The sequence below is a fragment of the Streptomyces sp. CMB-StM0423 genome (assembly GCF_002847285.1).
Classification (GTDB): Bacteria; Actinomycetota; Actinomycetes; order Streptomycetales; family Streptomycetaceae; genus Streptomyces.
The window spans coordinates 4319663-4375185 of the sequence record NZ_CP025407.1 but is presented as its reverse complement, the minus strand read 5'-3'; the positions used below and the strand labels follow the sequence as shown (position 1 = coordinate 4375185).

The following is a 55523-nucleotide window of genomic DNA, read 5'->3' as shown; positions in this document are numbered from 1 at the left end:
GGCGGCAGGATCGTCCCGGGGAGCCAGCGGCAGACGCTCCACTGCCAGGGGTACCCGGCCCCGGGCTCGCCCACGGCGACGGGCTCGGGCACGGGCACGGGCAGGCCGGCGGCGAGCCGGGGCAGATGGGAGAACTCCAGATCCACGTCCTTGGCACCGGCGGCGGTCAGGGGCATCCGCACGCTCAGCTCGTCGCCGAGCCGGAAGACGGCGTTGACGGTGCCGCCGGAGGCGACCCGTTCGACGGGCAGCGCGGCCCACCGGGGGAACTGGGCGGCGATCAGGCTCCGTACGAGCGCGGCGTCTATCTCCGCCTCGTCGGCGTGCATCCGGACAGCAGACATGGGCGGGACCCTACGCCGGTCACCCCCTCGCGCCACACCGATATATTCGGCGGTGATGCGTACCGTCAACCCCGAGCAGCACGCGCGCAAGCGGGCCCGCATCCTGGCCGCGGCGGCGGAGGAGTTCGCGGCGAACGGGGTGGACGGGACGTCGACGGCGCGCATCTGCCGCCGGGCGGGCATCGGCTCGGGGACGCTCTTCCACTACTTCCCCACCAAGAAGGCGATCTTCCACGCCCTCTTCGCCGACGACCTGGCGCGCACCGCGGAGATCCGCGACCGCGCGCTGGCGATGCCCGACCCCGAGGAGGGCTTCGCCCTCCTCTTCGACCGCCTCACCGCGGACCTCGACGACCCGCAGGCCCCGGGCCTGATCGCGGCGGCGCTGATCCAGGCGAGCCGCGACCTGAAGTTCGCCAGGCTGCTGGGAGACGACGAGACCCGGACCCTGGCGGCCCTGACGACGCTCCTGGAGCGGCTGGCGACGCAGGGCCACACGCCGCCGTTCCCCCCGGCACGGGCGGCCCGCTGGCTCGTCACGGTGATCGACGCGGCCTACCTGGCGGCGACGGACGACGGCTACGACCCGGCGGCCCACGCCGCGGAACTCCGCCTCGTCGCCACCTGGCTCACCGCCACCCCGCTGCCGCCCCCGCCCGCGTCCCCGTCACCGTCCCCGGGGCCGTAGCGCCGCCTCACCCGGCCTTCCGGAACGGCTCCGACATCCTGTCCCCCGCCTCGTGCCCGAGCAGCCCCGCCTCGTCCGCCCCGATCAGGCCGATCCGCTCGGCCGGCTCCCAGCCGTGGACGCCGACGGCCGCCTCGGCGAGCGCGGCGAGCGCGGCCGGCCACCAGGCGAGGAGGGCGTAGCCCCCCGCCGGCCGCGGTCAGCGGGACTGGAGGGCGTCCAGGGCCACTGCCTGGGCGATGATCAGGCGGCGGTCCAGCGCGGGGTCGGCGATGTCGATCTCGTAGCGGTCGTACAGGGAGAGCTTCTTCGTCACCGAGAAGGCCCGCTTGCCGTCCGCCGTGAAGTCGGAGTGGTACGGGACCGGGAAGGGGAACTCGCCGACGACCGGGAGCAGGCTCCAGCCGCGGCGGACCAGCGCCACCGCCCCGTTGCGCTCCGGCTGCGCCTGGAGGGTCCGGGTGTCCATGCCGAAATAGTAGAGCAGGCGCTCTGCTAAACCCGCTTACTGCCGGAATCGTGCAATGACCACGTACCCGTGTTGTCACGATCCGCGCCTGGGCTTGCGCACGACTGTACGAAACGCTTGGGATTGCGGAGAGTGATCACGCGACCTGAGGAGGGGGACGACATGGCACGTTCGCGCGCGCAGACCTTCAGAAGCGCGGCGCAGGCCGTGATGGAGGGGGACGGCCCGGGGCAGCTCGCCCAGGACGAGCTGCGCCGCCGCGGTGTACTGCCCGACGGGGAACAGGGCCGCGAGGGCAGGGAAGGCGGCCGGGGCCGGCGTGGCGACGCGCCCCGGGAGGACGGGATGGACCCGGCCGACTTCCCCGCCGCCCGCGACCAGGGCGGCAGCCTCGACACCGTCATGACGCAGCAGTCCGTGCCGCTGGACGAGGCCGGGGAGGTGCTGAACCGCAGCGAGCTGAAGCGCGAGGGGCTTGAGCAGGTGCACGCCATCTGCCCGATGGTGCTGCCGCGCGGGCGCTCGTTCCTCAGCATGCTGCCGGTGTCGCTGCTGCTCGTCATCGGCCTCGTCGGCACCATCGCGGTGGCCGCCACCGGCGACGACGTGGTGACGAACCCGCTGTTCGGCGCCCACTACTGGGTGCTGGCGATCTTCGCCGTGGGGTTCGTGTGGTGGCGGCAGGGGATGGTGATGGTGCCCGATGGGTGTCATGCCCTGATCACCAAGTTCGGCAAGCTGGAGCAGGTCGTCGGCCCCGGCCGGGTCATCCTGCTGAACCCGTGGAAGCGGGTCTCGTACATCCTCAACACCACCCGCGAGTACCCCTTCAACGCGCCCGTGCGCGAGGCCCCGACGAAGGGCGGGGTGAAGGCGTCCATCGACCTGTTCATCCAGTTCCGGATCAGCGACCCGGTCGAGTTCGTCTACACCCTCGGCGCCGTGCGCGGCTTCGAGGAGAAGCTGAACAACGCCGTCAGCGAGACGATCCGCAGCCTCATCTACGAGCAGGAGGCCGCCGGCATCTACGACATGGTCGGCGAGGACACCACCCGGCTGCTCGACTCGCTGAACCACCAGTTCCGGCCCGCGGTCGAGCTGACCAACGCCAACATCACCCACGCCGAGCCCTCCGACCAGCCGTACCGCATGGACCTCGCGGCGCCGGAGATGGTGCGGATGGCCAAGGAGGCGTACACCCACGAGTACTCGCTCCAGCTCCGCAAGGAGCAGGACGAGGGCGACCTGAGCAAGGAGCTGGCGACCCGCGAGGAGGAGCTGTCCGCGATCCAGGCGGACATCGCCCAGTACCAGGCCCAGATGGACACCGCCGTCGAGCGCGAGACCAACCGCGCCGAGGCGCTGGCCCGGCAGCGGTACGTCCAGGCCGAGTCGGAGGCGCGGGCCAACGCCGCGCTGCTGGAGGCGCAGGCGCTCGACATCCGCGCGGTGACGACGGCCGAGGCGCCGGAGATCCTGGAGTACCGCTACCAGCAGCAGGTCCTCGACACCCTGGAGCAGGTCGCCGACCACCTGCCGCAGTTGCTGCGCATCGGCGGCCCCGCCGGCGGCGCGGACGGCGGCGGCGGGGGCGTCGACTTCCTGGCGCTCGCCCGGGAGCTGATCGGCGAGCACGGAGCGGACCTGTTCTCGGAGGCCGAGATGGCGGCCGTACGGGAGCGGCTGGCCGAGGTCGCGGCGCGGATCGCCGAGCGGGAGCCGGAGATCCGGGCGCTGCGCGAGGCCGAGCGGCCGGCTCCGGTCCCGGCCCCGGCGGGCAGCGCCGAGGCGGAGCAGGAGCACGCGCCGCAGGCGGCCGGAGCCGAAGCCGGCATCGGAGCCGCCAACGAAGGCTACGGACACGAGAGCACGGGCTTCGGGCCCGCGCACCACGGGCACGAGGAGGCGGGAGCATGAGCACGACGGCCATGAAGCGCAGGTCGGTCATCTCCGAACTCGTCGCGGCCTGGGGCGACATCCCCCAACTGCTGCGCGGTGGCGAGGCCGGCACCCTGATCCCCGTCATCATCCCCCGCCACCGCCGCCGGCTGTGGTGGATGGTGCCGCTGTGGCTGGCGCTGCTGGCGCTCGCGACCGGTGTGATGGCCGGGCTGCAGAGCGGCAGCGAGGACGGCTGGAGCGCGAGCGCGTACGACGCGCTGGCGGCCGCCGCGTACGGCACCGGCGTCTTCCTGCTGGTCGTCGGCGTGCTGTGGTGGTGGCGCTCCTCGATCGTGAAGATCGAGCAGGGCACGAACGGCGTCCTCACCCGCTACGGCGCCATCTCCCGCACGCTGGGCCCGGGCCGGCACTTCGTCTGGCACCCCTGGTCGCGGGTGGACTTCGTCGTCGACACGGCCACCGAGATCCCGTACTCGGCCCCGGTCATGGCCTGCCCGACGCAGGAGAACGTGCCGCTGCGCTCGATCGAGTTCTTCCTGAAGTTCCGCATCAACGACGCGGTGCTCTTCGTCCGCACCATCGGCGCCGGCAACTTCGACCTGGTGCTCTCCAGCGCCGTGCAGGACGCGATCCGCCAGCGCGCCCGCCGGGTGCGCACGGAGCGGGCGTACGATCTGCGCGGCTCGGACGTCGCGGACATGCAGGACCTGCTCAACCGCCAGTTGGCCCGCTACGGCGTGCGCGTCACCGGCGCCAACATCCCCGACGTCCAGCTCCCCGCGCAGTACCAGCAGCACCTGGCGACCCGCGAGCGGGTGGCGAAGGAGCGGACCGCGTACGAGCAGGAGTGGGGCCTGACCCGCAAGCGCCGTATCGACAACCTGCAGATGGACATCGAGCGGGCGAAGAAGGCGCGCGACGCGCGGTTCGTCGAGGTCAAGGCGGCGCTGAACCGGGCCCGCGAAGAGGTCGCCCGGCTGCTGGAGCAGCAGGAGACCGAGGCGCAGAAGGTCCGCTTCGAGATCGAGACCCGCGGGCGCAGCGGCCTCATCGCCGCCGAGAACGAGGCGAAGGCGCAGCGCCGGCTGGCGCAGGCGTACCGCGACAACCGCGCGGTGCTGCAGTACGAGCTGGCCAGGCGGCGGCTGGAGGTGGGCGCGGTGCTCGCGGGCAGCGCGCCGCAGCCGACGGTCATCCGCACGGACGGCGGCGGGGGCGGGGACGTCTCCGCGCTCACGACCCTCCTCACGGCACAGTTGCTCCCCCGGCTGACGGCCGGCTCCCCGGCGGGCGGTTCCGTGCCGCCGGCGGGCGGCCTGCTCCGGGCGGTGGCGGCCGACGGACACGGGGCCGGCGAGGAGTGAGCGGGGCCGTGCGGCGGGCGCGGGGGGCTCGCCGCACGGCTACCGTGGACGTATGGCGACAAAACACGCACCCCCACGGATACGACGTGTCTACGACGCCCCCGAAGGCGACGACGGCACGCGCGTCCTCGTCGACCGGATCTGGCCCCGCGGCATGACCAAGGAGAAGGCGCACGTCGACGAGTGGCTGAAGGCCATCGCGCCCTCCGACGAGCTGCGCCACTGGCTGCACGCGGACTTCGACCGCTACCCGGACTTCGTGAAGCGCTACCGCGCGGAGCTGGCCGACCACGAGCGCGCGACGGCGCTGGCGCATCTGCGCGCGCTGTACGAGCAGGGGCCGCTGACGCTGGTGACCAGCACGAAGGAAGTGCAGCGCAGCCACCTGACGGTGCTCGCGGAGGAGCTGGAGCGGGGCTGACCCCGCGGCCGTACGGGTCACCCGTACGGCCCAGCGCCGGTGGCAGCCAGGACGGAGCCGCTCGCAGCCTGGAGCATGAGCACCGACCCGGCGCCGCACCGCGGCCGCCCCGAGAAGCCCGGCCCCTCCTCCGACGCCGCTGACACCGACGCCTCCGGCGAGGGCATACGCCCCGTCGGCGACCGCACCCGCCGCGTGGAAGAACCCCGGGCCGCATCCACCGCCACCCCCGGGGAGCACGCCCCCCGGGAGCGCCGGCTCAGCGTCGTCGCAGGCGACGAGCACGCGGGCCCGCCGCCCGGCGGCGGCGCGGCACGTACCGCCCACCGAGAACACGGCGCCGTCCCCGAGGGGCCCCTCGGCCTCCTCGCCAGAGGCGCCTGGCAGGCGGTGCTGCTCGCGGGCGTCGCCGCCCTCGTCCTCGGCGCCCTCACCCTCGCCTGGCCCGGCGAGACGCTCCGCGTCGTCGGCATCCTCTTCGGCCTGTACCTGCTGGTCATCGGCGTGATGCAGCTCGTCGCCGCGTTCGGTACGCACGCCTCCACCGCGCTGCGCGTGATGGCGTTCATCAGCGGCGCCCTGTGCATCCTGCTGGGCCTGCTGTGCTTCCGCAGCGCGCTGCAGTCGATCCTGCTGCTCGCCCTGTGGATCGGCATCGGCTGGCTCTTCCGCGGCATCACCCAGGCGGTGGCCGCCAGTTCCGACGAGGCGATGCCGGCGCGCGGCTGGCAGATCGGCCTCGGCGTGATCTCGGCGCTGGCCGGCATCGTGCTGATCGTGTCGCCGCTGACGTCGATCGCGATCCTCACCTACCTCGCCGGCGCCTGGCTGCTGGCCGTCGGCGTCATCGAGATCGCCACCGCGATCCGCATCCGCCACCGCGCGAAGCAGCTCCCGGCCGGCGCCTGAGCGGGACGCCCGGCCGGTCCCCGGCCCCCGGTGCGCCAGGGCGCGCACCGGGGGCCCGCGTGTTGCCCGGCGGGGCCGCGACCGGCTGCTGCCATCATGCTCGGATGAACGTCACCGTCCGTCTCGCGCAGCAGCCGGAGGCCGACGCGCTGCTCGGCCGCAGCCCGCTGGCCGTCCTGGTCGGCATGCTCCTCGACCAGCAGGTGCCCATGGAGTGGGCGTTCTCCGGCCCGTACTCGATCGCCCACCGCATGGGCGGCGACGACCTCGACGCCCACGCCATCGCGGCGCAGGACCCGGAGGCGTTCGCGGCGCTGCTCTCCGAGAAGCCGGCCGTGCACCGCTACCCCGGCTCGATGGCCAAGCGGATCCAGCAGCTCTGCGCGTACCTCGTGCACGAGTACGACGGCGACGCCGAAGCCCTCTGGCGCGACGCCGGCAGCGGCAGGGAGCTGCTGCGGCGGCTCCAGGCGCTGCCCGGGTACGGGAAGCAGAAGGCGCAGATCCTCACCGCGCTGCTGGGCAAGCAGTACGGCGTCACCCCCGACGGCTGGCGCGAGGCGGCGGGCGCGTACGGCGACGACGGCAGCCGCAGGTCGGTCGCGGACATCACCGGGCCGGAGACGCTGGCGGAGGTACGGGCGTTCAAGCAGGAGGCGAAGGCGGCGGCCAAGGCGGCCGGCCCGCAGGGGAAGACGGGCACGAAGGCGGGGCCGAAGGCGAAGAAGACCACCTGAACCGGGACGGGTTGGCCACCGGCCCATTCCGCAACGGCGTTCGAGTCGCTAGGTTGCTCGCACCCCGTCCGCCTTGCGGACAGGAGACCCCACACGCCGGACAGGTTCGCCCACCTTTGACGTCGGAAGGACTCCTGTGTTCCCTCGAAGACTCACGGCTGCGCTGGGCGCGGCCGCCCTCGCCGTCCCCCTGCTCCTGGCCAGCTCGGCACCCGCCGGCGCGGCACAGCCGGCGAAGGACGGCGCGAAGCTGGCCCGTGACCTGGTGCGGGCGTCCAGCGCTTCGGACGCGTACAAGCACCTCAAGGCGTTCCAGCGGATCGCGGACCGCAACGGCGGCCACCGCGCGGCCGGTTCGCCGGGGTACGAGGCGTCCGCCGCGTACGTCTACGACCAGCTCAAGCAGGCCGGCTACGACGTCGCGTACGACACCTTCGACTTCACCTACTCCGAGACGCTGAAGGACGAGTTCGCCGTTGTCTCGCCCGAGGCGCGGGACATCGAGATATACGCGATGACCTTCTCGAAGGCGACCCCCGAGGGCGGCCTCGACGCGCCGCTGGCCGCCGCGCCCGTCGACGCCGACGGCACCTCGGGCTGCGAGCCGGGCGACTTCGAGGGCGGCGACTACGCCGGCAAGGTCGCGCTCGTCCAGCGCGGGGGCTGCAACTTCGCCGTCAAGCAGGCCAACGCCGCGGACGCGGGCGCCGTCGCCACCGTCATCTACAACAACACCGAAGGCGCCCTCAACGGCACCCTCGGCGACGCCGACACGGTCAAGGTGCCCACCGGCGGCATCACCAAGGCCGAGGGCGAGGCCCTGACCACGCTGCTGGCGCAGGGCGAGGTCACCGTCCACGTCGACATCCAGATGATCGTCGAGCCGCGGACGACGCGGAACGTCATCGCCGAGACCAAGCGCGGCGCCGAGGACCGTACCGTCATGCTCGGCGCGCACCTCGACTCCGTCTCCGAGGGCGCCGGCATCAACGACAACGCCTCGGGCTCCGCGGCGCTGCTGGAGGTCGCGAAGGAACTGGCGCAGGCGGAGAAGGAGCCGCGCAACCAGGTGCGCTTCGCGTTCTGGTCGGCGGAGGAGCTGAGCCTCGTCGGCTCCACTGACTACGTGAGCCGGCTGACCCCGCGCCAGTTGCGGGACATCGAGCTGTATCTGAACTTCGACATGGTCGCCTCGCCGAACTACGGCCTCTTCGTCTACGACGGCGACGACTCCGACGGCGTCGGCGAGGGCGCGGGCCCGGAGGGCTCGGCGCAGTTGGAGCGGCAGATCACCGACTTCATGGACCGGAAGGGGATGCCGCACGAGGGCACCGACTTCACCGGGCGCTCCGACTACGGCCCCTTCATCGAGGTGGGCATCCCGTCCGGCGGCACGTTCACGGGCGCGGAGGGGACGAAGACCGAGGCGCAGGCCGTGAAGTTCGGCGGCACGGCGGGCAGGGCGTACGACCCGTGCTACCACACGGCGTGCGACGACCTGGACAACATCAGCATGCCGGCGTTCGACGCGAACATCGACGTCATCGCCAACGCGGTCGGGACGTACGCGCACGACGTCAGCTCGCTGCGCGAGCCGGTGTCGTTCGTGCCCACCGAGGGCGACGCGGGCAGCGGCGGTGGTGCGCACGACGACCACGCGGAGCGGTGAGCGCGTGACGGCGTAGCACAGACGCAAGGGGAGCCCGGGCCGCGAACGGCCCGGGCTCCTGCCGTTCCCCCGCCTTGCCGCCCCCCTTTCCGCCTGGCTCCGCCTTGCTTCTGCCGGTCCCCGCTTGCCTCCGCCTTGCTTCGCACTTGCCGCTGACTTGTCGCTCCTGTGCATCACTGCTGCGCCCGGAGGCGCATCCCCGGTAGGCTTTCCGTGTGATCTTCAAGCGCATCGGAAACGGGAGGCCGTACCCCCACCACGGCCGGGAGTCCACCCGCCAGTGGGCTGACGTCGCGCCACGCCCGGTACGCCTCGACCAGTTGGTGACGACGAAGCAGCAACTGGACCTGGAGACCCTGCTCGCCGAGGACTCGACCTTCTACGGCGACCTCTTCGCCCACGTCGTGAAATGGCGCGGCGACCTGTATCTGGAGGACGGACTGCACCGCGCGGTGCGGGCGGCGCTGCAGCAGCGCCAGGTGCTGCACGCGCGCGTCCTTGAGCTGGACTGACCAGTCCGTTGACCCTTTCGGGGGGACCCGCGCCCGCCCCGTAGATCATTTAGTAGGCACGGCCCCTTCCGGCTACTACGCTGCCGCCATGAGCATGCTGACGCCCCCCGAGATGGGCGGGCCGTACCGCATCAAGGGCACCAAGTATCCGCGTATGCGGCGAAGCCGCCGGCGCCGGAAGGTGCTGGCCGTACTCGGTGCCGTGCTCGCGGTCGCGCTCGTCGGCTGGGGCACGCTGCAACTCGTCGACGCCTTCACGGGCGGCGGCGAGGAGGAGAAGGCGGTGCAGGCCCGTACGCCCGGGGACTGCGGCGCGCGGGAGACGGGCGCGAAGTCCGGCGAGGGCAAGAGACCCGAGAGCCGTCCCGGCGGGAAGCCGGCCGAGCTGCCCGCCCCCGGCCGGGTCAAGGTCAACGTGCTGAACGCCACCGCCAGGAGCGGCCTCGCGCAGAAGACCGCCGACGAGCTGAAGAAGCGCGGCTTCAAGATCGGCAAGGTGGACAACGCGCCCGCGGCGTACGACAAGAAGGTACGCGGCGAGGGTGTGCTGCTCGGCGCCCCGGGGACGGTGGACGGCGAGCTGAAGGTGCTGGGCACGCAACTGGCGCAGGCGGAGCCGAAGGCGGTGGAGCGCGACGGCACGGTGGTCGACCTGATCATCGGCGACGACTTCCGCGGGCTGACGAAGCCGGCGGAAGCGGAGGCGGCGCTGAAGGCACTGGCGACCCCGGCGAAGGCGAAGCCGGGGGCGTGCGACTGAGACGCCGGTAGCCGGGGCGGCACCGGGCAGCACACGGCACCCGCGGACGGGCGGTCGCCGACCCGGCGCCTGCCGGCCCGGGGCGGTCCCTGGCCGTGCTCGCCGCTAGGCGGTCCCGTACATCCGGTCCCCGGCGTCGCCGAGGCCCGGCACGATGTACCCCGCCTCGTTCAGCCGCTCGTCCATCGCCGCCGTGACCACCGTCACCGGCGCGCCCGCCAGTTCGTGCTCCACCGCGTCCGTCCCCTCCGGCGCCGCCAGCAGGCAGATCGCCGTGACGTCGTCCGCGCCCCGCCGGATCAGCTCGCGGATCGACGCGACCAGGGTGCCGCCGGTGGCCAGCATCGGGTCCAGGACGTAGACCTGCCGGCCGGACAGATCCTCCGGCAGCCGGTTCGCGTACGTGCTGGGCTGCAGGGTCTCCTCGTCGCGTATCAGCCCGAGGAAGCCCGCCTCCGCCGTCGGCAGCACCCGCATCATGCCGTCGAGCATGCCGAGCCCGGCGCGCAGGATCGGCACGATCAGCGGCTTGGGACGGGCCAGCCGCACACCGGTGGTCTGCGCGACGGGGGTGCGCACGTCGACCTGTTCGGTGCGGACGTCGCGCGTCGCCTCGTACGCGAGGAGCGTGACGAGTTCGTCGGCCAGCCGCCGGAAGGTGGGAGAGTCCGTGCGCTCGTCGCGCAGCGTGGTGAGCTTGTGCGCCACCAGGGGGTGGTCGACCACGTGAATCCGCATGCTCCCGAATCTATCCGAGACCCGGCCGGGCACGGATACCCGTGGGGGTCAGGGGGTACGCGTGGAGAAACGGGCCGCGGTGCGTACACAACCGCCAACCGGGTGCAAGGTGGATATGTCCTCCCGGCCCGCTCGGACGCTGGAGGTGTGTGATGCCGGATCGTGATCTGCGCAGCGGTGATCCACTGGCCGAGACCACCGACGACCGCAGCCGGCGCCGCGCCGCCTTCCTGCGCGACCTGCACGAAGCCGAGGCGCTGCGGGCGCGCGTCCAGCCGCGGCGCGCCCGGGCGGCGCGGCGTCGGCATGTCCACCGCATGCGGACCTTTCGCTGGTAGACGGCCGATGAGCGGCGGAACGGGGGCCGCGCGGCGGCCCAATTCACGACGCACAGCGGAAGACCCCGCAGACAGCGCAGGTTTCTGTCACGATTCCGGTGAGGGCGGGTCCCCCGCCCCTGGTCGGGGGGAGAGAGCAGGCAAGCTCGACCACCCGGCCCGGCATACCTAGGACCAGTGGGAGAGTCACGGTGTACTTCGCCGCACTGCTCGCGCGCACCGAAGACGGGTGGGAAGCGAGCGATACAGAGCTCGACGACGTGGAGACGCTGGACGACCTGGCCGGCCTCGCCCGCGAGGCCACGGCCGACGACGACGAGACCGTGCTGGTGCTGCTCGAGCAGGAGGGCATCTGGTACGGCGTCATCCGTATAGACGGCGAGGACGACCCGCGCGTCTTCGTCTCGAACGCCGCGGGGGCCGCGCGCAGCGCGTACGGGGAGATCCTGCTCACCCCCGAGCTGCTCGGCCGGGAGCCCGAGGACGACAGCGCCCTGGACAGCCTGACGGACCTGGACGGCACCGAGGACGGCGAGCCGGACCCCGCCGCCGCCTCCGGCGCGGACGCCGGCGCCGACCCGGACGCCCCGCCCGGCACGCCGGCGGGCCCGGTGGGCGACACGGAGCTGCTGGAGGACCTCGGGGTCTCGGAGAAGCAGTTGCTGGCGCTGCACGGCGACGCGGTCAACGAGATCGCCGAGATGCTCGGCGCAGCGGACGTCCTGGAGGCTGTCCGCTGACCGAGCCCGGCGGAGAAGGGGAGAGCGGCCCGTACGAGGAGCTGTGGGCACCGCCGATGCGCGCGGCCCTGGCGGAGGCGGAGCGCGCCCTGGAGACGGGTGACGTGCCGGTGGGCGCGGTGGTCGTGGGCCCGGTGGCCGCGTCCGGGGAGTCGTACGCCTCGCTGATCGAGGCACCGCCCACGGGCAGGATCCTGGCCCGCGCCCGCAACGAGAGGGAGGCGACGGGCGACCCCACGGCGCACGCGGAGATCCTGGCGCTGCGGGCCGCGGCGGCGGAGCTGGGCGGCTGGCGGCTGACGGGCTGCACGCTGGTCGTCACGCTGGAGCCGTGCACGATGTGCGCGGGCGCGGCGGTCCTCGCCCGCGTCGACCGCGTCGTCTACGCGGCCCGCGACCCCAAGACGGGCGCGGCGGGCTCGCTCTGGGACGTACTCCGCGACCGCCGCCTGAACCACCGCCCGGAGGTCATCCCCCACGTCCTGGCCCCACCCGCCACCGCCCTGCTCACCACCTTCTTCCGCACCGCCCCGCCGCCGGACGGCCCGCACCCGTAACGATTTCTGCTCACGGCGGCAGGTGGGCTAAGCTGCCTGGCGGTAGCGTGTCCGAGCGGCCGAAGGAGCTCGCCTCGAAAGCGAGTGTGGGGGCAACTCCACCGTGGGTTCAAATCCCACCGCTACCGCCAGCGTGACACCGCCTCCGACCGGGCTTCCGGTGCGGGGGCGGTTCTGTGCGCGGGCGAAGTCCCGGAGCGGGGAAGGGCGTTCGGCGGCTGCGGGGTCCGGCGGGGGAGTCAACGACCGGTCTGAGGGGGCGAGTTCGGCCGGCTCCCGGTGCCGGCTGCGTCTCCGGTACGGACCGCGCGCGGCCGGGGTGGCTTGCGGAGAGGGAGGCGGCCCCGGGGGGAACCGGCCGCCTCCCCCGCGGAGGGGTGGGCCCTACGACCCGCCGCAGCGAGGGGGGAGTAGCCGCGGCGGACGCGCAGTGGGCCCGCCCCGAGCCCGCCGGGGTCCTGCCGGACCCGGCGGGACTCACCGTCCATGGTGCGCCGCCCGCGGCCGGGGGCGGGAGACGCAAAAGCCCCCTGTGACCGGGCCTTTAGTCCATAAAACATGGGTACGGTTCCAACCGCGGATAGAATCGTGCGACTGCGCCTGGGGAGAGCAGCAAACGGGCGTGTGCCGCACAGGGGAGGCATCGACGCTCGTGGACTACAAGAAGATAGCGCTGGGGCTCCTCGGGCTCTTCGCCATCTACTCGATCATCAGCTCCCCCTCGCAGGCGGCCGACCTCGTGCAGGTCGTCTTCGAGTGGATATCGGAGCTCGCCAGGGCCATCGGGGATGTGATGTCCGACCTGCTCGACGACGCCTCGTCGGAGTGACGCGGGGCGTTGCGCGCCCGGGGGCGCCGCCCCGGGGCGGCTGTCCACCCGGGTGATCGCCGACCACGCGATCGGCCCCGTACACCCGTACGCGATCAGCCCTCCTGCCTGGCCGAACGACCCCCGGCCTGCGCACGCGGCGGCGGCCAACTGGCCGCCAACACGGCAAATTACGGTGCTTGCGCAGAGTGCGCATCTCTTGTGATGCTATGACCGCTTTTCCGGATTTCCCGGTCCCGCCTGCGCTACGCGCCGTGGCGCCGGTCGTACGTCACGTGGTCGCGAAGGGGTGGTGGTGTGGTGCAGCCGTTGTCCGCTCGTACGGCCCCGCCCACCCCCGGTCCACCCGCCTCCAGCCCGGTCTCGCCCCCGGCACCGGCTCCGACCCCGGCCACGGCCCCCACGACGGCCGTCGCGACCGCCCCGGCCCCCGCGCCGGCCGCACCCGGCCCTCCGGCCGCCGAAGCCGCGCCCGCGGCGGCGTCCGACCCCGATCCCGCCCCTGACGACTCCGGCGACCCCGACGCCCCCCATAAACCCGACTCCCGCGCCCTCACCCGCGCGCTCTTCGCCGAGCTCACCGCGCTCGAACCCGGCACCCCCGAGCACACCCGCGTCCGTACCGCGCTCATCGAGGCCAACCTCCCCCTCGTGCGCTACGCCGCCGCCCGCTTCCGCAGCCGCAACGAGCCCATGGAGGACGTCCTCCAGGTCGGCACCATCGGCCTCATCCACGCCATCGACCGCTTCGACCCGGCCCGCGGCGTGCAGTTCCCGACCTTCGCCATGCCCACCGTGGTCGGCGAGATCAAACGTTACTTCAGGGACAACGTGCGCACCGTCCACGTCCCCCGCCGGCTGCACGAGCTGTGGGCCCAGGTCAGCGGCGCCACCGAGGACCTGACCGTACGGCACGGCCGCGCGCCCACCACCGGCGAGATCGCCGCGCATCTGAAGATCGGCGAGGAGGAGGTGCGGGCCTGCCGCGAGGCGGGCCGCTCGTACTACGCCACCTCCCTCGAAGCCGCCCAGGAAGGCGACGGCATGCCGGGCCTGCTGGACCGGCTCGGGTACGAGGACCCGGCGCTGGCCGGCGTCGAGCACCGCGACCTCGTACGCCACCTCCTCGTCCAACTGCCGGAGCGCGAACAGCGCATCCTCATGCTGCGCTACTACCGCAACATGACCCAGTCGCAGATCAGCGCCGAACTCGGGCTGTCCCAGATGCACGTGTCCCGGCTGCTGTCGCGCAGCTTCGCACGGCTGCGATCCGCAAACCGGATCGATTCCTAACCGGATCGGGTAGGACTCTTCGAGAGTCATCCCTGACGCGCAGGCTCCGTATCTGCGCGTATATGTCGACTTGGCGCTACAGCGCGTTGCCGACTTGTGACATTCTGCTGGAACGGTGTTTGGCATGCCCCGGCACCCGGTAAGTCAGTCGGAGGCTGCTTCTCTCGGCGGTCCGGCGGGAGTCCAGGTTTCCGCCGGGTCAGGGGGAGGGGCGGCCTGGAACCGTCCGCGACCTCAAGGGGGTGGCATGTCCGCAGAACTGGGCAGCTCGCAGATGCTCACCGAAGTCGCGCCTCTCGGCGCACAAGCGGCTTTCCCCGACGCCCCGGCCGCCACGGCCCAGGGCCCGGACCGCACCCTGGACCCGTCCCTGGGCCCGTCCACCGACCCGGCCGCCGCCGGCCACGCCCCGGCGCCACCGGCACCCCCACCACCCCTCGGAGCCGCGGCACCCCAGAACCCGCCCGACGCCGCCGCCCCGGCCATCCCGGCCCCCGCCGCCCCGGCGGACGACGCCGCCCCGGAGCCCGAGCCGGCCCCTTCCGGCAGCATCGACACCCGTACGCTCTCCCGCGCCCTCTTCCTCCGCCTCGCCGAGCTGCCCCCCGGGGACAGCCCCGAGCGGTCCTACGTGCGCGACACCCTGATCGAGCTGAACCTGCCCCTCGTGCGCTACGCCGCGGCCCGCTTCCGCAGCCGCAACGAGCCCATGGAGGACATCGTCCAGGTCGGCACCATCGGCCTGATCAAGGCGATCGACAGGTTCGACTGCCGGCGCGGCACCGAGTTCCCGACCTTCGCCATGCCCACGGTCATCGGCGAGATCAAGCGCTACTTCCGGGACACGAGCTGGTCCGTGCGCGTCCCGCGCCGGCTCCAGGAGCTGCGCCTGGCGCTCACCAAGGCCAGCGACGACCTCGCGCAGCAGTTGGACCGCTCCCCGACCGTGCCGGAACTCGCCCAGTACCTCGGGGTGTCCGACGAGGACGTGGTCGACGGCCTCGCCGTGGGCAATGCGTACACGGCCAGTTCCCTCGACTCCCCGGCCCCGGAGGAGGACGGCGGCGAGGGCTCGCTCGCGGACCGCCTCGGGTACGAGGACACGGCGCTGGAGGGCGTGGAGTACCGCGAGTCGCTGAAGCCGCTGCTGGCCCAACTCCCGGCGCGGGAGCGGCGGATCATCATGCTGCGGTTCTTCGGGAACATGACGCAGTCCCAGATCGGCGACGAGGTGGGCATCTCGCAGATGCACGTGTCGCGGCTGCTGACGCGGACGCTGGCGCAGCTTCGGGCAGGGCTGATCGCGGACTGACGACGGGGCCGGCGCGGGGCCGGCCCCAGCTCGTACGCCCTACGCCCGGATCCCGTAGACGGCGCCGTAAGCCGCGTCCACGGAAGCGCGGGAGGGCGACGCGGCGGCACAGGCGACGCTTGACGCAAGCAGGAACTACGAAGCGCGCGACGCGGACTCCGTACGCGGGGACGCGAACTCAGCGCCCGGGCCCCGGATTCAGATCCCGGCCCCCCGGATCAGGCCCTTGTTCCCCCCGGATTCAGGCCGGTGTCCCCCGGCTCACCCCACCGCGAGCCACACCACTCCCGCCAGCACCGCCACCGCGACGACGATCCCGATGATCATCCCCACCCGCGGCCCCGAACTCGCCGGCGCGGCCGCCGGCTGCTGCGGCCCCCGCGCCTGCGGGCCGCCGCCCTCGTCCACGAAGGCGCGGAACATCTGCGTGCTCCCGGCCGGGTCGTAGTTGGGATCGGGCTGTTGACCTTGCGGATTGTGAGCCATGGGGCAGGACACTAGCGAACGCCCCGGACGCCTGTCAGCGGGGGGAAGCCCCCCTTCCGCTCGCCCGCGCCGGCGCCATCTGACTTCGATTGCCTTCGGCAACCATTCGTCATACTGTTGCTTAGTGCAACAAACTAAAGTCGAATCTCCCGGCATGACTCACCGGCAGATACTGGAGGCCCTCTCCGGCCTGCTGCTCGGCATGTTCGTGGCCATCCTCTCCTCGACCATCGTCAGCAACGCCCTGCCCCGGATCATCGCGGACCTCGACGGCACGCAGAGCGCGTATAGCTGGGTCGTCACCGCCGCCCTGCTCGCGATGACCGCCTCCACGCCCCTCTGGGGCAAGCTCGCCGACCTCGCGAGCAAGAAGTTCCTGGTCCAGTCGGCCCTCGTGATCTACGTCGCCGGCTCGATCGTCGCCGGTCTCAGCCAGAGCACGGGCATGCTCATCGCCTGCCGCGTCGTCCAGGGCATCGGCGTCGGCGGCCTCAGCGCGCTCGCGCAGATCATCCTCGCCGCGATGATCTCCCCGCGCGAGCGCGGCCGTTACAGCGGCTACCTCGGCGCCACCTTCGCCGTCGCCACGGTCGGCGGCCCCATCCTCGGCGGCGTGATCACCGACACCAGTTGGCTGGGCTGGCGCTGGTGCTTCTACATCGGCATCCCGTTCGCCATCCTCGCGCTGGTCGTACTCCAGAAGACCCTGCGGCTGCCGGTGGTGCGCCGGAAGGTGTCGATCGACTGGCGCGGCGCGATGCTGATGAGCGCGTCCGTCTCGCTGCTGCTGATCTGGGTCACGCTGGCGGGCGAGTCGTACGCGTGGCTGTCCTGGCAGACGTTCGCGATGACCGGCGGCGCGGTCGCGCTGGGGCTGGCGTTCCTGTGGGTCGAGACCTGGGTGCCGGAGCCGGTCCTTCCGCTACGCCTCTTCCGCAACCGCACCATCACCCTCGCCTCGCTCGCGTCCCTCTTCGTCGGCATCGCGATGTTCGGCGCGACGGTCTTCCTGAGCCAGTACTTCCAGCTCGCGCGCGGCGAGAGCCCGACGAAGTCGGGCCTGCTGACCATCCCCATGATCATGGGGATCTTCCTGTCGTCGACGATCTCGGGCTGGGTCATCACCCGTACCGGCCGCTGGAAGGTCTGGCTCGTCGCCGGCGGGCTGCTGCTCACCTCGGGGCTCAGCCTGCTCGGCACCATGCGCTACGACACCCCGTACTGGCACATCGCGATCTACATGGCCGCGCTGGGCACGGGCATCGGCATGATGATGCAGAACCTGGTGCTCTGCACCCAGAACCAGGTCGACCCCGCCGACCTCGGCGCCGCCAGCTCGGCGGTCGCGTTCTTCCGCTCCCTCGGCGGCGCGGTCGGCGTCTCCGCCCTCGGCGCGATCCTCGGCGGCCGCATCTCCGGCTACATGCGCGACGGTCTCCACGACCTCGGCATCCCGCCGGCCCGCGCCGCGGGCGAGGCGGGCGGCGACGGCACGGCGATCCCGAACCTCGCGGAGCTGCCGGTGCCGGTGCGGACGGTGGTGGAGAGCTCGTACGGGCACGGGCTGGCGGACATCTTCCTGTACGCGGCGCCGGCGGCGCTGCTGGCGTTCGTGATGGTGGCGTGCATCAAGGAGGTCGCGCTGCGGACGCGCAGCGGCCTGCAGCAGACGGGGACGGCGGAGCGGCGGGTCGAGGAACTCACGCGGGGGTGATGGTCGGCCGGACCTGCTCGGCGACGCGGTCGCGCATGGCGGCCATGCCGGCGAGGACGCACTCGAGCGCGAAGGCGAAGTCGCGGTCACGCTGCTCGTGCCCGGACAGAACGGGAACGCGTTCGGAGGGGCCCGGCTCGGAGGAGACCGCGCAGCCGCCGGCAGCGGGCGGCTGGATGAAGTCGGGATGCTCCCGCAGGGCCCGTACGAACGCGCCGTAGTCCTCGCCCGGCTCCGCCAGGCGCCCGCCGGCGCCCCCGAACCCGTACGAGAACGGAAACAGCAGCGAGAGCCCGCCCGTCAGGCACTCCTCCGGCAACCCGGCCCGCCGCATCGCGCGCTGCGCGGCGGCGACGCAGGCCATGGCGTGCGGCCCGACGTTCAGATACTCGCCGGCGAGCCGGGAGACCCAGGGGTGGGCGACGAGGATGCGCCGGTGCCCGTGCGCGAGCTGCCGTAGCTGGGCGGCCCAGTCGACGCCGTCCTCGTCGGGGAGGTCGAGCTGGGCGTAGGCGTGGTCGAGGGCCAGCTCCAGGAGCTCGTCCTTGGTGTCGACGTACCAGTAGACGGACATGGCCGTGACGCCCAGCTCGGCGGCGAGCCGGCGCATCGACAGCCGCCCCAGTCCCTCGGCGTCGAGCAACCGCACGGTGGCCGCGACGATCTTCCCCAGATCCAGCCCGCCGGCCTCCCCCACGGCAGGCGCGTACCCCCTGCGCCGCCCCTTCGCCCGCCCGGTGAGCCAGATGCTCACGCGGGCGCCGCGGACCTTCCGGCGGACGGACGCCATCGTGCGCCTCCCAGCGGTGCTGTCGCATCGTGACCACAGGTCTACGAACCGAAACGGCCCGTACACCGATGCTATGCCCGCTCCGCCCCGCCTCCTCCCCTTCGCCCCGACCCCGCACCCCGACAAGCCCTTTGCCCCCACGGCCCGGTGACCGGTACGGTGGGTGCGATTGGCAGCGGCCCCGCCGCCTGTGCCATCATCTGCACACACCTGCTTGACCGGCAGATGTGCGGGAGGCGTCGCCTAGTCTGGTCTATGGCGCCGCACTGCTAATGCGGTTTGGGGTTTACCCCCCATCGAGGGTTCAAATCCCTCCGCCTCCGCCACCCGACCAGCGAGCCCGTGCCGTACGGCGCGGGCTCTCTGCATGCCCGGGGGACGACGGTTTCCGCAGGTCGGCGGGGGTGCGGGAATCGGATTTCACCTGGCGCGGAGGGTCATGTAAAGTTATGCCCGCAACGCAGCCGGGCCGCCAGTGCCCGAAAGCGGGCGCTCGTAGCTTAACGGATAGAGCATCTGACTACGGATCAGAAGGTTGCAGGTTCGAATCCTGCCGAGCGCGCACAGGTAGAAGCCCCGCAGACGACATCTGCGGGGCTTTTCTCATGCCCGTACAGCAGCGAAGTACAGCAACAGCGTCAGCCGGTACCGCCCATGGCGTCGGACAGCTTCCCGATCGCGGCCCGTACCGCTTCGTCGCTCGCCTCGGCGTAGACCTCCATCGTCATCGCGATCTGTGAGTGCCGAAGGATCCGCTGCGCCACCTTCGGGTGGACCTTGAGGGCGACCAGGAGCGAGCTGCACGTGTGCCGGGTGTTCCGCAGCGGGATGACGCGGAGGCCGGCGCGGCGGGCGCGGAGGGCGAACATGCGGGTGAGGTTCCCCGGCTCGATCGGGGTGCCGTACTTGGTGGTGAAGATGAGCCCGTGGCTGTCCTGCCACAGCTCTCCGGCCGCCTTCCGGTCGCCTGTCTGCTGCGCGTGGCGCATGCGCAGGGCCTTGACGCACAGCGCGGGCAGAGGCAGGAAGTCGTCCGAGTCCTCCGTCTTGGTCTCGCGGTGAAGGATCCGGCGCCCGGCCCGCTGGATCTGGTGATCCACGTACAGCTCCCCGGTGTCGAGGTCCACGGACTTCCAGGTCAGGCCCAGCACCTCACCGCGGCGCAGACCGAGGCACAGGACGAGGACCCAGGCAGCGAAGAGGTGGTCATCGCGGGCGGCGGCATCGGTGAGGAAACGGCCGGCTTCGGCGACGGACCACGGCTTGATCCGGCGGCGGCGCGGCTTGGGCACCTTCACGAGCGACGCGACGTTCTTGCCGATCTCCTCCTCGGCGACGGCGTGCGTAAGCGCGGCGCGCAGAGCGTCGCGTGACGCCTGGATCACCCGGCGGGACGGGTACGACTCGCAGCACTCCCCGATCGCGCAGCAGCGCCGACGCGAGGGCTTACGCCTTGCGTCCTTGTCCTGCGCGCAGCACTGGCAGATCGTCGCCAGCTTGGTCAGCCACTCACGCACGTCGCGGACGGTCAGCTTGTCGAGCCGTTTCCCGCCCAGGTGCGGGGTGATGTAGAGCCGCACGTAGCCCTCGTACGAGACGTAGGACAGAGGAGCAAGGTTGGGTTTCACGATCGACTCAAGCCAGTAGTCGAGGAAGGCCGCGACGGTACGGTGCCGCGTGGCGACCGGGCCCTTCTTGGCGTCGGCGTGAGCCTTGAGCCACTTCTCGTGGACCAGGGCGCGCGTCTTGCCGTACACGTACTTCCGGGCCCGCTTGCCGTCCGGCTTGGTGACCCAGACGTAGGCCGCGTAGCCGTTCTTGTACGGGTAGATGGAACCCTCGCCGTTGGCGCGCTTGCCGCTCATGCCGTCCACCTCTCGGCTTCCTCGGCGCAGCGGTTCACGTACTCGTCGACCCAGGCGGGAAGGATGCGGCGGTTGCGGCCCACCTTGACGGAGCGGATCTCGCCCGTGAGAACGAGCATCTTCGTCTTGGACAAGCCGAAGCCGAGCATGGCAGCGACTTCGGCCGTGGTGTGCCACTTCGGTTTGATCGTCGCGGTTCTCATCGGGAGTTGGCTCCTTCCGGGGCGAGGGAGGCGGATAGCCAGGCTTCGGCGGGAGTGAGACCAGTGCCGGTGTAGATCCAGTGGGCGAGGACGAGGGTGGTTGCGTCGTCGGGGCCGTCCACAGGCTGTGGGTTGTCGCCGCGGGCGATGGCGGCTTGCAGGCGGCGCCATTCGGCGCGGGCGGCGCGGAGGGCGCCGAGGGTGGTGGAGTAGCGGCGGGTCTTGGTGGAGAAGTGGCCGCGGAAGCCGAGCATGTGCGCCCAGGCGCGCAGGCGGAGATGGGCGAGATCCTTGCGGGCGCCGAGGGCCCAGGCGGTACGGATGAGGCGTTCGGCGTGCGGGGGCAGGCCGAGATTCCCCAACTCGGCGATGAAGCGCAGGCGGCGATCTAACGTGCCTGTCGCTGTCTCGGCGCCTTTGGTGGCGTACTTGGCGATGTACGCGGCGACCGCGCGGTCGGTGAGGGCCTGGTCGCCGTCGAGGTCCTGGCCGTGAATGGTGCGGATGTCGAGCTGGGGACCGAACGCGAAGGTGTGGGCGCGGCCGTCGAGAACCGGGCCGGGGACGACGGCACGGGAGGCCGCCACCTGGATGGCGTCGGTCAGCAGCTCGGCCGTGGCCCAATGCGGGGGTGGGGTGTTGCCGCCGGCCGGGCCGTCGAGGCGTACGACGGCATGGAAGTGGACGGCTCCGCGCTTCTGGTATTCGGCGACCTTGGCGAAGGAGACGCGGGCGTGCTGCGGGAAGGCGCGTTGGGTGAGTCCGGCGCGGCGGGCGATCTCTCGGCGGAGGTGGATGGTGAAGCGGCGCCAGAGTGCGCCCGCGTGGGCGTTCCATAGGACGGCGGTTTCGTAGTCGTAGCGGTCGGGGTTGAGCGGGTTGCTGAGGGCGGGGTCGTCGGGTGCGTGGTGGCGACCGCAGCGGCAGGGCCGGGTGCCGGGGCGGTTGTGGACCGGGCCGAAGCTCGGGGCGGTGAAGGTGGCGAAGACCCGCGGGTGTGAGGTGACTTCTTCGGGGGTGCCTTTGCCGCCGCGGAGTCCGGCGGTGATCAGGTGGAAGGTGTCGCGGCGGTAGGTCTCGGCGCAGGCGGGGCATCGGGTGGTGCGGCGGTTTCCGCAGCGGACGAGGAGGTCACCGGCGGGCATCTGGGCGGAGTCGAGGCGGCGGAGTGCCGGGCCGATCTCGCCGGTCATCGTGTCGACACGGTGTTCGATGCGGTGACCGGCAAGGCGTACGGGGTTGGTGCAGCCGCCCAGGCCGGAGAGCTGTCGTGCGAGGGAGGGGAGGGAGCCGCCTTGTGCGAGGGTGGCCAGTTCGGCGAGCGGGGCGGGGTTGTGGCGGGTGATGATGACTGTCTCCTTTTCGGCTTCGTCGAGAAGGGGCAGGCGGCCGGGGCGGCGGATGCTTGGCGGTATCGGGCCGCCCCGGCGGCCGTTCAGCGCTGGTGACTCCGGTCCTTGAGGAGCGAGCGCAGGACCACGGCGGCGACGGCGACGGCCACGGCCGAGACCGCGACGGCGGCCAGGAGCGCGGTCAGGACGACACCGCCGACGAGGACGGTGACGACGGCCCCGGTGCTCACCGTGGGCAGGGCGCGGCGCGGGGCGTGGTGGCAGGAGCAGGGCGCCGGTTCGTGCGTACGAGGTGCGGCGACCGGGGTGTGCGCGTTCGGGGGCAGCTCGGGCTTGAACAGCATGGTTGGTGCTCCTCTCAGTCGTCGGTGCCGTTGACGACCTCGACCCCGTTGCGGGTGCCGTGGTCGATGGCGGGGGCCATGAAGGTGTCGGCGAGGTAGAAGCCGAAGAGGGTGATCACGACGACGATCCAGAGGCGGACGCCGAGGAACTTCACGGCTCCCCAGGCGATGAGGCCGAGGACGACGACGAGCGGCAGGTCGAGGTTCATGGCGTGCGTGCTCCCTTCAGCGCACCGGGCAGCGGTGCGTACGGGCGGCGAGTTCGGCGGCGGCACGTGAGTCGTAGTCGGCGGAGAAGCCGCAGCGCGGGGCGGTGCAGGCGGCGGTGTGCTTCTCGCGGCCCCGGTTGTCGGGGGCAGTGCCGACCTGGACCGGGCCGATACGGATCACGCGGCGAAAGCGGCGGTTGAGCGGCATGGCGGTTCTCCTCTCGGATCAGGTGAGTTGTGCGGCGATGCGGTCGGCGAGCGGTGCGGGGACGCCGAGGCGGGCGCGGAGGGTGTCGGGGTCGATGGGCGTACCGGTGCGGGATTCGTGGGCTGCGGCGACCTTGCGTGCGTGCTCGACGAGGGCGGCCGGTACGGGCGCGGCGGGCAGCTCGGGTGTCGTCGAGACTTCGGCGACAGGCTCCGGTTCCGGTTCGGGCTCGACCGGCTTCGGCTTCGGGGCAGGGCTGTGTGCGAGGAGCGTTCCGCCGAGGAAGGCGAGCGCCGGCCATCCGGCAACGAGGATGCGTAGCCAGTCGGGCGCGTCGTTCAGGTCGAGCACTCCGGCCGTCGCGATGTTGGCGCCGAGCGAGGCGGCCAGGGCGATGAGGAACCAGCACCAAGCCGCCGCTTTGTCCCGTCCGGAGCGCAGGCGACGCCAGGCCGCGACGAGGAGCAGGTCGACGGAGACCGGATAGGCCCACGCCTTCCAGCCGTCCTGTCCCGCGGCCGACGCCACGTCGTGCAGGTGCGCGAAGGACAACGCGGCGGCGATGACCGCCTGTACGAGCACCGGGTCGACGCGGGCGAGTCGGTCACGCACGGGTCGTCTCCTTCCGGTTTCGGGCATGGGAGGGGTAGGGACGCGGCGCGAAGCGGTCGCGCCGGCCGGGTTGGGAGTGGGGTCAGTCGCTCACGGGAACGTCGGGAAGGAAGGGCTTCAGCGCGGGCAGCTCGGGAACGAGATCAGCGGTTTCCCGGCAGCGCGCGGCGGCGTCGGCCAGCGAGAGGTACGGCGTACGGATGCGGGACCAGCCGCCGGAGGTGTCACCGGCGACGGCCAGGCCGGGCCGGTCGGGCGCGATGGCGCAGGCGGCGCCGACCGCTTCGGGGGCGATGTCGCCGAGTGCCATCTTGGCGGACGGTTCGTCGTTCACGCGGTGGCAGACACGGCCGGTGAGCTGGGCGCGGAGCATGGTGGCGCCCTTGCCCAGCTCGGCGCCGAAGCGCTGACCGCAGACCTCCAGGTAGATGCCGGCGGCGCGGCCGAGTTGGGCGAGGCGGATGAGTTGGGTGACCATCTCGTCGCGTCGTTCCTCGCCTTTCCTCGTCGCGACGAGGAAGAGTTCGGCGATCTCGTCCACGAACAGGACGATCGGCACCGGCCGTTCGCTCTCCGGCAGGCCCCACACGTCCGAGGTGATGTCCTCGTCCGGGGTCGAGGGAGCGATGCCCTGCCGGGCCCTGATCAGGTCGTAGCGGTCTTCCATCTCGCGTACGAGCGCGGGCAGCAGCTCGGCCGCCTGGTCCGGGTCGGTGGCGAGCGCGGAGAGCCGGGGCGCGAAGGGCGCCAGCTCGACGCCGCGTTTGCAGTCGATTCCGGCGAGCGCGACCCGCTGTCCGGCGAGGCCCGTGAGCAGGTGGCGCAGGTACATGGACTTGCCGGAGAGGGTCGCGCCGAGCACGAGTTCGTGCGGGATCGCGCGGAAGTCCCGTAAGAACGCAGTCGCGTCCTCCCGCAGCGCCACGGGCACCCGCAGGAAGCCACCACCCGCTTTGCGCGGCATCCGCACGCGGCGGAGAACGTCGAAGCCGACGAGCCGCAGTTCGACGACGCCGGGTTTGATCTCCCGTACGTAGACGGAATGAACGCCCCAGGCGTGCCGGAGCCGTTCGGCGGACGCGGCCAGGTCGGCGGGCTCCTGCCCCGGGGCGAGCCGGAGCCGGACGCGCAAGCCGGTCGAGGTGGGCCGGAGCAGACCCCGGCGCGGCGGTACGGGCCGTACTTCCCGCCGGGTGGTCGCCCGTACGGCCAGAACCCAGAGGCGGGACGGCTCGACGGTCAGGCCGCACGACTCCATGACCGAGCCGTACGAGCCCAGCAGCCGCACCGAGGACAGCGGCATCCCGACCGTGGACCAGTAGGCCGCCGGGTGCCGGGCCCGGAGGTAGGCGACCCCGCCACCTAGCCCGGCTATCGGGCCGCCCACCTCCACCAGCGTCGACAGATCGGACATCAGGCCGCCGCTCCGGCCGGTACGACGCCCAGGGTGACGGCGGCGGCGCGGTAGGCGATCCCGTGGCGCTGCTGCCCGTTGAACACCGACTCCCACGGGCGGGCGACCAGCCCCGGGAGCGCGACGGGAGCACCAAGGGCAAGTCCCTCACTCACGCCGCTCTCGGGGACGGTCACGTGGATCAGCGAGGACTCGCCCTCGTCGATGTAGACGACGCCGACCTTCATCAGCGTCTCGCCGCTGGTGGCGTCCTTGGCGATCTCGCCGGTCTGCCGGTCGCGCACCTTCGGCTCGGGGGCTTCGGTGAGGAGGATGGTGGCGGTGGAGGTCTCAACTCGGATGGTGCGCAAGGTGCTTCCCCTTCTTCGTTGTGACAGCTAGTCGTCTATACAAGTTGCCCCAGCCGAACCGAGGCTCGGCGCCGGGGATGCGAACCACTGTGACACACAGCTTGCCCACTCGTCTATACGAGTATGCCTCTCGGTGTGTACGAGTCCGCGAAGACGCACCTGTCGGCATCGAGACCTCCCGAACCCGGGTCAGGTCGCCGGCAGTTGGTACGCGAGCACGTAGGCGTCGGCCGCCATCACGGTGTCGCAGACCTCGACGGCCCGCCCTTCGGTGTCGTACGCGGTCCGAACCAGGTGGATCACCGGCACACCTGACGCCAGCCGCAGCATCTTCGCCTCCCCCGGGGAGGGCATCCGGGCCCGTACTTCCTCGTCGAAGTGGTCGAGCCGGTGCCCCGCTTCCTCCAGCCGCGCGTAGATGCCGCCGGGGCCGGGGTTCGGCTCGGCGATCCGCGTACCGCGCGCCAGGTCGAGCGGGAGGTAGGAGACGGCGAACTCGACGGGGCGGCCGTCGAGCAGGTAACGCCGGCGGCGAGCGAGGACCTTACGAGGAGACCCAAGACGGGCGGAGATGTCGCGACTCGGCTTCTCCTCCTTGACCTCCAGGCTGTCCACCTCCGGCCGGGAACCCGCGGCGTCCGCCTCCACGATGAACGCCGACTTGCCCTGATCGCGGTGCCGACGTGCGAAGCGGTCGGACGCGAGCCGCCGCACCGGGGGCCGCGGCCGGACGAAGACGCCCTTCCCGTGCTCGGCGGAGATCAGCCCCTCACCCTGAAGGACCCCGATCGAGTTACGAACGGTCATCCGGGAGACGCCGAAGTGCTCGACAAGCTCAGCTTCGGACGGCAGCTTGGAACCCTCCCTGAAGCGGCCCCTGTCGATGGCCTCCCGGAGCTGGTCGGCGATCTGCCGGAAAACGGCGCGATCGCTGGTGGGGTCGACAGCCCCGAGAACACCGGACGGAACGGGCGCCATGTGCGTACTCCTCTGGATATCTAGACGAGAGGCTGAGTGCTGTTGCTACGGTGGAGAGCCTAGCCAGCCGAGGGGACCGAGGACCGTGAGTAGCGCAGAGCGCCCCCACTCCGTGAGCGTCGCGGGAGTCATCGTCGACGACGAGGGCCGCGCCCTGCTCATCCAGCGCCGGGACAACGGCCAATGGGAACCACCCGGCGGCGTCCTCGAACCCGGCGAGACGGTCCCCGAAGCGCTTCAGCGCGAGGTCCTGGAGGAGACGGGCCTGAAGATCGCTCTCCCCGCATCCCTTACCGGCGTGTACAAGAACATGACGGGCCTGATCGTCTCGCTCGTCTTCCGCTGCAAGGTCATCGACGGCACACCGACCACCGGTGACGAGACTTACGCTCTCCGCTGGGCCACCCGCGCCGAGGTCACCGAACTCGCCGACGAGGCTTACGCGATCCGCGTCCTGGACGCTCTCGACGCCGCATCGCCGCCGGCCGTGCGCGCGCATGACGGCGTGAGACTCGTCTAGCTCAAATCCACTACCCATGGCGGCCACCAGCATAAAGGAACTTGTATGGACGAGTATACGAGTAGACGTCGAATCTGGGAACTCACCTGCCCGGGTCTTCCCGAAGAGGTCGGCCGTGTCCGCCGCTGGACGAGAGACGTACTCGGCGACAGCAGGTGTGCGGAAGAGGCCGCACTGATCGTGAGCGAGCTGAGCACGAACGCCCTACTGCACTCCGCGAGCGGGACAGCGAGCGGGAGCATGCGCATCTCGCTCTTCCGCACATCAGGATCGGTCGTGCTGGCAGTCACCGACGTCGGCGGAGGCGCGACGAAACCCCACGAGGTAGCTGCGGCAGATGGGGACGCCCACGGCCGCGGACTCACTCTCGTCTCGGCGCTCGGCCGACGCATGGAAGTAAGCGGAGACGACGAGGGCTACACGGTCATGGTCGAACTGGACCCCGGCACAGCAGAGCCGGAACCCCGGCCGGCGGCCAGCTTGCGACCGACCACGCAGGAGCGGCACCAATGAGCCAGCGAACTCCCCCGGAACTGCGTTGGTTTCACTGCGAGTGCCATGTCGACGAGCACCGGTTAGGCACCTTCGACGCCTACAGCACAGGCGAGGCACTGCGCTGGTTCAAGGCCGCGCTGATGATGGTCGCGATCAGCATGGACGAGGAGCCCTACCGCCAGGCCCGCGACTGGATCGACCACGGCCAAGCCGAGGCGACCCGCGACCTGTCGGAGGGCCAGGCCCACACGCTCACACTGAAGCAGCGCACCACGCAGGCGACCTGGACAGTCACACCAGTGCCCTACCTCCCACCGCCGGAGCAGGCAGACACCGGCATGTGAGCCCCATGCGTAACAACCTTCTCTACGACTTCAAGGCGGCTCGCTACCGCTCGCCGCGCGGCCCGGCTCCCCGGGCCGCCGCTCCTGTCTCCGCCCCGCTCCAGCCCGGTCCGCCGGCCCGCGCTGGCAGCCCTGCGGGAAGATCCGATCATGCCGGGCCCAGTCGATTCGGCGCGGGCAGGTCGAAGAACAGCGGGGCTCCGCCCCGAACCCCGGCCCTCTCTCGGAGGGAGCGGGGGACGCCTGGGAGCTCCCGAAAGCACGTGGCTCGGAGGTGGGTCGCGGGGCAGCTCCCCCATCGGCCGGCACCCGGAGGGTGCACCCAGAACCTCCGGGGGTGCAAGGCCAAGCGCATGCGTCACGAAGTGAGCCTTGCACCCCCGGAGAACCTGGGTAGGGCGCTACGCTGCCCGACCGGCGAGGGAGCCACCTCGCTCAGCCAGACCCATGGGCTGCGGGACTGTGGGGAACACCTGGGGTCGGTCTGCCAGGTGCCACGAGGACTCGCGGGGGACTCAAACAAGATCGACCCTCAACCAACGTCGCTGGTCAGAGGTCAATTCTCCAGGTGGTGGTGAGGCCAGGATTCGAACCTGGGAAGGCTGAGCCGGGAGATTTAAAAGCTCTGATCAGTTCAAAGGCATCTCGAACCGATATCCGAGCACTTTGGTCGCGATTTCTGTCAGTTTACCGACAGAAACGCCATTGTCAGCCGTTGCGGCCCACGTACTGAAGTCGGCCGAGATCCTCGGAGCACCTTCGTGATCTGACGCTGCAATTTCCACTTTAGGAACGTGAAAATCGTCTCGGATGCTTGCCGTGATGGACTGTACGTCCCGATAAACGTCCGCTTGATTCTCCCCGGTGACCTGAACACGCCTGACAAGGCCATCAAGTGTGACGCCAGTCAGATGGAATGGTTGAAGGCGTTCTTCGATATCCGCCCACCTAGCGGGGGGATTATCTTCACGGGTCCGAATACGCCGCCGATCTGCCGTCACCATCACACGGTACTGCCCCATGATTAAATTGAGCATTCGCGCACGGATTTCCCACCGCTCCACGTAACCAGTCCCTACCCCCTCCTGGTCGGGTTCGACATTATAGGAAAGCGCAGCACGCAAAGCCAGCCAGGAATCTTTGTTAGGCTCGACGAGGCGAGTCAGATCGATACCATGGAGATCACTAGAGATGCTCTCCAAGAGCTCCAGTGTGACCATCGAACCCAAGTGACGCCAATAACGCGGATTGCTCGTAACGTCGTCCCGCCTCAAGAGATAAGGCAGCATTACTCGCAGTTCGCTTTCTGAGAGACGACCGCGAATCAACTCCTCTTCAGACGGGTCGACTATCTGGGCCTGCTCAATGAGACTGACGTCGCCCGTCAGCCCCATTTGCATGAGTTGGGCGGCTCTTTCCAGCCGAGTAGCTGTCTCCCCACGGAATAGGTTTCGGACAGTCTCGCCGAATTGCCGCAGTTCGCTGATCTCTGTCTCTCTGGTACGCCTCCGCGCCTGTCCCCTCAACTCGTGCGCTGTCTCGGTGGTCAATAGACCGCGCCCACCCCGCATGACGCTGGTGCGTACGAGATTCAGCAGGGGAGATCCGCCCCGAGGATACGGTTCTGTGACGTCATCCAGTTCCTCAGGGGTTGAAACGGTGCCAGAGGATCTGATCTCATCCAACGCCGGGACGTCGGTCACCAAGACCTCACCGGCCTCGGAGATCTCCTGCTGGACAGTTGCGATTTCGCCATCACTGTCGCTGCCTTTGAGGGCCAGCAAAACAGGGGAACCCTGAGCCAGCGCTTGCACGTCGCGCCCCACGGTCGCCGCTCGAAGGCTGAACCGAAGAAAGATGTCACGTTGCTGCTTACGGCTGCCCTCGCCCCACGTCATTACCAAGTCCGGAACAAACGTGTGGTTGAAGTATCCTGTGTTTTCAATCTTCACTGCCGGATCGAGAGCGGAAATCTCGTACGTGAGAACGTTCTTGACTCCACGGATCAATTCGTCACCGTTGTGCGCGCCCAAAGCTTCCTGGATGGCTGAACGCATGGTTTCGTTGATCACCGTCAGGCTCCTTTGCGCTTGAGAGCGCCCTGCACCGTGTAGAGCTCTTCCCGAGTCAACAGCAATTGTTCCTGCCGCTTACTCACCATCATCAGCCACAGGCGGCCCGTAAGAAGATCTACGATGTCGTCATCAATTTCAGCCCCGTCAAGGCTTTCCTCGTGAACCGCGAGCGCATTCTTGATCTCGCTCTTAGTGGTAAGATTCACCCACTTAGTTTGGCTGAATGGATGCCACGTTACCCACATGAACTCGCGTTTCCGGTCAATCCCATCACGAATGTCGCGAGCTGTGGCACTGTAGGCATTCGCCAGATACTCAGTATATTCTTCCGGCTGCTTGCCGACCACATTGTACGCCTTGACCTCGACAAAAAGGGGCCGCTTGGTGGCAATAATATGGCCCGCTAGGTCGAAACGTTTTACTTTGTTATCGAGTCGAATCACAGTGGTCTGTTCCGGGCACTCGTACACATCGAACGGCAGTTCGATGTGCGTCGTGCTCTCAAGGCACTGCTTGGCGAGGAGGACGCCGTCCTCCCCTTCCCTGTGTGAGGACTCAGCCACCATGCGTACACACTAGTAATACAGGTCAACCTTGGCGAGGGGTTCAACCTCTCGCGTGGGGTGCTGATTTGGGTTGACCCTCTAGAGCAGGGGATCCATGAGCTAGCCGCCCGACAGCAGCCAGCGACGACAGACAGGGAGCCACGGGGAACGTCGGCTACCGACACGTGACTGAACCCCTCCCCGGTCCAAGGCACGAGCCCGGGACCGGGGATCAACCGCCCAACCGGACCTGCGGCAGGGAAGCACACTGAGTGTCTTAGTGACACCCACGACGCACAACCGCGAACAACCGTGGACGTCAGCGAACCATCAGCGCAGGTGACAGACACAGCCCTCTGGGACAGAGAGCGTCCCAAGTTACTTCGGGGCGAAGATGCCGACCTACCCGAGGTGTGCCCGACCAGGTAGGGAGCCGCGGGGAGCCACGAGTTAATTCGGTCGAGCCACTGGCTTGCAGATCCTCTCCGGCCCCAGGTCAGCGGCCGAGCACGACACAGGCGCCCGCGATTCCCAAGCTCATAGTCTCGCGATCTCCCGACGTCTTACGTTCGCTGTAGCGCCTTCCGCATCTCCTCGATCAGTGCTGTCCGCGACTGGCGGGCGGATCGCCAAGCACGAAGGTAGTCCCGGGAGTCCGAGTCGTGGCCGGCAACGACCACGTCGTAGAAGTCGAGTACTGAGAGCGTGGCGTGATGCGCCTTGTCGACAAGCGTCCGTTCGGCCACGAGCTCCAGTTGCTGCTGTGCCGCGTAGACTCCGTGCTCGCCCATCGCTACGTGTCCCTTGCCCACCTGTTGCGGGGAAGGTGCCGCCTGGGAGAACGCATCCCTGGCTGCCGAGAGAGCCGTCAGGTACTCCATGAAGGCTGTGCGTAGCGCATCGCGATCTCGCTCCGATCTCTCGCGCCGCCAGCGGGCGTGATCGGCAACCAAGGTCGCTACAACACCAAGCACCGTGCCCACGGCTGTCGCCAGAAGCGTCGACCACTGCATGCGCCCCCCTGAAGATCCTCTTTGACTGGGTTCTCTCTCCCGGTCAGCAGTACAGCAGCGGAGTACAGCAACCACAGCAACGTCACGCGCCCAGCAGTGTCCGCCAGAGACCGTGCAGCTACCCGTATGACCTCAGGTGACCAGGCTGGCTTGAGCTACGGATCAGAAGGTTGCAGGTTCGAATCCTGCCGAGCGCGCACAGGCAGAAGCCCCGCAGACAACATCTGCGGGGCTTTTCTCATGCCCGTACAGCAGTGCTCACCGCGGCTCCGGCCGGGCGTACCGTGACAGCGTGGCAAACGACGACCTGGACGGCTCTCCGTTGCCTCCGCCGGCCGGCGTCCCTCACGCAAGAGGAGTTGGCCGAGCGCTCTGTGTGTCCGTTGATGTGATCCGCCATCTTGAGCTGGGGCGGAAGCACTCAGCACGTTTCCCTACACTGCGCGCGCTGGAGAACGTTTCGGGGTGGAACTGACGACGCTCCTGGGCAAGCCGCCTGCGGTTGCGTCCACCGGCGAGAGCGACGGCCCGCGATTCGTAGCGCCGTACGCCGCGCCGTCATGTCGGCGCTCTGGAAGCAAGAGCCGGAGCGAAGAGAACCGCCTTCTCCCTGGACGGGCTGCGCGATCAGATCGCGGAGGGCTGGACGCAGTACCACTCCGCGGAGTTCGACACGGTGATGCAGGTGCTGCCGGACTTGATCTCGGATGCGCGCGGTGCCGCGGTGCCGCGGGACGACGACGCCCGAGGCGGCATGCGTGTCCGCGACCGGGTTGGTGTCTGCTACTCCCAGGGGCAGGCTAGGTCTGGAGAGTCTGCCTACCCTCGATCGCATGAACGACAGAACGCACGGCACGTCTCTCGGTGAGTTCTTGTCCACGCGCCGGGCGCAGTTGAAGCCGACGGACGTGGGGTTGCCGGACTACGGTGACCGGCGGCGGGTGCCGGGGCTGCGGCGTGAGGAGCTGGCCCAGTTGGCCGGTGTCAGCGTGGCCTACTACATCCGGCTGGAACAGGGGCTGTCGCTCAACGCTTCGCCGCAGGTCCTCGACGCGCTGGCCACCGCTCTGCGGCTGGACGACGCGGAGCGGCGCCACCTGCACACCTTGTCCGGTGACGTCCGGCAGAGCCGCCGCCGGCTCCCGGCCGAGCGTGTCACGGCGGCGGTGCGTCAACTGGTGGATTCCTTCGGGGACTCACCCGTGGTCGTCCTCGGCCGGCGCTCGGACATCCTGATGTGGAACCGCGCCGGGCATGCGTTGTTCGCCGGGCATGTGGCCCCGGACAGTCCGGATCAGGCCGCCACGCGGCCCAACACCGCCCGGCTGGTGTTTCTGGACGCCCACACCCGCGACCTGTACGTGGACTGGCCCAGAAAGGCACGGGACGTGGTGGGCAAGCTGCGGCAGGCGGTCGGCGAATATCCGAACGACCCGCATCTGGCGTCCCTCATAGGCGAGTTGACCATGCACAGCCCGGAGTTCGCCACGCTGTGGGCCGAGCAGCGGGTGCGCGCCTGGGACATGGCCGAGTACCGGATGCGCCATCCGATGATCGGGGAGCTGGACGTGCTCCAGCACTCATTGTCCGTTCCCCGTCAGCAGGGGCTGCGGGTGGTGGTGACGACGGCTGCGCCGGGCTCCGCCGCTCAGGCGGCCCTGCAGTTGCTCAACCAGACCCTCCAGTCCGCCGCGGACAGACCGGACACCACCCGCCCCGCCGCCGGCACCCGCGCACGCACCGTTCCTCCCCTGCACTCCTGATTCGGCCGACCGGCCGCACTCGCTCCGCAGTCCGCAGTCCGCAGTCCGCAGTCCGCAGTCCGCTCAGAGCGTCACCCCTGAACACCACTCGGCAGTCCCTGGCCCGAGGCCGGCAGAAAGTGCCGCGGGGGTCTGGTCACGCACGCCTTCCTGCCAGCCGGTGACCTGGTGCACGGCTGGGATCTGGCCCAAGTCATCGGCCGGAGAACCCTGTTCGACGACGCCACGGTCGAGCGTGGGACCGAGTTCCCCCGTCCCGGAACGCTCCGGAAGGCGCCCCCGCGCTCAACCGGCCGGCCGCCCTGCTCGGACGCCGTATCACCGGGTGCCCCCGGACAGCTCTCGCACGTACCTACCGACTCCGACTCTCCCGAGGAAACAAGGACGATGAAGAAGACCAAGCTGAAGATCGCCATCGCGGGTGCCGCACTTGTCGCTGCCGCGGCCACCGGGACGGCACTGGCCGCGAACGGCACCTCCGGCGCTTCTGCCTCCGCCTCCGTATCGAGTTCCGGCTCCGAGCGATCCGGTAGCGAGCAGAGCAAGGAGAAGACGCCCCTCCCCATCAAGGCCGACGGCCCGAACGTGTTCCCGCACTCGCTGGACTTCGACGCCCGGTCGAAGACGTTCTTCGCCGGCTCGCTGAAGCAGGGCAAGGTCTTCGCCGTCAGTCCGGACGGAAAGGTACGCACCTTCATCGACGACCCGGAACTCGTCTCCGCGCAGGCCGTCCACGTCGACCGCGAGCGGGGCCGCGTCCTGGTCAGCAATGTGGACTACGGCACCGCCGACCGTTCCCGCAAGGACGCCCCCTTCCGCGTCGCCGGCGTGGGCAGCTACGACCTGGCCACCGGGAAGCAGGAGTGGTGCACCGATCTGACGGCGATCACCCTCGACGGCAAGCAGCACCTGATCTCCGACCTGACGGTGGCGCCCGACGGCACCGTCTACGCCGTCGATGAGCTGACCCCGACGGTGTACCGCATCGACACCGAGGGCCGCGCCTCGGTCTTCCTCCAGAGCGACCTGCTCCAGGGCAAGCTTGACATTCCTGACTTCCTGGATGACGTCGGCATGTCGGCGGTGGAATGGGTGCAGGGAAACCTGCTGATCATCGCCATGGCCGACGGCTCCCTGGTACGGGTACCCGTCCAGCACCCAGAAAAGGCGCAGCCGGTGAAGCTCTCCGCGCCGCTGGCGTCCCCCGCGGCCGGCATGCGGCTCCTGAAGGACGGCTCGATCACGGCGGTCAGCAGCGGTCTCCTGTCCGGCAAGCCCGCCCAGATCCAGCACATCGAGCCCAGCGACGGCTGGAAGGAAGCCACGGTGACGGTCACCGACACCGTCAAGGATCCCGTCACCAACGACGTGACCGCGGGACCGGGCGGCACGACCTACGCCCTCAGCGGCGGGCTGGCCGACCTCCTCGCGGGCAAGCCCAACGACGGATTCACCCTGACCCCCGTCAAGACCGGCTGAACCGGCAGCCACCGGCGTGGTTCGTGGCTCGCTCGCGGATCCGCAGGGGGTCGGAGCCCATGCCCGGACGGCGTTGTTCAGCGCCGTCCGGGCGCCGGTGGGGGTGCACCCTTCGTGCGGCGCGGGTGGTACGGCACCTTCAGACGCGCCGCCAGTGCGTTGCCGACCGCGTCCTCCGCGTCATACCTGTTGAAGCTCCGCCGCCCCAGGAATGATGCGGATACCTCCGCCCCCCGGGGGGTCGACGGTGTTCCCCAGCAGGGTGTTGCGGTGGTCCAGCAGTCTGTCCGGGTCCGCGCCTCCTGCCAGTTTCGTCAGTGCCGGGACGGCTGATCTCCTCGGTCCTACGTCCCTGCCTCTCGCCGCCAGCAGAAACACGTCGTCCGCCGTCCGCAGCCCCGTCACCCCCGTGTCGTACGGGCGCCAGGCCCTGACATAAACGGAGCGGTGTCCGATCGCGGTGATGCTGCCCAGTTCGCGTGGCAGGAGCTCGGCCGCCAACTGCGGTTCCAGACCGCGGGCGCACCGAGCGACGAAGTGTGCGTCGTCGCGCATGATGACTGTTCTTCTCCCACGCCAAGGCCCGGGACCTCGCCACGCCGACCCGCCTCGTCGGCGACGGGGGATCCTCGCCTCGCCGACGGCGCCTAGCGCAGGTGGAAGAAGTACATGCCCGCGATCCTACGGGCGCCGCCGCCCGGCCTCCCCGGCGCGGGCGGGTGGTGGTCATCCCCTGGTGCGGTGGTGCAGTGCGATGCTGGTGGGCATGGCCGACACCGATCCCAAGGCGGACCTCCACCGCTATCTGCAGGCCGCCCGAGAAGCGCTGCTGTGGAAGCTCGAAGGGCTGTCCGAGTACGAGGCACGGCGTCCGCTGACGCCGACCGCCACCAACCTGCTCGGGCTCGTCAAGCACCTGATCGGCTGCGAGACCGCGTACTTCGGCGACACCTTCGGGCGCCCCTTCGGCGAGTCCGTGCCCTGGCTCGACGGCCCCGGCGCCGAGGTGCCCAACGTCGACATGTGGGCCACCGCCGACGAGTCCCGCGAGGACATCGTCCATCTCTACGAGCGCGCCTGCGCGCACTCCGACGCCACCATCGCGGCGTTCGCCCTGGACGACCTCGGGCGCGTACCGTACTGGCCCGACGACCGGGCCGAGGTGTCGCTGCACCGCGTGCTCGTCCACATGCTCGCCGAGACCCAGCGGCACGCCGGGCACGCCGACATCGTCCGCGAGCTGGTCGACGGCGCCGCCGGGATGCGGCAGGGCAACGACAACATGCCGGACGGCGATCGCGCCTGGTGGGAGTCCTACCGGCGGCGGGTCGAGGACGCGGCCCGGGAGGCTCAGGGGCGGCAGTGAGTCAGGGGTGGGGAAAACGCGGCTGGGGGAGTCGCGGCCTGGGGGGCGGGGTCGCGGGCCGGCGGGGTCCTCCGGGTTCTTCTGTACGGGGCCTCCCCCTCCGTTCGCCTTCGGCGATTCTGCCGTTGGCAGATCGCCCACCCCTTCCCTCCTCGCCCCACCCGCCTAGGCTGAGAACGTGACCCACCACGCGCCGAACCGCCCCGCCCGCGTCCTCCCCCTGCGTCCCCCCGCGCCCGAGGCGGACGATGGGCGCGAGCCGCTGTGGCGGCAGGTCGTCGGGGGTGTGCTGCGGCGGGAGCGGCTGGCTCAGGAGCGGACGTTGAAGGACGTCGCCGACGCCGCGCGGATCTCCATGCCGTACCTCTCCGAGGTCGAACGCGGGCTGAAGGAAGCCTCGTCCGAGGTCCTCGCCGCCGCCGCGCAGGCGCTCGGGCTGCGGCTGGCCGACCTGCTCGTGCTCGTGCACGGCGAGATCGTCCGCCTCTCCGCCATCCGGGACCGGGAACGGCCCGCCGGGCTGTCCTCCGTCACCGAGCTGCCCAGCGCCCGTTCGCGCCCCGGCGACGTGCGGCTCGCCGCCTGATCCACCTGAAGCGGCGGCACAGCGGCTGGACCAGGATCTTCACTCGCCCCGCCTCTGCGCTGCCATAGCTGCCGAGCTTGACGGACAGATGAGGGTGTCAAGGGACATCGGAACGAAGGCTGGGGCTACAGGATTGCCGTATGTGGGTTCAGCGAGTGATCGAAGCGACCGGGTGGGAGCCACTCGGGATCTCCACCGACTGGACGGCAATCGAGGGAGAGCTGGGAGTCCCGCTGCCGGCGGACTACAAGGAGCTCTACGAGGCGTTCGGCGGCGGCGTCTTCAGTGATTCCGTCTACTTTCTGGGGCGCGACGAGGGCGTCTCGTTCGACTTCCTGACACAGTGGCGGGCTTCTCTGTCGGTCGACCAGGACAGCAAGCTCGGAGACGTCTCTGCCGTCGATCCCTATGCGATCTACGCGCCGGGCGGCAAGGGGCTGGTCGAGTGGGGCTCCACCGAGTGGGCCGACGAGTACTTCTGGCTGATCGATGCCGAGCGGCCGGGCGATTACCCCGTCCTTGCGCGGTCCCATGACGGCGGCGCATGGGACCGGTACGACATGTCCACCTCTGAGTTCCTCTACCGCGTCCTTGCCGATGCCGATTTTGAACCTTTCGGAATCGCGCGGTACGACCTCGGCACCACCTTCGAGCCCGGATCCGGCGGCCCCTTCGACGGCCGGCCGCTCTGACGAGAGGCCGGCCGTCCCACGTTCGTGGACACGACGGTGCCGTCGTTCTCATCCGGATCCGTGAGCCAGATGATCACCGACTGGCTCCGAACCGGTTGCCAAACGCTGTTCCCGGGGATCGACGAGGCCGGGTGTGCCGGAACCTCACAGGTGGCGTTTGCTGATCACCTGGTCCGCCAGACCGTAGGCCACCGCATCCTGCGCCGTGAACACCTTGTCCCTGTCCGTGTCCGCCCGCAGCGTCGCCACCTCGTGGCCCGTGTGCCGTGCCAGCACCTCCTCCATCTGCGTCCGGATCCGCAGGATCTCCTTCGCCTCCAGGCTCAGGTCCGACACAGTCCCGCGCCGCACGCCGCTCGCCGGCTGGCCCAGCAGGACCCGCGCGTGTTCCAGTACGAAGCGGCGGCCCTTCTCCCCGCCCGCGAGGAGCACCGCCGCGGTGGATGCCGCCTGGCCGACGCAGTACGTGGAGATGGGGGCGCCGACGAACGTCATCGTGTCGTAGATCGCCATCAGCGAGGTGTACGAGCCGCCGGGCGAGTTGATGTAGATCGAGATCTCGCTGCCGGGGCTCGCCGACTCCAGGTGGAGGAGCTGGGCGATGACGACGTTCGCGACGCCGTCGTCGATCTCGGTGCCGAGGAAGATGATCCGTTCCGAGAGCAGCCGGCTGTAGATGTCGTACGCGCGCTCGCCGTGCGCCGTGCGCTCGACCACGTTCGGGATCGTGTACTGGCTCATGGTCACAGCCCCATCCGTCGCTTCGAACCTGCCGGGCGGATGTCGGCGAGCGACTCGACGACCTGGTCCACCATCCCGTACTCCTTCGCCTGCTCCGCCGTGAACCACCGGTCGCGGTCGCCGTCGCGCGAGATCGTCGCCTGGTCCTGGCCCGTGTGCTCGGCAAGGAGGCGTTCCATGAGGGTCTTGCTGTACGCGAGGTTGTCCGCCTGGATCTCGATGTCGGCCGCGCTGCCGCCGATGCCCGCGGAGGGCTGGTGCATCATGATCCGCGCGTGCGGCAGCGCGAAGCGCTTGCCCTTCGTGCCGACCGTGAGCAGGAACTGCCCCATGCTCGCGGCGAAGCCCATGGCGAGCGTGGTCACGTCGTTGGGGATCAGCCGCATCGTGTCGTAGATGGCGAGGCCGGCGTGGACGGAGCCGCCGGGGCTGTTGACGTAGAGCGCGATGTCGGTGCGCGGGTCCTCGGCGGAGAGGAGGAGGAGCTGCGCGCAGACGCGGTTCGCGGAGGCGTCGGTGACCTCGGTGCCGAGGAGGACGATGCGCTGGCCGAGGAGTTGGGCGGCCAAGTGGTCGTCGAACCTCGACGGTGGCGGTGCGTCCTCTTCTTCCGCGCGCGGTGTCAGGGTGGTGCGGGCCGGTGGTGTCATCGTGCCTCCCTCGTGAACGGGTGCTGCTTTCCTGCTTCCACGGTCGGCGGGAGGCGGCCGGAAGGGGAGGGATCTTTGCCCGGGGCAGATTCGCCCGTGGCAGAGGTACGGGGGGCGCGGCCCCGCCCGGCGGGGGCATTCACTTTTCGTTCGTGCCATTTGTTGCGTTGAGGCGCTTGTGGCGGGTCGCGCGCTTCTACGCCCCCGCCCGTGCAGCCCCACCACCGCCGCCGTCACCACCGCCGCGGCGAGCCAGATCAGCATCTGTGTCCAGCCGGTGAAGAAACTGCCGACGACCAGCAGCACGAACGGCGGCGCGACCGACGTCAGGGCGGTGGCGCGGAGGGTGGTACGCAGCCGGTCGTCGCCACGGGTGCGTCACCCGGTACGCGACGAGGTGCAGGACGCGCAGCGCGCCGTAGCAGAGGACGAAGATCAGCGGCGCGTTGATGCTGCCCTCGCCGCCCGCGAAGACCTCCGGCACCGTCAGCGACACGACGAGCACCGCCGCCGTCGCCGTCAGCAGGACGCCGAGGAGCGGGCCGGTGCCGGTGCGTACGACGCTGCCCGGCCGGGCGAAGCAGCACCAGCGCCACAGCAGCGCGAGCACCACGCCGCCGCCGAGGAGGCGCATCGGGGTCGGGTCCTCCGCGAGGAGCGTGGTGACCTGCATGAAGGCGTAGACGAAGACGAGGTCGAAGAACAGCTCGGCGGGCGTGACGCGGTGGTCGCCGCCGGTGGAGACGACGCGGCGGAGATGGGTGCGGGGGGTCGTCCCGGTGGCGGTCCGGGCGCTGGTCGCGGTGGTCGCGGTGGGCCGTGGTGGCGGGCTGCCGGGGTGCATTCCCGGGTGCTTGGCGGGGGTTGGTCCCGGGCTCCCCATGCCGGTCGCGACTGCGGTCGGGCGGCTTTCGCGGCTGCCGGAATCGTCGCGTTCTGTCTTCGTGCCGACCGTCCCCCGGTCGCGATCTTCACGTACGCTGCCGCCAGCGCCGGGCAGTTGCCGCCCGGGGCCGTGCTGCCCGTACCGGCGGCGGCCGGGGCGATACCCGGCCCCCTCCGGCCGCTCCCCGGCGGAACCCGGCGGAGTTGTGGTGGCGGCGTGACGATTCTCATCCGCCGTCCCCCGGGCAACGGGGGACCGTAGACTCCTCTCGTGGCACGGCCACCGGCGCGCACGGGGTGTACGCGGTGCGTACGGGGAGCGCGACGGCGCGAAGGCCGGCCGCACAGCACAGCAAGAACGGTCGTCGAGGAGGAAGTTCGTCGTGAGCAGCCGGCCATCCCGAGGCGCTGCTCGCCTCGCCGCCATACTCGACGCACTCCCCGACGCGCTGCTCCTCGTCGACACCAACGGCACCGTCGTGGCCGCCAACCGCGTCGCGCTGGAGACCTTCGAGCGGCCCGGCGCCGCCGTCGTCGGCCGCGGGCTGCTCGACCTGCTGCCGGACTTCGACCCGCAGCTCATCCCCGGTTCCATGCGCCGCCCCCGTGGCGACACCACCGGTTCCGTCGCGCCCGACGCGGGGCTGCGCCCCGAGGAGCGGACGAAGCCGCTGCGCATGGCCGCCCGCCGCACCGACGGCAGCGCCTTCCCCGCCGAGGTCACCAGCGCCGACCTGGAGGACGGCCCCGGCGGCGAGTCCCCGTACGCGCCAGGACACCACTACACGGGCGACGAGCTGCTGATGCTCGTCGTACGGGACCTCACGGGCTCCGCCGAGATCGAGGCCGAGCTGCACCGGCAGCGCCGCCAGACCGAGATGATCCTGCGCGCGGCCGCCGAAGGCATCGTCGGTACGGACACCACCGGCAAGGTCGTCCTCGTCAACCCCTCCGCCGCGCAGATCCTCGGCTACCGCGCCAGCGAACTCGGCGGCGCCGACCTCCACCCCCTCATCCATCACTCCCGCCCCGACGGCACCCCCCTGCCGTACGAGGAGACCCCGATCGCCGACACCCTGCGCTCGGGGCGCAAGCACCGCGTACGCGGCCAGGTGCTCTGGGGCCGCGACGGGCAGCCGGTGCCGGTGGACATGACGACCGCCCCGGTGCGCGACGGCGACCAGCTCGTCGGCGCCGTCCTCGCCTTCACCGACCGGCGGCGGCGCGACGCGCTGGAGGCGCGGCTCGCGCAGTTGCAGGCGGTGCTCGACGTCGCGCTGCGCGGCCCGCTCGACACGCTGCGCGCGGAGCTGAACACGCTCGTCGACGACCCGGCCGGACAGCTCTGGCCCGAGGCCAACCAGACGCTGCGCCACCTCTCCGCCGGCTACGGGCGGATGACCGCGCTCATCGACAGCGTGCTCGACTTCCAGCGGCTGGACACCGGCAAGGCCCGTCTTGCGGTGGAGACGGTGCACCTTGAGGACGTGGTGCACGCCGCGACCGAGGGTGCGGACGAGCTGATCGGCCCCGGGCGGGCGCAGTTCGTCGTGCACGCGCCGCAGATGGAGATCGAGGCGGACGGGCGGTGGCTGGCGCTGGCGCTGGCGCACCTGATCGCGGAGGTCGCGGGGGTCGACGCCACCGGGCAGCGGACGGCGGGTGCTTCGGACGCACCGGTGGTCGTGGCAGCGGCCCGGCGGGGCGATGTGGTGCGGATAGAGGTGCAGGGGCCGCGGGGGGTCGGTGGCGGTGCCGCGGCCGGTTCCGATTCTGGTGGTGCCGGGGCGGATTCGGTGCACGAGCCGCTGGCGCGGGGCGTGGCGCTGCTGCACGGCGGGATTTTGCAGACGCACGAGGTGCCGGGGCAGAGCGGCGGTGCGTATCTGCTGGAGGTGCCGGTGCAGTCGGCGGGTCCTGCGGCGCGGGTGGCGCGGGGGCGGGAGACCTCGGGGCGCGTCCGGGACACGGGGAACGAGACGACGGTGATGCCGGGCGCGGAGGCGCCGGGGCGGGGCGGGGCTTCGGGAGGTGCTTCTTCGGGGGCTTCGGGGTCGTCGGCTGGGTCGGGGGCTTCGGGTGAGTTGGCCGGGCCTGGTGGGGCTGCCGGGTCTGCGGGTGGTTCGGGTGGCGCTGTCGGCAACGGTACGGCCGGGGGCGGGTCTTCCGGGGGCGGGGCTTCCGGTGGCGGTGCTGCCGGGCGTACGGGCGGTGGGCGGCGGCGCCGCGGCGCGCCCGCGGCGGAGGAGTCGGGCGACGGCGCGGGAACGCCCCCGCGCGGTACGGGTGTCGGCGGTACGGGTACGGGTACGGGCCGGCGCCGGCGCGGGGCGACACCGGCGGCCGGGGTGCCGGCGGGGGCCGGGGCTCCCGGTGGGTCCGGTGGGCCCGGTGCCGGGGCGCCCGCGGAGGGCGCTGCGGTGGCGGGGTTGCCGCCGGGGCAGGGTGCGGATGACGGTGCGGGGCGCGGCGGCGCGGGTGCGGCAGGCGGTCGCGGGGCCGGTGCAACGGAGGCCGGTGGGCCGGCGGTTGTCCAGGATCCGGGTCACACGCCGGGGCACGGTACGCCGCAGGGAGCGGCGGCACCCGAGGCGGTCGGCGGCGTCGCCGGGCGGGCGGCTCCCGGTGGCCCGACGCCGCCGCAGGAGACGAGCGGGGCCGGTGGACGCCGGCGGCGGGCGGTGCCCGAGGGGGCGCAGGGCGCGTACGACGGCGGGAACGGTGCGCCGGCGCCGGGTGACGGCGGCGCGGACGGCGCGCAGGACGGCGCGGCGGACGGGAACGGCGCAGCGGCGGGCGGTACGGGCGACGCGGGAGAGGCCGGCGCCGTGGACACCGGCGCGGCGGCGGTCGGGCACGCCCTCCCCGGTACGCAGGGTCGCGGCCGTCGCCGCCGTCCCGTGGGCCAGGGCCCGGGCAGCCAACCGCAGCAGGACCGCGCCGAGTCGGGCGAACCCACGACGGGCGCCCGCCGTCGGCCCGTAGGACGTGGTCCGGCGGGGCCGGAGGGACCCGAAGGCGGGCAGGGCGGACCGGCAGACTTCGAGGGGCAGGTCGCTCCGGGCGGCCCCGGCGGGCGCGGCGGCCAGGGCGGATACGACGGTCCGGGTGGGCCCGGCGGCCCCGCGGGACCCGGCGGCCAGGGTGCGTACGACGGTTCGGGTGAGCCCGAGGCCCGCCGCGTCCCGGGTGGACGTGGCGTAGCGGCCGGGCCGGAGGTTGACGGCGGTCCGGGGGTGCCCGCGGGCGCGGGCGGATACGGCGGGCCGGAGGGTCCCGGCGGCGGTCCCGTCGCGTACGACGAGAGTCACGGCCCCGGCGGGCGCGGCGGCCCAAGTGGGCCTGAGGGTACGGACGGTCAGGGCGGTAACGGCGGGCCGCAGGGGCGTGGCGGCCGGGGTCGCCCCGGCGGGCGCGGCGGTCAGGGCGGGTTCGACGGCCCGGGTGGACCCGAGGGACCGGACGACCCGATGGGGCCCGGAGGTCCGGGTGGCCGCGGAGGTCCTGGCGGCCCCGCCGGTCCCGGCGGCCCCGCCGGTCCCGGCGGCCCCGCCGGTCCCGGCGGACGCGGCGGCCCCGGTGGTCAGGCAGGACCGGGCGGACCCGGCGCGCCGGGCGGGCCGGTCGGCCCCGCGGCGCCCGGTGGTCCCGGCGGACGGGTCGGCCCCAACGGTCCGGCCGGTCCCGGCCCCTTGCCCCCCGGCGGCCCCACGGCCCACACCGGCCCCGGCGCCCAGATGGGCCCGGGTGCGCACGCGGAGCCGGCGGACCACCCTTCGCGTACAGGCCACACCCCCGGCCGGGTCGAACCGCTGGACCCCGACGAGTACGACGACCCGGCGGCCCCCGGCGGCCACCCGGCGCGCGGTCGCCGGGGCGGACCCGCGTACACGGCGGGCCCGGGTGAATACGACGACGCGGGCCGCGGTCCTTCCCGTGGGGGACAGGCGCCGTCCGGACGCCCCGGGCCGGACTACACCGCGGGCCCGGGCGAGTACGACGGCGCCGGCCGCGGCCCTTCCCGTGCGCGGCAGTTGCCCGGCGGGCACGACGCCCCGGCGGGCGAGTACGGCAACTCCGCCGCACCCGGCCCCCGGACGCGCGGCAACCCGGGTGCCTACGCGGGCCGGGGCGACCCCGGCGACCCCGTCACAGGGGAGTACGACGACGCGGCGCATCCGGCCGACGGCCGGTCCCGTACGCGGAACGACTCCGGCGGGTACGCGGGGCCGCGTGCCCCCGGCGGGTACGACGACGCCGGCTACGCGGGCCCCGGCGCCCCCAACGGCCCGTCCCGTACGCAGAGCAACCGCCGCGGATACGACGACGCGCCCCCCGGCCGCGGGCCCGCACGGGCGCAGGGCGACCCCGGCGGATACGCGGAACCCGGCCCGGCCGGGGCGTACGACGAGCCCGCAAGTGCCGGACGCGGGCCCTCCGTCGGCCAGGGCGACACCGGCGGCGGGGTTTCCGCCGGGCGGCTGGAGCCCGCCGACCCCGCCGGGCACCGGGGCGGGGCCGGGCACCCCGCCGCACTGCCCGCCGGGCAGCACTCCGGGGCGCCGCAACTGCCCCCGGGCACCACCGACCCCGCCGTACGGAACGTGCAGGGCACCCCTGTGCCTCCTGGCGGTGTGGGTCCCGCGCAGCCGCAGCACCCCACCGGCCGGCGCCGCCGCCCCGCCGCACCCGCCGACGCCCCGCAGGGCGCACCCGCCCTGCCCCCCGGTCCCGCGACCCCCGACCCGGACACCGGGCCCCACCCCCACTCCCAGCACCCCGGCGGCTACGACGACGCCCCGCCCCCGTACGCCGCCCCGCGGCCCCGCCGGGCCACCGGCCGCCCGGTGCAGGACCCCGACACCGGCCCCTACCCCCACGACGGCGACCGCGGCGCCGCCACCGGCGACGACACGGGCGAGGTCCGCACCGTACGCACCTCGCAGACGCCGCACCCCGCCCACGGCGCTCCGGAGACCCCGCAGCCCCGGCGCGGCACCGACACCCCGGCCGTGCCCGCCCAGCACGACCCCCGTACCCAGGGCGACGGCCGCCCGCAGGACGCCCCCGGCGACCGGCGCGCCCAGGACGGCCCCCGTACGCAGGGCGACCCCCGCACCCACGGCGGCAACGTCCCCCGCCGGCCCGGCCCGCAGGCACCCGCCGCCCACAACCCCGCAGCCGGCCCCCACGCCTCCGGCCACACCCCCGTGCCCGTAGACCCGCGGCACGGGATGCAGACCCCCGCCCGCGGCGTCGACCCGCGCCGCGCGACCGCCGACCCCGCCGCCGCCCAGGCGACCCCCGCCCCGCCCACGGTCCCCGCGCAGGACCCCCCGCCCGCGGCCGCGCCCCAGGCACCGACCCGCAACGCCCCGGACCCGGCGCACGCCCAGGCCACCCCCGCCGACGCCCCCGGACCCCGCGCGGAGCCGGCCGCGTCCGGCTCCGCCGCGACCCCCGCGGCCCGCGGCGGCGCCACCCGCTTCGCCCGCTCCGCCGCGACCCCCGCGATGCCGGCGCTGCCGGCGCAGGGGTCGGGCCCCATCAGCGTGCGCACCCTCGGCCAGGGCGTCGCCTACGTCGACCAGCCCGGCTCACCCACGCAGGGCGGCCGAGGCGGCCCGCCCTCCCAGGGCGGCCAAGACCCCCGGAACGGCCCGGGCCCCCAGAACCGCTCCGAGGACACCCCCCGGGACCCCCGCGGCACCCACGGCCGGCACACCGGCACCCCCACCGGAGCCCCGACTCACGACCCCCACGATCCCTACGACCCCGCCCACGACTCCGCGTACGACCCCTACGCCGCCGCCGGCGACCCCGCGCACGCCCCCACCCACGACCCGTACGACGCCGCCGACGAGCACACCGGCGGCCGCCGGCGCCGCCTCGGCGCCGGGTCCCCCGCGGACGGCGCGCCCGCGCACGGCGGCAACCCGCCCCCCGCGGACGCGCCCCCGCAGCAGCACGCACCCCACGCGCCCCACGCACCCCACCGCCCCGCGCCCCGCCCCGGCACCGCCGCCCGGCGCGACGCCATCGGGCGCGCCTTCGCCATCGGGGCCCCCGACGCCTCCGCCGCCGAGGGCCCCGAGCCGCTCGACGGGCGCCACGGCGTCATCGAGGTCGCCGCGCAGGACCCCGAGACGACCCCGCTGCGGCTCGACGACGAGATGCCGCCCGAGCCGCTGGACAACCCGCGCCGGCTGCTCGTCTGGCCCGAGCCCGACGCCGCCACGCAGCAGGCGCTGACCGCGCGCAACTACCGCCCCGTCGTCGTCCACTCCCGCGAGGAGTTGGACGCGCAGATCTCCGTCTCCCCCGCCGGGCTCTTCGTGGACCCGCTGACCGGCCCGATCACCCGCACCGCGCTGCAGTCGCTGCGCAAGGCGGCGGTGGCGGCGTCGGTGCCGGTGCTGGTCACGGCCGGTCTCGGGCAGGCGACGCGGGAGGCGGCGTACGGGGCGGATCCCGCGGTGCTGCTGAAGGCGCTGGCGCCGCGCGACAGCGAGCAGCACCCGCCGCGCGTGCTCCTCTTCGAGGAGAACCCGGACATCGCGGACGCGCTGGCGGCGACGCTGGAGCGGCGCGGCATGCAGGTCATGCACGCCACGTCGGACGAGGCCGCGGTGGACCTGGCGACCCGCTTCCGGCCGAACCTGGTCGTGATGGACCTGATGCGGATCCGCCGCCGGCGTACGGGCATCGTGGACTGGCTGAACGCGAACGGGATGCTCAACCGGACCCCGATGGTGGTCTACACGGCCGTGGACATCAACCGCGCCGAACTGCCGCGGCTGCGGTCGGGGGAGACGGTGCTGTTCCTGGCGGAGCGGTCGACGAGCGCGGAGGTGCAGAACCGAATCGTCGACCTGCTCGCCAAGATCGGCACCACCTAGCCGGCACGGCGGCCGTCCGCGCTTTCGCCCCCCGATCTCTACGGCCCCGCACCGACGCCCCTCACAGCCGCGTCACCGTCAGCTCCCCGTCCGCGTACCGCCGCCGCAGCACCTTCTTGTCGAACTTCCCCACGCTCGTCTTCGGCACCTCACCGATCCGCGCCCACCGCTCCGGCAACTGCCACTTCGCGATCCGCTCCCCCAGATACGCCCGCAGCTCCTCATCCGACACCTCCGCGCCCTCGCGCAGCACCACCGCCGCCAGCGGCCGCTCCTCCCACGTCTCGTCCGGTACGGCGATGACCGCCGCCTCCGCGACGTCGGGGTGGGCCATCAGGTGGTTCTCCAGCTCCATCGACGAGATCCACTCGCCGCCCGACTTGATGACGTCCTTCGCCCGGTCCGTCAGCGTCAGATAGCCGTCGGCCGTGATCGTGCCGACGTCGCCCGTGCGCAGCCAGCCGTCCTCGCTGAACTTGTCCTCCGGCCGGAACGGCTCCCCGTCCGCGCCGCCGTAGTACGCGCCCGCGATCCACGGCCCGCGTACCTCCAGTTCCCCCGCCGACTCGCCGTCCTTCGGCAGCAGGCTCCCGTCGGGGCCGCGCAGCCGCGCCTCCACGGTGGCGGGGAAGCGGCCCTGCTTCAGCCGGTACGGGTACTCCTCCGCCGGTTCGAGGCCCGCCGGCGGGTGCGCGATGCAGCCCAGCGGCGAGGTCTCCGTCATGCCCCACGCCTGCACGACACGGATGCCGTGCCGCTCCTCGAACCCCTTCATGAGCTGGGGCGGGCAGGCCGTGCCGCCGACGATGGCGGTGCGCATGGCGGAGACGTCGCGGGGGCGGGCGTCGAGTTCGTTGAGCAGGGCCTGCCAGATGGTGGGGACGGCACCGCTGATGGTGGGCCGGCAGGTCTCCATCATCTCGGCGATCGGTCCTGGCTGGAGGAAGCGGTCGGGCATCAGCAGGGACGTACCGGCCATGAAGGCGGCGTGCGGCAGCCCCCAGGCGTTGACGTGGAACATCGGCACGATCGGCAGCGCGAGGTCGTGGACCGTGATGCCGAAGGACTCGGCGGCGAGGACGCCGAGGGAGTGCAGGTACACGGAGCGGTGGCTGTAGAGGGTGCCCTTGGGGTCGCCGGTGGTGCCGGAGGTGTAGCAGAGGGCGGCGGCCTCGCGTTCGTCGGGGACGGCCCAGTCGTACGACTCGGGGCGGCCGGCGAGGAGTTCCTCGTAGTCGTGGACGGTGACGTGGGTGCCGTCGAGGGCCGCGCGGTCGCCGGGTCCCGCGACGACGACGTGCTCGACGGCGGGGAGGTGCGGCAGCAGCGGGGCGAGGAGGGGGAGGAGGGTGCCGTTGGCGAGGAGGACGCGGTCGCGGGCGTGGTTGATGATCCAGACGAGCTGGCGCGGATCGAGGCGGAGGTTGAGGGTGTGGAGTACGGAGCCCATGGCGGGCAGCGCGAGGTACGCCTCCAGGTGCTCGGCGTTGTTCCACATGAGGGTGCCGACCGGCTCCTGCTGCCGTACGCCGAGTTCGTCGCGGAGCGCGTACGCGAGTTGCGCGGCGCGGGCGCCGACCTCGGCGTAGGTCCTGGACTGCGGCGGCTCGCCGGATCCGGTCCAGGTGAGGACCCTGGCGTTGCCGTGGATGGTCGAGCCGTGGGTCACGATCCGCGAGATGGTCAGCGGTACGTCCTGCATCGTGCTCAGCACGGAGGGCCTCCCTGAGGTAGGACACGCAGAGACACGCAGCGGTTACGCGCCAGTAGACGGTGGCGCTGATTCTGCTGGTGACCGGGCACCTTGTCACTACCTCGGGAAGGGGTGACTGTCCGCCCCCGTACCCCCCGTGTACGTCCCCGCGCAGGCCCTCGCGCGGGCTCGTACAAGAGCCGCCGCGCGGCCCGTACGAAAGCCGCGGCGCATCCCCTGCGGGAGCCGCGGCGCGACCCCTAGGCCGCCTGCGCCATCTCCCCCAGCCCCGTGTCCTCCCGGAGCTTCGCGAGCGCCCGCGAGACCGCGCTCTTCACCGTCCCGACCGACACCCCCAGCACGGCTGCCGTCTGCGCCTCGCTCAGGTCCTCGTAGTACCTCAGCACCACCATCGCCCGCTGCCGCTCCGGCAGCCGCAGCACCGCGCGCCACATCGCGTCGCGCATCGCCTGGTGCTCCGCCGGGTCGGGGCCCGGCACGGGGGCGGGCTCGGGGAGGTCGTCGCCCGCGGCGTACTCGTCGACGCGGCGTTTGCGCCACTGCGAGGTGCGGGTGTTGAGCAGCGCGCGGCGTACGTAGCCGTCGAGGGCCCGCGGGTCCTCGATGCGGTCCCAGGCCAGGTAGGTCTGCGCCAGCGCGGTCTGCAGCAGGTCCTCGGCGTCCCACGGGCTGGTGGTCAGGGAGCGCGCGGTGCGCAGCAGCACCGGTCCCCGCAGGTGCACGTACGCCGCGAAGGTCGGCAGGGGCGGTCGCGCGGTGTCCGCCGCCGCGGGGGCGTCGGTGGTGCTGGCTGTGGACATGGCTCCACGCTAGGAGCGGTACCCGGGTATGCGGATCGCCCGTAGGTCGCGATGCGGGCTCCACCCGAGGGAGTAGGTGCCGAGCCGGCCGGACCTCCCGTAGGTGGAGGGGCGGCCGGCGGACCCTTCGGGGTACTACGTCCGGGGGCCCATGATCGCGACCGGCGCGTCCACGACGTTGCGGTCGATGACGATCCGCTTGCCGCCGTGCCGCTCCTCGACCATGCCCGCGTACTGGTGGATCCGGCGGTGCGGCCGCCAGGCGGCGGGGTCGACGCGCGGCTCACCGTACAGCGAGGGCGCGGTGCGCCAGCGGGCCACCCAGAGCACGGACGGCAGCCCGTCCTGCCCGGCGCGGCGGGCCTGCTCGATCATGCGGATGCCGGAGTTCGCGCTGCTGTAGAGCCCGGGGAACCAGCCGAGGCGGCGCACCTCTTCGTTCCACGCGCGGACGTACGCGAGGGTGGTGCGCTCGCAGGCGGCGGAGCCGCGGAAGTGCTCGATGTCGAGGTAGAGGGCGCTGCGCGGGGCCATGCCGAGCGCGCGTGCGCCGCGCACGGCGTCGCGCGCCTCGGCGCGGCCCTGGCCGCGGGGGCGGGCGGGGTCGATGCGTACGTGGTCCTTGTTGCCGGCGACGACGCAGGGGGACTGGGAGCCGACGTAGAGGGGGAGCACGCGCCAGCCCATGCGGTGGACGGCACGGAGCCAGGAGGGGGTGAGGTGCGGCTGCTCGGGGCAGGCGCGGCCGCGGCCGGCGAAGTAGACGCCGACGGCGCCGTAGGGGGAGGCGCGCCAGGCGGACATGGCGGCGCGGGAGGGGGTGTGGCAGGTGTCGAAGGCGCGGCCGCGGAAGACGTGGGCGCCGAGGTCGCGGGGGTCGCGGAGGTCTTCGGGTACGGCGGCGGGGGCGGCGTTGGCGTTGGCGGGGGCGGCGGCGGGGCTGCCGGTGAGTGCGCCGGCGAAGACGGCGACGGCGGCGAGGAGCGGGGCGAGAAGGCGGCGGGTGGTGCGGCGGGGCTCGGGAGGCATGCCGAGCAGTGAACGGGGCGGGCGGGCGGGGCGGCCGGTGCGACACGCACGGGTGGGCCGTCCGGAGGGCGGCGGGAGGCCCGTACGCGGGACGCGGGGGCGCGGGACGTACGCGGAACGCAGGGAGGCGGCCGAACGCGGAACGCACGGGCCCGTACGAGCCGGACGAACCCCAGTGGCGGCCCGGACGCGACCGCGCGGCCGCACCGTGACGGTGCGGCCGCGCGGCCATCCCCATGAGCACCCCGAACTGCGTGAGCCTTACCAGATGTTGGTGAAGGCGATCACGGTGTCCGACTGGTCGACGACATTGCCGAAGCCCTGGACGTTGGCGGTGTTGGACTCGTTGTAGCCGCCGTCACCGTTGTTGACCTGCTGGGTCTGGGCGTTGTTGCCGAAGTTGTCGTCACCGACGCCGCCGAGTTGGCCGACGATCGCGGAGTGGGAGTCGTCGTTGGCGAACGCCCCGGCCCCGTTGTCCGCGTGCGCGACCCCTCCGAAGAGCGCGACAGCGAGCGGCAGTGAAGCTGCCGCGGCCAGGATGCGGGCCGTGCGAGTGCGTGCCATCTGCTTCCTCCTATGTAACGGAAGACGGTTCCGTTTCCGGGAGCCGACCGGGGTCCGGCCGGCTCTCCGGCGGTTGTGCGACGTCGCGAGAGCATCGTTTCCCACGCGCCCCCGGACATTCGCGGACCTGCACCCATTTCCCCCGCAGGCATGATCGGCGGCGGGTAAACCCGCACAGCCGCCCACTTTCGCGTATCGAACACTTGTACGAGACTAGGGGGATGGACAGCTCCGTACACAGCCACGCCCTCACCGCCGCGCTGGCCGCCGCCCGCCGCGGCCTGCCCGTCTTCCCGCTGTCCCGCGCGAAACAGCCCGCTGTCCGCTCCCCGCACCACGCTGACTGGCCACGGGTGCCCTGCCGCGGGGAGTGCGGGCGCATCGGCCACGGCGTGTACGACGCGACGACGGACACCGACGCGATCCACACCCTGTTCGCCGCCGCGCCCTGGGCGACGGGGTACGGGATCGCCTGCGGCCGGCCGCCACATCACCTGATCGGGCTGGACCTCGACGTGAAACCGGGGACGGACGCGCGGGGAGTGTTCGAGTCGCTGCTCGCGACGCACGGGATCGTGCTGCCGCCGACGGTGGTGATACTCACCCCGGGCGGCGGCCGTCACATCTGGCTCACGGGCCACGCCGACCATACGGTCCCCAACTCGGTGGGCCGCCTGGCGCCCGGCGTCGACGTCCGCGGCACCGGCGGCTACCTGGCCGGGCCGGGCTCCCGCACCCTGCACGGCACGTACCGCCTGGCCCCCCGCTCGGCCCGCGCCCCGGCCCCCGCCCCGAGAGCCCTGCTCCGCCTCCTCACCCCGCCCCCACCGGACCCCCCGCCGCCACCCCCGGACGCCGACCACCCGCTGGGAGGAGAACGCCGGCCGGACGCCCTGATCCGCTTCGTGGCCGCCTCCCACCCGGGCGAACGCAACGCCCGCCTGTTCTGGGCAGCCTGCCGCGCGTACGAGACGGGCCACGGCCGGGACGTAGCGGAAGCGCTCATTCGCGCCGCGATGACGACGGGCCTGCCGGAGCGGGAGGCGACGGCGACGGTGGCATCGGCGGCGAGACACATGCCGCGGTGACGGGAAACCGCCGCAGAACCGCAGGCGGGAGACCTCGGCGAAAAAATCCCGGAAGCCGGGCCGACCCACCGATGAGTTGGCTGCCCCCACTCCGTCTATCCCTGTGTAAGTGTGCTCCAGAGCCGACGACCACAGCCCGGAGAGGGGCCATCACGATGCCGCACAAGATCTTCGTCAACCTGCCCGTGAAGGACCTGGACCGCTCGATGGCCTTCTTCACCGCCCTCGGCTACACCTTCGACGAGAACTTCACCGACGAGAACGCCACCTGCCTCGTCATCTCCGACGGCATCTACGCGATGCTCCTCACCGAGCCGTTCTTCAAGGGCTTCACGAAGAAGGAGATCGCGGACGCCGGCACGTCGACGGAGGCGATCCTCGCCCTGAGCGTCGACAGCCGCGAGGCGGTCGACGAGATCGTCGACAAGGCGCTGGCGGCGGGCGGCGGCGTCGCGAACGAGCCCAACGACCAGGGCTTCATGTACGGCCGCAGCTTCCTCGACCCGGACGGCCACCAGTGGGAGATCTTCTGGATGGACCCGGCCGCCCCCACCGCCGCGTAACCCCGCCCCACCACCCCCACACCCCGCTGCCATCCCGCACGCAACGCCGTCACCCGAACCGCTAGCCTTGGTCCCTGCCGCCACGGAGCGGCGGCAGGGAGAGTTGCCCGAGTGGCCTAAGGGACCGGTCTTGAAAACCGGCGTGGCGTACCCCGCCACCGTGGGTTCGAATCCCACACTCTCCGCCGCACCCTTTTGACCAGCACGGATGTTCGGCAGGCCCCGGGACGGTCAGTCCAGCGGCCCGGGGGCGACGGGAAGCGGCTCGTGGTGCAGCCACGTGAAGGTGCGGTCCGGCTCAAGGCGGGCCTGTCCCCAGTGGATCGCGTGGATCCCCCCTCCTCGGCGCCGCCGCCGCGAGCCTGTCCGCCTGCGCGCCGAACGTCTTCTCCGCCCAGTCCGAGGCCATGCAGCATTTCCAGCTCGCCCTCCGCGTCGCCGGCCTCGACGGCTCCGTCGCCTTCCACGCCAAGCTCTTCGGCACCGAGCCCGCCAAGCGCCGCCCCGGCTCCGCCAACTTCGCCATCGCCGAGCCCCCGCTCTAGCTCTCCTCATCGAAGGCGAGCCCGGCGAGGACACCCGGCTCGACCACCTCGGCGTCGAGGTCGAGTCCGCCGAGCAGGTCACCGCCGCGACCTCGCGGCTACGGGACGCGGGGCTGGCCGCGTACGAGGAGAACGACACCTCCTGCTGCTCCGCCCTCCAGGACACGGTCTGGGTGCACGGGCCCGGGCGTGAGCCCTGGGAGGTGTACGTCGTCAAGGGCGACGCCGAGCGGCTCGCCGAGGAGGCCGGCCCCGAGGCCGGCTCCTGCTGCGGGAGTTGAGGGCCGCTACAGCGGCAGGTTCCGGGCGAACACCACCATCGGCCGCCCCGCCCCGTCGTAGTCCTCCGCCACCCGCGCCGTGAACCCCAGCCCGCGGTGGAACGCCTGCGACCCCGCGTTGGCCACCGACGTGATCGCCTTCAGCCGCTCCGCCCCCTGCCGCGTCGCCGCCGCCGCGAACGCGCCGTACAGCCGCCGGCCCAGTCCCGTGCCGCGGGCGTCGTCGCGGGTGGCGATCAGGTGGACGTATCCCGTACGGGACGGGGTGACGAAGCCGAAGACGTACCCGCGGATGCCGTCCGCGGCGCGGGCGACCAGGCAGGTGTCGCCGAACTCCTGCACCATCGCCAGCAGATGCAGCGCGCGCATGTCGCGCTCGCCCCAGTACCGGGGGTGGTCGGCGAGCACCTGGTGGAAGTCCGCCACGCCCGCCGGCTCGATGTGCGTCCCGTCAGTGCCCATGCGTCTCGCTCCTCGCAGCCGCGGTCACGGCGTGGCGTCCGCCAGGGCCTCGGTGATCTGGCGGGTCGTGTTGCGGGCGACGAGCGGGTTCGTCGCCGCGTACGCCGTGTACGCGCTGAGCGCCGTCGTCAGCGCCCACCCCCGCCCCCGCGCCCACGCCGCGTCGTCCGCGCCCAGCGCCTCGCGGAACGCCGCGCGCGGCCCGGCGTCCAGCAGGGTCCAGGCGATGACCAGGTCGCACGCCGGGTCGCCGACGCCCAGGCCGCCGAAGTCGAGGACGGCGCTCAACTGGCCGGCGCGGGTGAGGAGGTTGCCGTTGTGCATGTCGCCGTGGAACCACACCGGCGGCCCGTCCCGGTCCCCCGCCTCGACGGCCGCCTCCCACACCGCCGTCAGCGCGCGGGCGTCGAACGCCCCGGCCGCACCCACCGCCGCGATCGCCGCCCGCGTCGTACGGTCGCGGTCCCGCAGCGGCACCGCGGGGGAGAGCAGCCCGTACGACGCGTCGGAAGGCAGCGCAAGGCCCTGCAGCGCGCCCAGGAACGCCGCCACGTCCGCCGCCGCCTCCACCGGATCCGCCAGTCCTTCGGGGGTCGCCGTCCGGCCGTCGAGCCACCGGGACACCGACCAGTGCCACGGGTAGCCGAACGCCGGCTCGCCGACCTCCAGCGGGGCGGGCACCGCCAGCGGCAGGTGCGGGGCGAGGCGGGGGAGCCAGAGGAGTTCCTTCTCGGCCTGGCCCGCGGCCCAGTCGCCGCGCGGGAGGCGTACGGACATGGCGTCGCCGAGCCGGAAGATCAGGTGGTCCGAGCCGCCGGAGTGCAGGGGGCGCAGCGGCAGATGCGCCCAGCGCGGGAACTGCGCCGCCAGCAGACGCCCGGCCAGCGCCTCGTCGACTGCGGGGGTGACGACGGGGCCGCCCGCGGCGGCTCCGCCGGCGACGGCGGCTGCGGTTTCTGCGGTTTCTGCGGCTGCGATGGCTGCGGTGGCGCCGGCGGTGGTCTCGGACGGCAAACGACTCTCCTCCCGGCCTGCGGTCCGCCTCATCCCATCCCCCGGACGCCCGCGCTGTCGAACGGTTTTCTGCCGCGGCCTGCCGCAGCCTGCCGCCCGCCACGCGCCCACCGCGGGTCGTCCCGCGGCCGGACGGGGCGGCGCGCCGGGCGTGGCGCGGGTTCATGTCGCAGGCGTGGGGCGGGCGTTCCGGAACCGGGGGAGTACGGGCAGGTCAGGGCGCCGGACACAGAGACGCCGACGGTCGCGGTGGGGCGGCGGGCGGCGGTGGCGGGAGGGGATCCGGTGAATACGCGTGACTCAAAAATCGAACACGTGTCAGAATATCTGCGTGACCCACACCTTCCCCGAAGACCTCGTCCAGACCCAGCGCGACTGGTACGCGGTGTACCGCAGGCTTGCCGAAGAGCCCCGGCACAGCGCCAGCGAAACGGCGGTCCTGCGGCGGCGATTGCTGCGGCTGTCGGTGCGGGTGTCCACGCATCCGTACTGGCAGACGACGGGCGGCCGGCTGCCGGCGGCGCGGATGGCGCTGAAGGAGGCCGCGTGGGCCGAGGTGCGCGCCGAGGCCGCCGCCCGCAAGGGCTGACCGGCAAGTCCGGCGGCCGGCCGGGCCGGTGAGCAGCCGGCCCGGTGAGCAGCCGGGCCCGGCCGCCGGCCGGGCCGGTGCGGGGAGGTTCAGGCCGGGGCAGTGACGGGCCCCGGGCAGAGCCGGTCCGGGCCGGGTGAGGGGCGGGGCTGACGAGGGACGGCCCCGAACACCCGGCCCGGACCCCCGCCCCGCGGGCACTGCGCATCGCGGGCACTGCGCATCGCGGGCACTGCGCATCGCGGGCACTGCGCATCGCGGGCACTGCGCATCGCGGGCACGACGCACCGCGCAGGCGCCCGCCGCCGCCCGCCGCCGCCGCCCGCCGCCGCCGCCGCCCGCCGCCCGCCGCCCGCCGCCCGCCGCCCGCCGCCCGTGACCGTAAACGGCCCCGTCCCGGCAGCCCGCACGCGGCACCGGTGACCCCCGCCCGTACCGCCGAAGCCCCCGGCCCTCCACCCGCACACACAACGGCGGCCGGGCACCCGCACGGGGTGACCGGCCGCCGGGGTGCGGCGCTGGTGCGTCAGCCGTCGCCCTCGCGTTCGCCGAGGGTGAGCTGCGTCGTCTTCTGGTCGCCGCCGCGCTCGTAGGTGATCTCCACCTTGTCGCCCGGCTCGTGCGCCCAGAGTTGGGCGATCAGCGTCGGTCCGCTGTCGACGATCGTGTCGTCCAGCTTCGTGATCACGTCGCCCGGCTGCAGCCCCGCGT

The 55523-nt window shown here is 72.1% G+C and carries 57 protein-coding genes, 4 tRNA genes and 1 pseudogene (2 of these 62 running past the window's edge); 33 read left to right on the top strand and 29 right to left on the bottom strand.

All coding sequences use genetic code 11. The annotated features are described in order from the left end of the window. Positions 1-329: the 5' portion of an aminoglycoside phosphotransferase family protein gene (locus CXR04_RS19085; protein ID WP_101423581.1), read on the bottom strand. 562 nt of this gene lie to the left of the window's left edge; the window shows 329 of its 891 coding nt (coding positions 1-329); it begins with the start codon at positions 327-329; its stop codon lies beyond the left edge, outside the window. Between the two features lie 70 nt (positions 330-399). On the opposite strand from CXR04_RS19085, the gene CXR04_RS19080 reads away from it, so the two are divergent. Further along, positions 400-1032 carry a TetR/AcrR family transcriptional regulator gene (locus CXR04_RS19080; protein ID WP_101423580.1) on the top strand — a complete coding sequence of 211 codons (633 nt, stop codon included), beginning with the start codon at positions 400-402 and terminating at the stop codon, positions 1030-1032. 199 nt (positions 1033-1231) lie between these two features. Here the strand turns inward: CXR04_RS19080 and CXR04_RS19075 are convergent, their stop codons facing one another. After that, positions 1232-1501, bottom strand: a complete 270-nt coding sequence (locus CXR04_RS19075) for a hypothetical protein (protein ID WP_101423579.1) — start codon at positions 1499-1501, stop codon at positions 1232-1234. A 162-nt stretch (positions 1502-1663) separates the two neighbouring features. On the opposite strand from CXR04_RS19075, the gene CXR04_RS19070 reads away from it, so the two are divergent. The 8 genes from CXR04_RS19070 to CXR04_RS19035 all read left to right on the top strand — a co-directional run bounded on the left by CXR04_RS19070 (position 1664) and on the right by CXR04_RS19035 (position 9775). Beyond that, entirely contained in the window at positions 1664-3418 is a 1755-nt protein-coding gene (locus CXR04_RS19070) for an SPFH domain-containing protein (RefSeq protein WP_101423578.1), read from the top strand. Next, positions 3415-4767, top strand: a complete 1353-nt coding sequence (locus tag CXR04_RS19065; protein WP_101423577.1) for an SPFH domain-containing protein — start codon at positions 3415-3417, stop codon at positions 4765-4767. Before CXR04_RS19070 ends, CXR04_RS19065 begins: the two co-directional genes overlap by 4 nt. 52 nt (positions 4768-4819) lie before the next feature. Then, on the top strand, positions 4820-5188 hold the full coding sequence (locus CXR04_RS19060) for a DUF488 domain-containing protein (protein ID WP_101423576.1): 369 nt from the start codon (positions 4820-4822) through the stop codon (positions 5186-5188). 75 nt (positions 5189-5263) lie between these two features. Beyond that, the gene (locus CXR04_RS36670; protein WP_101423575.1) at positions 5264-6097 is read left to right on the top strand and encodes an HdeD family acid-resistance protein; all 834 of its coding nucleotides are present in this window, start codon (positions 5264-5266) and stop codon (positions 6095-6097) included. 104 nt (positions 6098-6201) lie between these two features. Next, the gene (locus CXR04_RS19050) at positions 6202-6834 is read left to right on the top strand and encodes an HhH-GPD-type base excision DNA repair protein (RefSeq protein WP_101423574.1); all 633 of its coding nucleotides are present in this window, start codon (positions 6202-6204) and stop codon (positions 6832-6834) included. 136 nt (positions 6835-6970) lie between these two features. Then, positions 6971-8503 (top strand): M28 family metallopeptidase, encoded by a 1533-nt coding sequence (locus CXR04_RS19045; RefSeq protein WP_101423573.1) that lies wholly within the window; start codon positions 6971-6973, stop codon positions 8501-8503. A gap of 215 nt (positions 8504-8718) precedes the next feature. After that, complete coding sequence (locus CXR04_RS19040; protein ID WP_018836497.1) at positions 8719-9015, top strand: type II toxin-antitoxin system VapB family antitoxin; 297 nt, start codon at positions 8719-8721, stop codon at positions 9013-9015. A 94-nt stretch (positions 9016-9109) separates the two neighbouring features. Then, on the top strand, positions 9110-9775 hold the full coding sequence (locus CXR04_RS19035) for a LytR C-terminal domain-containing protein (protein ID WP_101423572.1): 666 nt from the start codon (positions 9110-9112) through the stop codon (positions 9773-9775). 105 nt (positions 9776-9880) lie between these two features. Here CXR04_RS19035 and upp read toward each other — a convergent pair whose 3' ends face one another. Beyond that, complete coding sequence (gene upp, locus CXR04_RS19030) at positions 9881-10513, bottom strand: uracil phosphoribosyltransferase (RefSeq protein ID WP_047016662.1); 633 nt, start codon at positions 10511-10513, stop codon at positions 9881-9883. A 152-nt stretch (positions 10514-10665) separates the two neighbouring features. Here upp and CXR04_RS19025 point away from each other — a divergent pair, with 152 nt between their 5' ends. From CXR04_RS19025 to CXR04_RS19000, 7 genes are all read left to right on the top strand, one after another. Next, positions 10666-10851, top strand: coding sequence for a hypothetical protein (locus CXR04_RS19025; protein WP_101423571.1), 186 nt, complete (start codon positions 10666-10668; stop codon positions 10849-10851). 191 nt (positions 10852-11042) lie between these two features. Continuing rightward, positions 11043-11591 (top strand): tRNA adenosine deaminase-associated protein, encoded by a 549-nt coding sequence (locus tag CXR04_RS19020; RefSeq protein WP_101423570.1) that lies wholly within the window; start codon positions 11043-11045, stop codon positions 11589-11591. Between the two features lie 56 nt (positions 11592-11647). After that, positions 11648-12148: a nucleoside deaminase gene (locus CXR04_RS19015; protein ID WP_101423569.1), complete on the top strand. Its 501-nt coding sequence runs from the start codon at positions 11648-11650 to the stop codon at positions 12146-12148. Between the two features lie 41 nt (positions 12149-12189). Further along, positions 12190-12279: transfer RNA gene (locus CXR04_RS19010), tRNA-Ser, on the top strand. 521 nt (positions 12280-12800) lie between these two features. Beyond that, positions 12801-12977: a hypothetical protein gene (locus CXR04_RS35275; RefSeq protein WP_199850487.1), complete on the top strand. Its 177-nt coding sequence runs from the start codon at positions 12801-12803 to the stop codon at positions 12975-12977. Positions 12978-13274: 297 nt separating this feature from the next. Continuing rightward, positions 13275-14270, top strand: a complete 996-nt coding sequence (locus CXR04_RS19005) for an RNA polymerase sigma factor SigF (RefSeq protein WP_101423568.1) — start codon at positions 13275-13277, stop codon at positions 14268-14270. 247 nt (positions 14271-14517) lie between these two features. Next, the gene (locus CXR04_RS19000; protein WP_101423567.1) at positions 14518-15582 is read left to right on the top strand and encodes an RNA polymerase sigma factor SigF; all 1065 of its coding nucleotides are present in this window, start codon (positions 14518-14520) and stop codon (positions 15580-15582) included. A 261-nt stretch (positions 15583-15843) separates the two neighbouring features. Here CXR04_RS19000 and CXR04_RS34885 read toward each other — a convergent pair whose 3' ends face one another. Further along, complete coding sequence (locus CXR04_RS34885) at positions 15844-16068, bottom strand: hypothetical protein (protein ID WP_159072347.1); 225 nt, start codon at positions 16066-16068, stop codon at positions 15844-15846. A gap of 154 nt (positions 16069-16222) precedes the next feature. Between CXR04_RS34885 and CXR04_RS18995 the strand changes: the two genes are divergently transcribed. Beyond that, entirely contained in the window at positions 16223-17782 is a 1560-nt protein-coding gene (locus tag CXR04_RS18995) for an MDR family MFS transporter (RefSeq protein ID WP_101423566.1), read from the top strand. On the opposite strand, the gene CXR04_RS18990 is transcribed toward CXR04_RS18995, so the two are convergent. Beyond that, on the bottom strand, positions 17769-18572 hold the full coding sequence (locus CXR04_RS18990; RefSeq protein WP_101423565.1) for a TetR/AcrR family transcriptional regulator: 804 nt from the start codon (positions 18570-18572) through the stop codon (positions 17769-17771). The genes CXR04_RS18995 and CXR04_RS18990 overlap by 14 nt on opposite strands. 232 nt (positions 18573-18804) lie before the next feature. On the opposite strand from CXR04_RS18990, the gene CXR04_RS18985 reads away from it, so the two are divergent. Both CXR04_RS18985 and CXR04_RS18980 read left to right on the top strand, forming a co-directional pair. Then, positions 18805-18898, top strand: a tRNA-Ser gene (locus tag CXR04_RS18985). A 163-nt stretch (positions 18899-19061) separates the two neighbouring features. After that, positions 19062-19134 (top strand) — tRNA-Arg (locus tag CXR04_RS18980). Positions 19135-19210: 76 nt separating this feature from the next. On the opposite strand, the gene CXR04_RS18975 is transcribed toward CXR04_RS18980, so the two are convergent. The 10 genes from CXR04_RS18975 to CXR04_RS18930 form a co-directional block, all read right to left on the bottom strand. Further along, positions 19211-20446 (bottom strand): site-specific integrase, encoded by a 1236-nt coding sequence (locus tag CXR04_RS18975; protein ID WP_199850486.1) that lies wholly within the window; start codon positions 20444-20446, stop codon positions 19211-19213. Continuing rightward, positions 20434-20640, bottom strand: coding sequence for an excisionase family DNA-binding protein (locus CXR04_RS18970; protein WP_018841172.1), 207 nt, complete (start codon positions 20638-20640; stop codon positions 20434-20436). The genes CXR04_RS18975 and CXR04_RS18970 overlap by 13 nt, the downstream gene beginning before the upstream one ends. After that, positions 20637-21986 (bottom strand): replication initiator, encoded by a 1350-nt coding sequence (locus CXR04_RS18965; protein ID WP_101423564.1) that lies wholly within the window; start codon positions 21984-21986, stop codon positions 20637-20639. The genes CXR04_RS18970 and CXR04_RS18965 overlap by 4 nt, the downstream gene beginning before the upstream one ends. An 89-nt stretch (positions 21987-22075) precedes the next feature. Continuing rightward, positions 22076-22336: a SpdD protein gene (locus CXR04_RS18960; RefSeq protein ID WP_101423563.1), complete on the bottom strand. Its 261-nt coding sequence runs from the start codon at positions 22334-22336 to the stop codon at positions 22076-22078. Positions 22337-22350: 14 nt separating this feature from the next. Next, positions 22351-22545, bottom strand: coding sequence for a hypothetical protein (locus tag CXR04_RS18955; protein ID WP_018851935.1), 195 nt, complete (start codon positions 22543-22545; stop codon positions 22351-22353). A 16-nt stretch (positions 22546-22561) separates the two neighbouring features. Continuing rightward, positions 22562-22753, bottom strand: a complete 192-nt coding sequence (locus CXR04_RS18950; RefSeq protein WP_101423562.1) for a mobile element transfer protein — start codon at positions 22751-22753, stop codon at positions 22562-22564. Positions 22754-22771: 18 nt separating this feature from the next. Next, positions 22772-23365 carry a DUF2637 domain-containing protein gene (locus CXR04_RS18945; RefSeq protein ID WP_101423561.1) on the bottom strand — a complete coding sequence of 198 codons (594 nt, stop codon included), beginning with the start codon at positions 23363-23365 and terminating at the stop codon, positions 22772-22774. Between the two features lie 82 nt (positions 23366-23447). Further along, positions 23448-24779, bottom strand: a complete 1332-nt coding sequence (locus CXR04_RS18940) for an FtsK/SpoIIIE domain-containing protein (RefSeq protein WP_101423560.1) — start codon at positions 24777-24779, stop codon at positions 23448-23450. Further along, entirely contained in the window at positions 24779-25129 is a 351-nt protein-coding gene (locus CXR04_RS18935; protein WP_101423559.1) for an SCO3933 family regulatory protein, read from the bottom strand. The genes CXR04_RS18940 and CXR04_RS18935 overlap by 1 nt, the downstream gene beginning before the upstream one ends. A gap of 189 nt (positions 25130-25318) precedes the next feature. Beyond that, entirely contained in the window at positions 25319-26107 is a 789-nt protein-coding gene (locus tag CXR04_RS18930) for a GntR family transcriptional regulator (protein ID WP_101423558.1), read from the bottom strand. Between the two features lie 112 nt (positions 26108-26219). Here CXR04_RS18930 and CXR04_RS18925 point away from each other — a divergent pair, with 112 nt between their 5' ends. Genes CXR04_RS18925 through CXR04_RS18915 form a run of 3 tightly spaced genes read left to right on the top strand, consistent with a single transcriptional unit; the run spans position 26220 to position 27466 of the window. Further along, complete coding sequence (locus CXR04_RS18925; protein ID WP_101423557.1) at positions 26220-26627, top strand: NUDIX hydrolase; 408 nt, start codon at positions 26220-26222, stop codon at positions 26625-26627. 45 nt (positions 26628-26672) lie between these two features. After that, positions 26673-27140 (top strand): ATP-binding protein, encoded by a 468-nt coding sequence (locus CXR04_RS18920; protein WP_101423556.1) that lies wholly within the window; start codon positions 26673-26675, stop codon positions 27138-27140. After that, on the top strand, positions 27137-27466 hold the full coding sequence (locus CXR04_RS18915) for a hypothetical protein (RefSeq protein WP_101423555.1): 330 nt from the start codon (positions 27137-27139) through the stop codon (positions 27464-27466). The genes CXR04_RS18920 and CXR04_RS18915 overlap by 4 nt, the downstream gene beginning before the upstream one ends. A 629-nt stretch (positions 27467-28095) precedes the next feature. Here the strand turns inward: CXR04_RS18915 and CXR04_RS34880 are convergent. The 3 genes from CXR04_RS34880 to CXR04_RS18905 all read right to left on the bottom strand — a co-directional run bounded on the left by CXR04_RS34880 (position 28096) and on the right by CXR04_RS18905 (position 30967). Then, complete coding sequence (locus tag CXR04_RS34880; protein WP_159072346.1) at positions 28096-29538, bottom strand: hypothetical protein; 1443 nt, start codon at positions 29536-29538, stop codon at positions 28096-28098. 2 nt (positions 29539-29540) lie between these two features. Further along, on the bottom strand, positions 29541-30107 hold the full coding sequence (locus tag CXR04_RS18910; RefSeq protein WP_101423554.1) for a hypothetical protein: 567 nt from the start codon (positions 30105-30107) through the stop codon (positions 29541-29543). Between the two features lie 542 nt (positions 30108-30649). Then, the gene (locus CXR04_RS18905) at positions 30650-30967 is read right to left on the bottom strand and encodes a hypothetical protein (protein ID WP_234380313.1); all 318 of its coding nucleotides are present in this window, start codon (positions 30965-30967) and stop codon (positions 30650-30652) included. A gap of 965 nt (positions 30968-31932) precedes the next feature. On the opposite strand from CXR04_RS18905, the gene CXR04_RS18895 reads away from it, so the two are divergent. Beyond that, entirely contained in the window at positions 31933-32862 is a 930-nt protein-coding gene (locus tag CXR04_RS18895; protein ID WP_101423552.1) for a helix-turn-helix transcriptional regulator, read from the top strand. Positions 32863-33249: 387 nt separating this feature from the next. Continuing rightward, positions 33250-34341, top strand: a complete 1092-nt coding sequence (locus tag CXR04_RS18890) for a hypothetical protein (RefSeq protein ID WP_101423551.1) — start codon at positions 33250-33252, stop codon at positions 34339-34341. Positions 34342-34521: 180 nt separating this feature from the next. Here CXR04_RS18890 and CXR04_RS18885 read toward each other — a convergent pair whose 3' ends face one another. After that, the gene (locus tag CXR04_RS18885; RefSeq protein ID WP_234380312.1) at positions 34522-34896 is read right to left on the bottom strand and encodes a hypothetical protein; all 375 of its coding nucleotides are present in this window, start codon (positions 34894-34896) and stop codon (positions 34522-34524) included. A 211-nt stretch (positions 34897-35107) separates the two neighbouring features. On the opposite strand from CXR04_RS18885, the gene CXR04_RS18880 reads away from it, so the two are divergent. The 3 genes from CXR04_RS18880 to CXR04_RS18870 all read left to right on the top strand — a co-directional run bounded on the left by CXR04_RS18880 (position 35108) and on the right by CXR04_RS18870 (position 36985). Then, positions 35108-35707, top strand: a complete 600-nt coding sequence (locus CXR04_RS18880) for a DinB family protein (RefSeq protein ID WP_101426464.1) — start codon at positions 35108-35110, stop codon at positions 35705-35707. Positions 35708-35885: 178 nt separating this feature from the next. Then, entirely contained in the window at positions 35886-36293 is a 408-nt protein-coding gene (locus CXR04_RS18875) for a helix-turn-helix domain-containing protein (protein WP_101423550.1), read from the top strand. A gap of 155 nt (positions 36294-36448) precedes the next feature. Continuing rightward, positions 36449-36985, top strand: coding sequence for an SMI1/KNR4 family protein (locus tag CXR04_RS18870; RefSeq protein ID WP_159072345.1), 537 nt, complete (start codon positions 36449-36451; stop codon positions 36983-36985). 144 nt (positions 36986-37129) lie between these two features. On the opposite strand, the gene CXR04_RS18865 is transcribed toward CXR04_RS18870, so the two are convergent. The 3 genes from CXR04_RS18865 to CXR04_RS18855 form a co-directional block, all read right to left on the bottom strand. Continuing rightward, entirely contained in the window at positions 37130-37726 is a 597-nt protein-coding gene (locus CXR04_RS18865) for a ClpP family protease (RefSeq protein ID WP_101423548.1), read from the bottom strand. Positions 37727-37728: 2 nt separating this feature from the next. Next, entirely contained in the window at positions 37729-38376 is a 648-nt protein-coding gene (locus CXR04_RS18860) for an ATP-dependent Clp protease proteolytic subunit (protein ID WP_101426463.1), read from the bottom strand. 196 nt (positions 38377-38572) lie between these two features. After that, positions 38573-39220, bottom strand: a complete 648-nt coding sequence (locus CXR04_RS18855; protein ID WP_234380311.1) for a low temperature requirement protein A — start codon at positions 39218-39220, stop codon at positions 38573-38575. A gap of 424 nt (positions 39221-39644) precedes the next feature. Here CXR04_RS18855 and CXR04_RS18850 point away from each other — a divergent pair, with 424 nt between their 5' ends. After that, positions 39645-46160: a PAS domain-containing protein gene (locus CXR04_RS18850; protein WP_101423547.1), complete on the top strand. Its 6516-nt coding sequence runs from the start codon at positions 39645-39647 to the stop codon at positions 46158-46160. 61 nt (positions 46161-46221) lie between these two features. Here CXR04_RS18850 and CXR04_RS18845 read toward each other — a convergent pair whose 3' ends face one another. The 4 genes from CXR04_RS18845 to CXR04_RS18830 form a co-directional block, all read right to left on the bottom strand. Next, positions 46222-47874 carry a long-chain fatty acid--CoA ligase gene (locus CXR04_RS18845; RefSeq protein WP_101423546.1) on the bottom strand — a complete coding sequence of 551 codons (1653 nt, stop codon included), beginning with the start codon at positions 47872-47874 and terminating at the stop codon, positions 46222-46224. A 239-nt stretch (positions 47875-48113) separates the two neighbouring features. Further along, positions 48114-48674 carry a SigE family RNA polymerase sigma factor gene (locus tag CXR04_RS18840; protein ID WP_047016684.1) on the bottom strand — a complete coding sequence of 187 codons (561 nt, stop codon included), beginning with the start codon at positions 48672-48674 and terminating at the stop codon, positions 48114-48116. Between the two features lie 135 nt (positions 48675-48809). Next, positions 48810-49703, bottom strand: a complete 894-nt coding sequence (locus tag CXR04_RS18835) for a glycoside hydrolase domain-containing protein (protein ID WP_101423545.1) — start codon at positions 49701-49703, stop codon at positions 48810-48812. A gap of 261 nt (positions 49704-49964) precedes the next feature. Beyond that, on the bottom strand, positions 49965-50270 hold the full coding sequence (locus tag CXR04_RS18830; protein ID WP_234380310.1) for a hypothetical protein: 306 nt from the start codon (positions 50268-50270) through the stop codon (positions 49965-49967). 221 nt (positions 50271-50491) lie between these two features. On the opposite strand from CXR04_RS18830, the gene CXR04_RS18825 reads away from it, so the two are divergent. From CXR04_RS18825 to CXR04_RS18810, 4 genes and pseudogenes are all read left to right on the top strand, one after another. Further along, the gene (locus tag CXR04_RS18825; protein WP_101423544.1) at positions 50492-51358 is read left to right on the top strand and encodes a bifunctional DNA primase/polymerase; all 867 of its coding nucleotides are present in this window, start codon (positions 50492-50494) and stop codon (positions 51356-51358) included. A 155-nt stretch (positions 51359-51513) separates the two neighbouring features. After that, positions 51514-51921, top strand: a complete 408-nt coding sequence (locus tag CXR04_RS18820; protein ID WP_101423543.1) for a VOC family protein — start codon at positions 51514-51516, stop codon at positions 51919-51921. 97 nt (positions 51922-52018) lie between these two features. After that, positions 52019-52106, top strand: a tRNA-Ser gene (locus tag CXR04_RS18815). 222 nt (positions 52107-52328) lie between these two features. Continuing rightward, positions 52329-52747: pseudogene (locus tag CXR04_RS18810) on the top strand (ArsI/CadI family heavy metal resistance metalloenzyme). A gap of 6 nt (positions 52748-52753) precedes the next feature. On the opposite strand, the gene CXR04_RS18805 reads toward CXR04_RS18810, so the two are convergent. Together CXR04_RS18805 and CXR04_RS18800 are read right to left on the bottom strand one after the other, a co-directional pair. Next, positions 52754-53209, bottom strand: a complete 456-nt coding sequence (locus CXR04_RS18805; RefSeq protein WP_101423542.1) for a GNAT family N-acetyltransferase — start codon at positions 53207-53209, stop codon at positions 52754-52756. Between the two features lie 24 nt (positions 53210-53233). After that, positions 53234-54223, bottom strand: a complete 990-nt coding sequence (locus CXR04_RS18800) for an aminoglycoside phosphotransferase family protein (protein WP_101423541.1) — start codon at positions 54221-54223, stop codon at positions 53234-53236. Positions 54224-54554: 331 nt separating this feature from the next. Between CXR04_RS18800 and CXR04_RS18795 the strand changes: the two genes are divergently transcribed. Then, positions 54555-54812 carry a hypothetical protein gene (locus CXR04_RS18795; protein ID WP_101423540.1) on the top strand — a complete coding sequence of 86 codons (258 nt, stop codon included), beginning with the start codon at positions 54555-54557 and terminating at the stop codon, positions 54810-54812. 526 nt (positions 54813-55338) lie between these two features. Here the strand turns inward: CXR04_RS18795 and CXR04_RS18790 are convergent. Continuing rightward, positions 55339-55523 carry the 3' portion of a S1C family serine protease gene (locus tag CXR04_RS18790; RefSeq protein WP_101423539.1) on the bottom strand. It continues 1453 nt past the right edge of the window, so only the last 185 of its 1638 coding nucleotides appear in the window; its start codon lies off the right edge, out of view — the gene reads right to left on this strand; its stop codon occupies positions 55339-55341.

Bases quoted from the DNA above. Each gene is read 5' to 3' on its own strand.
- CXR04_RS19080 (WP_101423580.1), top strand. From the start codon at position 400: ATGCGTACCGTCAACCCCGAGCAGCACGCGCGCAAGCGGGCCCGCATC.
- CXR04_RS19075 (WP_101423579.1), bottom strand. From the start codon at position 1,501: ATGGACACCCGGACCCTCCAGGCGCAGCCGGAGCGCAACGGGGCGGTG.
- CXR04_RS19070 (WP_101423578.1), top strand. From the start codon at position 1,664: ATGGCACGTTCGCGCGCGCAGACCTTCAGAAGCGCGGCGCAGGCCGTG.
- CXR04_RS19065 (WP_101423577.1), top strand. From the start codon at position 3,415: ATGAGCACGACGGCCATGAAGCGCAGGTCGGTCATCTCCGAACTCGTC.
- CXR04_RS19060 (WP_101423576.1), top strand. From the start codon at position 4,820: ATGGCGACAAAACACGCACCCCCACGGATACGACGTGTCTACGACGCC.
- CXR04_RS36670 (WP_101423575.1), top strand. From the start codon at position 5,264: ATGAGCACCGACCCGGCGCCGCACCGCGGCCGCCCCGAGAAGCCCGGC.
- CXR04_RS19050 (WP_101423574.1), top strand. From the start codon at position 6,202: ATGAACGTCACCGTCCGTCTCGCGCAGCAGCCGGAGGCCGACGCGCTG.
- CXR04_RS19035 (WP_101423572.1), top strand. From the start codon at position 9,110: ATGCTGACGCCCCCCGAGATGGGCGGGCCGTACCGCATCAAGGGCACC.
- upp (WP_047016662.1), bottom strand. From the start codon at position 10,513: ATGCGGATTCACGTGGTCGACCACCCCCTGGTGGCGCACAAGCTCACC.
- CXR04_RS19025 (WP_101423571.1), top strand. From the start codon at position 10,666: ATGCCGGATCGTGATCTGCGCAGCGGTGATCCACTGGCCGAGACCACC.
- CXR04_RS19015 (WP_101423569.1), top strand. From the start codon at position 11,648: ATGCGCGCGGCCCTGGCGGAGGCGGAGCGCGCCCTGGAGACGGGTGAC.
- CXR04_RS19000 (WP_101423567.1), top strand. From the start codon at position 14,518: ATGTCCGCAGAACTGGGCAGCTCGCAGATGCTCACCGAAGTCGCGCCT.
- CXR04_RS34885 (WP_159072347.1), bottom strand. From the start codon at position 16,068: ATGGCTCACAATCCGCAAGGTCAACAGCCCGATCCCAACTACGACCCG.
- CXR04_RS18995 (WP_101423566.1), top strand. From the start codon at position 16,223: ATGACTCACCGGCAGATACTGGAGGCCCTCTCCGGCCTGCTGCTCGGC.
- CXR04_RS18990 (WP_101423565.1), bottom strand. From the start codon at position 18,572: ATGGCGTCCGTCCGCCGGAAGGTCCGCGGCGCCCGCGTGAGCATCTGG.
- CXR04_RS18970 (WP_018841172.1), bottom strand. From the start codon at position 20,640: ATGAGAACCGCGACGATCAAACCGAAGTGGCACACCACGGCCGAAGTC.
- CXR04_RS18960 (WP_101423563.1), bottom strand. From the start codon at position 22,336: ATGCTGTTCAAGCCCGAGCTGCCCCCGAACGCGCACACCCCGGTCGCC.
- CXR04_RS18955 (WP_018851935.1), bottom strand. From the start codon at position 22,545: ATGAACCTCGACCTGCCGCTCGTCGTCGTCCTCGGCCTCATCGCCTGG.
- CXR04_RS18950 (WP_101423562.1), bottom strand. From the start codon at position 22,753: ATGCCGCTCAACCGCCGCTTTCGCCGCGTGATCCGTATCGGCCCGGTC.
- CXR04_RS18940 (WP_101423560.1), bottom strand. From the start codon at position 24,779: ATGTCCGATCTGTCGACGCTGGTGGAGGTGGGCGGCCCGATAGCCGGG.
- CXR04_RS18930 (WP_101423558.1), bottom strand. From the start codon at position 26,107: ATGGCGCCCGTTCCGTCCGGTGTTCTCGGGGCTGTCGACCCCACCAGC.
- CXR04_RS18920 (WP_101423556.1), top strand. From the start codon at position 26,673: ATGGACGAGTATACGAGTAGACGTCGAATCTGGGAACTCACCTGCCCG.
- CXR04_RS18915 (WP_101423555.1), top strand. From the start codon at position 27,137: ATGAGCCAGCGAACTCCCCCGGAACTGCGTTGGTTTCACTGCGAGTGC.
- CXR04_RS18910 (WP_101423554.1), bottom strand. From the start codon at position 30,107: ATGGTGGCTGAGTCCTCACACAGGGAAGGGGAGGACGGCGTCCTCCTC.
- CXR04_RS18905 (WP_234380313.1), bottom strand. From the start codon at position 30,967: ATGGAGTACCTGACGGCTCTCTCGGCAGCCAGGGATGCGTTCTCCCAG.
- CXR04_RS18895 (WP_101423552.1), top strand. From the start codon at position 31,933: ATGAACGACAGAACGCACGGCACGTCTCTCGGTGAGTTCTTGTCCACG.
- CXR04_RS18890 (WP_101423551.1), top strand. From the start codon at position 33,250: ATGAAGAAGACCAAGCTGAAGATCGCCATCGCGGGTGCCGCACTTGTC.
- CXR04_RS18885 (WP_234380312.1), bottom strand. From the start codon at position 34,896: ATGCGCGACGACGCACACTTCGTCGCTCGGTGCGCCCGCGGTCTGGAA.
- CXR04_RS18880 (WP_101426464.1), top strand. From the start codon at position 35,108: ATGGCCGACACCGATCCCAAGGCGGACCTCCACCGCTATCTGCAGGCC.
- CXR04_RS18865 (WP_101423548.1), bottom strand. From the start codon at position 37,726: ATGAGCCAGTACACGATCCCGAACGTGGTCGAGCGCACGGCGCACGGC.
- CXR04_RS18860 (WP_101426463.1), bottom strand. From the start codon at position 38,376: ATGACACCACCGGCCCGCACCACCCTGACACCGCGCGCGGAAGAAGAG.
- CXR04_RS18855 (WP_234380311.1), bottom strand. From the start codon at position 39,220: ATGCACCCCGGCAGCCCGCCACCACGGCCCACCGCGACCACCGCGACC.
- CXR04_RS18840 (WP_047016684.1), bottom strand. From the start codon at position 48,674: ATGTCCACAGCCAGCACCACCGACGCCCCCGCGGCGGCGGACACCGCG.
- CXR04_RS18835 (WP_101423545.1), bottom strand. From the start codon at position 49,703: ATGCCTCCCGAGCCCCGCCGCACCACCCGCCGCCTTCTCGCCCCGCTC.
- CXR04_RS18830 (WP_234380310.1), bottom strand. From the start codon at position 50,270: ATGGCACGCACTCGCACGGCCCGCATCCTGGCCGCGGCAGCTTCACTG.
- CXR04_RS18825 (WP_101423544.1), top strand. From the start codon at position 50,492: ATGGACAGCTCCGTACACAGCCACGCCCTCACCGCCGCGCTGGCCGCC.
- CXR04_RS18820 (WP_101423543.1), top strand. From the start codon at position 51,514: ATGCCGCACAAGATCTTCGTCAACCTGCCCGTGAAGGACCTGGACCGC.
- CXR04_RS18805 (WP_101423542.1), bottom strand. From the start codon at position 53,209: ATGGGCACTGACGGGACGCACATCGAGCCGGCGGGCGTGGCGGACTTC.